Origin of the sequence: Dactylosporangium sp. NPDC000555, from assembly GCF_040300025.1 — a bacterium.
Taxonomy (GTDB): domain Bacteria; phylum Actinomycetota; class Actinomycetes; order Mycobacteriales; family Micromonosporaceae; genus Dactylosporangium.
In genome coordinates this window covers 1-56538 of sequence record NZ_JBEPDB010000051.1, presented here as the reverse complement: position 1 = coordinate 56538, position 56538 = coordinate 1, and the positions used below count along the sequence as shown (strand labels likewise).

Annotated in this window: 54 protein-coding genes, 1 tRNA gene, 3 pseudogenes and 1 riboswitch (1 of these 59 only partly in view); of the genes and pseudogenes, 28 read left to right on the top strand and 30 right to left on the bottom strand. The window is 69.4% G+C overall.

Annotated elements, in window-relative coordinates:
* Positions 1-451, top strand: partial view of a sensor histidine kinase gene (locus ABT297_RS27085; protein ID WP_350554566.1) — the 3' end only. The gene continues 1127 nt to the left of window position 1, outside the view; the window shows 451 of its 1578 coding nt (coding positions 1128-1578); its start codon lies beyond the left edge, outside the window; its stop codon occupies positions 449-451.
* Positions 448-900 carry a response regulator gene (locus ABT297_RS27080; RefSeq protein WP_350554564.1) on the top strand — a complete coding sequence of 151 codons (453 nt, stop codon included), beginning with the start codon at positions 448-450 and terminating at the stop codon, positions 898-900. Before ABT297_RS27085 ends, ABT297_RS27080 begins: the two co-directional genes overlap by 4 nt.
* Positions 901-1001: 101 nt before the next feature.
* On the opposite strand, the gene ABT297_RS27075 is transcribed toward ABT297_RS27080, so the two are convergent.
* From ABT297_RS27075 to ABT297_RS27060, 4 genes are all read right to left on the bottom strand, one after another.
* Positions 1002-2357 carry a dipeptidase gene (locus ABT297_RS27075; RefSeq protein ID WP_350554562.1) on the bottom strand — a complete coding sequence of 452 codons (1356 nt, stop codon included), beginning with the start codon at positions 2355-2357 and terminating at the stop codon, positions 1002-1004.
* A 677-nt stretch (positions 2358-3034) separates the two neighbouring features.
* On the bottom strand, positions 3035-4111 hold the full coding sequence (locus ABT297_RS27070) for a M48 family metallopeptidase (protein WP_350554560.1): 1077 nt from the start codon (positions 4109-4111) through the stop codon (positions 3035-3037).
* Positions 4108-4782, bottom strand: coding sequence for a uridine kinase family protein (locus tag ABT297_RS27065; RefSeq protein ID WP_350554558.1), 675 nt, complete (start codon positions 4780-4782; stop codon positions 4108-4110). The genes ABT297_RS27070 and ABT297_RS27065 overlap by 4 nt, the downstream gene beginning before the upstream one ends.
* A gap of 170 nt (positions 4783-4952) precedes the next feature.
* Positions 4953-6491: a cobyric acid synthase gene (locus tag ABT297_RS27060; protein WP_350554556.1), complete on the bottom strand. Its 1539-nt coding sequence runs from the start codon at positions 6489-6491 to the stop codon at positions 4953-4955.
* A 131-nt stretch (positions 6492-6622) separates the two neighbouring features.
* On the opposite strand from ABT297_RS27060, the gene ABT297_RS27055 reads away from it, so the two are divergent.
* Together ABT297_RS27055 and ABT297_RS27050 are read left to right on the top strand one after the other, a co-directional pair.
* Complete coding sequence (locus ABT297_RS27055; RefSeq protein ID WP_350554554.1) at positions 6623-7591, top strand: cobalamin biosynthesis protein; 969 nt, start codon at positions 6623-6625, stop codon at positions 7589-7591.
* A gap of 188 nt (positions 7592-7779) precedes the next feature.
* A complete protein-coding gene (locus tag ABT297_RS27050; RefSeq protein ID WP_350554552.1) occupies positions 7780-8328 on the top strand; it encodes a DUF1444 domain-containing protein in 549 nt (182 codons plus the stop codon).
* A 116-nt stretch (positions 8329-8444) separates the two neighbouring features.
* Here the strand turns inward: ABT297_RS27050 and ABT297_RS27045 are convergent, their stop codons facing one another.
* Positions 8445-8702: a hypothetical protein gene (locus ABT297_RS27045; RefSeq protein WP_350554550.1), complete on the bottom strand. Its 258-nt coding sequence runs from the start codon at positions 8700-8702 to the stop codon at positions 8445-8447.
* An 800-nt stretch (positions 8703-9502) separates the two neighbouring features.
* On the opposite strand from ABT297_RS27045, the gene ABT297_RS27040 reads away from it, so the two are divergent.
* Together ABT297_RS27040 and ABT297_RS27035 are read left to right on the top strand one after the other, a co-directional pair.
* Complete coding sequence (locus ABT297_RS27040; RefSeq protein WP_350554548.1) at positions 9503-10294, top strand: single-stranded DNA-binding protein; 792 nt, start codon at positions 9503-9505, stop codon at positions 10292-10294.
* Between the two features lie 161 nt (positions 10295-10455).
* Positions 10456-10531 (top strand) — tRNA-Arg (locus ABT297_RS27035).
* A 42-nt stretch (positions 10532-10573) separates the two neighbouring features.
* On the opposite strand, the gene ABT297_RS27030 is transcribed toward ABT297_RS27035, so the two are convergent.
* From ABT297_RS27030 to ABT297_RS43220, 4 genes are read right to left on the bottom strand one after another with little or no spacing between them, the layout of a single operon-like run.
* Positions 10574-11713, bottom strand: coding sequence for a tyrosine-type recombinase/integrase (locus tag ABT297_RS27030; protein WP_350554546.1), 1140 nt, complete (start codon positions 11711-11713; stop codon positions 10574-10576).
* Positions 11710-11892 carry a helix-turn-helix domain-containing protein gene (locus ABT297_RS27025; RefSeq protein ID WP_502885650.1) on the bottom strand — a complete coding sequence of 61 codons (183 nt, stop codon included), beginning with the start codon at positions 11890-11892 and terminating at the stop codon, positions 11710-11712. Before ABT297_RS27025 ends, ABT297_RS27030 begins: the two co-directional genes overlap by 4 nt.
* Positions 11889-13625, bottom strand: coding sequence for a replication initiator (locus ABT297_RS27020; RefSeq protein WP_350554544.1), 1737 nt, complete (start codon positions 13623-13625; stop codon positions 11889-11891). Before ABT297_RS27020 ends, ABT297_RS27025 begins: the two co-directional genes overlap by 4 nt.
* A complete protein-coding gene (locus ABT297_RS43220; RefSeq protein ID WP_502885649.1) occupies positions 13622-13888 on the bottom strand; it encodes a DUF2637 domain-containing protein in 267 nt (88 codons plus the stop codon). Before ABT297_RS43220 ends, ABT297_RS27020 begins: the two co-directional genes overlap by 4 nt.
* A 612-nt stretch (positions 13889-14500) precedes the next feature.
* Here ABT297_RS43220 and ltrA point away from each other — a divergent pair.
* Complete coding sequence (gene ltrA, locus ABT297_RS27010) at positions 14501-15961, top strand: group II intron reverse transcriptase/maturase (RefSeq protein WP_350554542.1); 1461 nt, start codon at positions 14501-14503, stop codon at positions 15959-15961.
* Positions 15962-16079: 118 nt separating this feature from the next.
* Here ltrA and ABT297_RS27005 read toward each other — a convergent pair.
* The 9 genes and pseudogenes from ABT297_RS27005 to ABT297_RS26965 all read right to left on the bottom strand — a co-directional run.
* A pseudogene (locus tag ABT297_RS27005) lies at positions 16080-16328 on the bottom strand (DUF2637 domain-containing protein); the annotation flags it as partial.
* Positions 16325-17749, bottom strand: a complete 1425-nt coding sequence (locus ABT297_RS27000) for an FtsK/SpoIIIE domain-containing protein (protein WP_350554540.1) — start codon at positions 17747-17749, stop codon at positions 16325-16327. The gene ABT297_RS27000 and the pseudogene ABT297_RS27005, both read right to left, overlap by 4 nt.
* Complete coding sequence (locus tag ABT297_RS26995; protein WP_350554538.1) at positions 17749-18150, bottom strand: hypothetical protein; 402 nt, start codon at positions 18148-18150, stop codon at positions 17749-17751. Before ABT297_RS26995 ends, ABT297_RS27000 begins: the two co-directional genes overlap by 1 nt.
* Complete coding sequence (locus ABT297_RS26990) at positions 18147-18311, bottom strand: hypothetical protein (protein ID WP_350554536.1); 165 nt, start codon at positions 18309-18311, stop codon at positions 18147-18149. Before ABT297_RS26990 ends, ABT297_RS26995 begins: the two co-directional genes overlap by 4 nt.
* Positions 18312-18393: 82 nt before the next feature.
* On the bottom strand, positions 18394-18831 hold the full coding sequence (locus ABT297_RS26985; RefSeq protein ID WP_350554534.1) for a hypothetical protein: 438 nt from the start codon (positions 18829-18831) through the stop codon (positions 18394-18396).
* Positions 18832-19026: 195 nt separating this feature from the next.
* Complete coding sequence (locus ABT297_RS26980) at positions 19027-19755, bottom strand: GntR family transcriptional regulator (protein ID WP_350554532.1); 729 nt, start codon at positions 19753-19755, stop codon at positions 19027-19029.
* A gap of 284 nt (positions 19756-20039) precedes the next feature.
* Positions 20040-20225, bottom strand: a complete 186-nt coding sequence (locus ABT297_RS26975; protein WP_350554530.1) for a hypothetical protein — start codon at positions 20223-20225, stop codon at positions 20040-20042.
* A 452-nt stretch (positions 20226-20677) separates the two neighbouring features.
* Positions 20678-21610 carry an NAD-dependent epimerase/dehydratase family protein gene (locus ABT297_RS26970; protein WP_350554528.1) on the bottom strand — a complete coding sequence of 311 codons (933 nt, stop codon included), beginning with the start codon at positions 21608-21610 and terminating at the stop codon, positions 20678-20680.
* Positions 21611-21615: 5 nt separating this feature from the next.
* A complete protein-coding gene (locus tag ABT297_RS26965) occupies positions 21616-23022 on the bottom strand; it encodes a helix-turn-helix domain-containing protein (RefSeq protein ID WP_350554526.1) in 1407 nt (468 codons plus the stop codon).
* A 350-nt stretch (positions 23023-23372) separates the two neighbouring features.
* Here ABT297_RS26965 and ABT297_RS26960 point away from each other — a divergent pair.
* Positions 23373-23707: pseudogene (locus ABT297_RS26960) on the top strand (transposase); the annotation flags it as partial.
* Positions 23708-24022: 315 nt separating this feature from the next.
* Here ABT297_RS26960 and ABT297_RS26955 read toward each other — a convergent pair.
* On the bottom strand, positions 24023-25759 hold the full coding sequence (locus ABT297_RS26955; protein WP_350554524.1) for a DNA methyltransferase: 1737 nt from the start codon (positions 25757-25759) through the stop codon (positions 24023-24025).
* Positions 25760-25822: 63 nt separating this feature from the next.
* Between ABT297_RS26955 and ABT297_RS26950 the strand changes: the two genes are divergently transcribed.
* From ABT297_RS26950 to ABT297_RS26940, 3 genes are read left to right on the top strand one after another with little or no spacing between them, the layout of a single operon-like run.
* Positions 25823-26065: a helix-turn-helix domain-containing protein gene (locus ABT297_RS26950; protein ID WP_350554521.1), complete on the top strand. Its 243-nt coding sequence runs from the start codon at positions 25823-25825 to the stop codon at positions 26063-26065.
* Entirely contained in the window at positions 26062-26745 is a 684-nt protein-coding gene (locus tag ABT297_RS26945; RefSeq protein ID WP_350554519.1) for a PDDEXK family nuclease, read from the top strand. Before ABT297_RS26950 ends, ABT297_RS26945 begins: the two co-directional genes overlap by 4 nt.
* A complete protein-coding gene (locus tag ABT297_RS26940) occupies positions 26745-28196 on the top strand; it encodes a HEAT repeat domain-containing protein (protein WP_350554517.1) in 1452 nt (483 codons plus the stop codon). The genes ABT297_RS26945 and ABT297_RS26940 overlap by 1 nt, the downstream gene beginning before the upstream one ends.
* A 581-nt stretch (positions 28197-28777) precedes the next feature.
* Here the strand turns inward: ABT297_RS26940 and ABT297_RS26935 are convergent.
* A complete protein-coding gene (locus ABT297_RS26935; RefSeq protein WP_350554514.1) occupies positions 28778-29122 on the bottom strand; it encodes a hypothetical protein in 345 nt (114 codons plus the stop codon).
* 593 nt (positions 29123-29715) lie between these two features.
* Positions 29716-29883 (bottom strand): hypothetical protein, encoded by a 168-nt coding sequence (locus ABT297_RS26930; RefSeq protein ID WP_350554512.1) that lies wholly within the window; start codon positions 29881-29883, stop codon positions 29716-29718.
* Positions 29884-30874: 991 nt separating this feature from the next.
* Here ABT297_RS26930 and ABT297_RS26925 point away from each other — a divergent pair.
* From ABT297_RS26925 to ABT297_RS26900, 6 genes are all read left to right on the top strand, one after another.
* Positions 30875-31180, top strand: coding sequence for a hypothetical protein (locus ABT297_RS26925; protein ID WP_350554510.1), 306 nt, complete (start codon positions 30875-30877; stop codon positions 31178-31180).
* Positions 31181-31305: 125 nt separating this feature from the next.
* The gene (locus ABT297_RS26920) at positions 31306-32004 is read left to right on the top strand and encodes a DsbA family oxidoreductase (protein WP_350554507.1); all 699 of its coding nucleotides are present in this window, start codon (positions 31306-31308) and stop codon (positions 32002-32004) included.
* 142 nt (positions 32005-32146) lie between these two features.
* On the top strand, positions 32147-32623 hold the full coding sequence (locus ABT297_RS26915) for a GNAT family N-acetyltransferase (protein WP_350554505.1): 477 nt from the start codon (positions 32147-32149) through the stop codon (positions 32621-32623).
* 362 nt (positions 32624-32985) lie between these two features.
* Positions 32986-34365 carry a ferredoxin reductase family protein gene (locus ABT297_RS26910; protein ID WP_350554503.1) on the top strand — a complete coding sequence of 460 codons (1380 nt, stop codon included), beginning with the start codon at positions 32986-32988 and terminating at the stop codon, positions 34363-34365.
* Between the two features lie 28 nt (positions 34366-34393).
* A complete protein-coding gene (locus tag ABT297_RS26905; RefSeq protein WP_350554501.1) occupies positions 34394-34984 on the top strand; it encodes an FMN-binding protein in 591 nt (196 codons plus the stop codon).
* 57 nt (positions 34985-35041) lie between these two features.
* Positions 35042-35806: an FAD:protein FMN transferase gene (locus ABT297_RS26900; RefSeq protein ID WP_350554499.1), complete on the top strand. Its 765-nt coding sequence runs from the start codon at positions 35042-35044 to the stop codon at positions 35804-35806.
* A gap of 37 nt (positions 35807-35843) precedes the next feature.
* Here the strand turns inward: ABT297_RS26900 and ABT297_RS26895 are convergent, their stop codons facing one another.
* Together ABT297_RS26895 and ABT297_RS26890 are read right to left on the bottom strand one after the other, a co-directional pair.
* Complete coding sequence (locus tag ABT297_RS26895) at positions 35844-36203, bottom strand: DUF1801 domain-containing protein (RefSeq protein WP_350554498.1); 360 nt, start codon at positions 36201-36203, stop codon at positions 35844-35846.
* Between the two features lie 58 nt (positions 36204-36261).
* Positions 36262-37851: a serine/threonine-protein kinase gene (locus ABT297_RS26890; protein ID WP_350554496.1), complete on the bottom strand. Its 1590-nt coding sequence runs from the start codon at positions 37849-37851 to the stop codon at positions 36262-36264.
* Positions 37852-38022: 171 nt separating this feature from the next.
* Between ABT297_RS26890 and ABT297_RS26885 the strand changes: the two genes are divergently transcribed.
* Positions 38023-38757 carry a M50 family metallopeptidase gene (locus ABT297_RS26885; protein WP_350554494.1) on the top strand — a complete coding sequence of 245 codons (735 nt, stop codon included), beginning with the start codon at positions 38023-38025 and terminating at the stop codon, positions 38755-38757.
* Here ABT297_RS26885 and ABT297_RS26880 read toward each other — a convergent pair.
* On the bottom strand, positions 38723-39781 hold the full coding sequence (locus ABT297_RS26880) for an LLM class flavin-dependent oxidoreductase (RefSeq protein WP_350554492.1): 1059 nt from the start codon (positions 39779-39781) through the stop codon (positions 38723-38725). The genes ABT297_RS26885 and ABT297_RS26880 overlap by 35 nt on opposite strands.
* A gap of 101 nt (positions 39782-39882) precedes the next feature.
* Between ABT297_RS26880 and ABT297_RS26875 the strand changes: the two genes are divergently transcribed.
* From ABT297_RS26875 to ABT297_RS26845, 7 genes are all read left to right on the top strand, one after another.
* Positions 39883-40524, top strand: a complete 642-nt coding sequence (locus ABT297_RS26875; protein WP_350554491.1) for a hypothetical protein — start codon at positions 39883-39885, stop codon at positions 40522-40524.
* Positions 40525-40964: 440 nt separating this feature from the next.
* Positions 40965-41687 (top strand): chromosomal replication initiator protein DnaA, encoded by a 723-nt coding sequence (locus ABT297_RS26870; RefSeq protein WP_350554489.1) that lies wholly within the window; start codon positions 40965-40967, stop codon positions 41685-41687.
* Between the two features lie 267 nt (positions 41688-41954).
* Positions 41955-42782: a DUF5753 domain-containing protein gene (locus tag ABT297_RS26865; RefSeq protein ID WP_350554487.1), complete on the top strand. Its 828-nt coding sequence runs from the start codon at positions 41955-41957 to the stop codon at positions 42780-42782.
* Entirely contained in the window at positions 42779-42919 is a 141-nt protein-coding gene (locus ABT297_RS26860) for a hypothetical protein (protein WP_350554485.1), read from the top strand. The genes ABT297_RS26865 and ABT297_RS26860 overlap by 4 nt, the downstream gene beginning before the upstream one ends.
* Before the next feature lie 227 nt (positions 42920-43146).
* A riboswitch (cyclic di-AMP (ydaO/yuaA leader) is annotated at positions 43147-43294 on the top strand.
* Positions 43295-43358: 64 nt separating this feature from the next.
* Positions 43359-44291, top strand: a complete 933-nt coding sequence (locus ABT297_RS26855) for a C40 family peptidase (protein ID WP_350554483.1) — start codon at positions 43359-43361, stop codon at positions 44289-44291.
* Positions 44292-44346: 55 nt separating this feature from the next.
* Positions 44347-45129, top strand: a complete 783-nt coding sequence (locus ABT297_RS26850; RefSeq protein ID WP_350554482.1) for a methyltransferase domain-containing protein — start codon at positions 44347-44349, stop codon at positions 45127-45129.
* 53 nt (positions 45130-45182) lie between these two features.
* The gene (locus ABT297_RS26845) at positions 45183-45596 is read left to right on the top strand and encodes an Rv0361 family membrane protein (protein WP_350554480.1); all 414 of its coding nucleotides are present in this window, start codon (positions 45183-45185) and stop codon (positions 45594-45596) included.
* A 66-nt stretch (positions 45597-45662) separates the two neighbouring features.
* Here the strand turns inward: ABT297_RS26845 and ABT297_RS26840 are convergent, their stop codons facing one another.
* Together ABT297_RS26840 and ABT297_RS26835 are read right to left on the bottom strand one after the other, a co-directional pair.
* The gene (locus ABT297_RS26840) at positions 45663-46586 is read right to left on the bottom strand and encodes a sigma-70 family RNA polymerase sigma factor (protein ID WP_350554580.1); all 924 of its coding nucleotides are present in this window, start codon (positions 46584-46586) and stop codon (positions 45663-45665) included.
* A gap of 377 nt (positions 46587-46963) precedes the next feature.
* A complete protein-coding gene (locus ABT297_RS26835; protein ID WP_350554478.1) occupies positions 46964-47956 on the bottom strand; it encodes an NAD-dependent epimerase/dehydratase family protein in 993 nt (330 codons plus the stop codon).
* 263 nt (positions 47957-48219) lie between these two features.
* Between ABT297_RS26835 and ABT297_RS26830 the strand changes: the two genes are divergently transcribed.
* The 3 genes from ABT297_RS26830 (at position 48220) to ABT297_RS26820 (ending at position 53099) form a co-directional block, all read left to right on the top strand.
* Entirely contained in the window at positions 48220-50067 is a 1848-nt protein-coding gene (locus ABT297_RS26830; protein WP_350554476.1) for a bifunctional metallophosphatase/5'-nucleotidase, read from the top strand.
* A gap of 98 nt (positions 50068-50165) precedes the next feature.
* A complete protein-coding gene (locus tag ABT297_RS26825; protein WP_350554474.1) occupies positions 50166-50975 on the top strand; it encodes an SAM-dependent methyltransferase in 810 nt (269 codons plus the stop codon).
* Between the two features lie 12 nt (positions 50976-50987).
* The gene (locus ABT297_RS26820) at positions 50988-53099 is read left to right on the top strand and encodes a putative bifunctional diguanylate cyclase/phosphodiesterase (protein WP_350554472.1); all 2112 of its coding nucleotides are present in this window, start codon (positions 50988-50990) and stop codon (positions 53097-53099) included.
* 4 nt (positions 53100-53103) lie between these two features.
* Here ABT297_RS26820 and ABT297_RS26815 read toward each other — a convergent pair whose 3' ends face one another.
* The 4 genes and pseudogenes from ABT297_RS26815 to ABT297_RS26800 form a co-directional block, all read right to left on the bottom strand.
* Positions 53104-53454, bottom strand: coding sequence for a hypothetical protein (locus ABT297_RS26815; RefSeq protein ID WP_350554470.1), 351 nt, complete (start codon positions 53452-53454; stop codon positions 53104-53106).
* Between the two features lie 107 nt (positions 53455-53561).
* Entirely contained in the window at positions 53562-54695 is a 1134-nt protein-coding gene (locus ABT297_RS26810) for a hypothetical protein (protein WP_350554468.1), read from the bottom strand.
* 44 nt (positions 54696-54739) lie between these two features.
* Positions 54740-54955: a hypothetical protein gene (locus tag ABT297_RS26805; protein ID WP_344613228.1), complete on the bottom strand. Its 216-nt coding sequence runs from the start codon at positions 54953-54955 to the stop codon at positions 54740-54742.
* A 13-nt stretch (positions 54956-54968) separates the two neighbouring features.
* A pseudogene (locus tag ABT297_RS26800) lies at positions 54969-56538 on the bottom strand (hypothetical protein); the annotation flags it as partial.

Sequence of the window (56538 nt, the reverse complement as noted above, 5' to 3'; positions counted from 1 at the left end):
CGCCCATTTCGACGCGCAGCGCGAGGCCACCGACACCGAGATCATCTTCACCGGCCTGCCCATCGTGCGCGGCGAGGAGCCCCTGCTCGGCGCGCTGTTCAGCAACCTCATCGGCAACGCCATCAAGTTCCGCCGCCCCGACGTCCCGCCGCGCATCGTCATCAGCAGTCGCCTGGCCGACGGCGAGTACGAGATCAGCGTCGAGGACAACGGCATCGGCATCGAGCCCGAGTTCGCCGACAAGGTCTTCGTGATCTTCCAGCGCCTCCACGCCAAGGAGGCGTACCCGGGCACGGGCATCGGCCTGGCGATCGCCAAGAAGATCGTGGAGTATCACGGCGGGCGCATCTGGATCGACCCCTCGCACCGCGAAGGTACGCTGTTCCGGTTCACGCTCCCGGTGCCCCCCGCCGACCCCGCCCCAGCCCTGCTCGAGGAGTCCGCTTCATGACCGTGCCCGTCGAAGCATCCCTGCCCATCGAGGTGTTGCTGGTCGAGGACGACCCGGGCGACGTGCTCATGACGCAGGAGGCGTTCGAGGAGCACAAGCTGCGCAACAAGCTCAACGTGGTGCCGGACGGCGAGGAGGCCCTGGCCTACCTGCGGCGCGAGGGCCGGTACGCCGGGGCGACCCGCCCAGACCTGATCCTGCTCGACCTCAACCTGCCGCGCGTCGACGGGCGGGAGGTCCTGCAGGTCATCAAGCAGGACCAGGACCTGCGCCGCATCCCGGTGGTCGTGCTGACGACCTCGCAGGCCGACGAGGACATCCTGCGCAGCTACTCCCTGCACGCCAACGCATACGTCACGAAGCCGGTCGACTTCGACAGCTTCATCGCCGTGGTACGCCAGATCGACGAGTTCTTCGTCAGCGTGGTGAAGCTTCCGCCGCGCGGCTGACGACTTCGCTTTTACGTCTCGTCGTCTCTTCCGGATAAATCCGGACACCGATGGTGCCCGGATTTATCCGACTTATCATCATGTTCCGGGATAGTGCGGGATTACACGGTCAGGCGGGACACCTTCGACAGCAGCAGCGCCTCGGCGATGCAGACGCGCTCGAACTCGGCCAGGTGCAGGCTCTCGTTCGGCCCGTGCGCGCCCGTCTCCGGGTCCTCGACGCCGGTGACGAGGATCGCGGCCTTCGGGAACATCTCCTGGAAGGTCGCGATGAAGGGGATCGACCCCCCAACTCCCATGTCGACCGGCTGCGCCCCGTCCCAGGCCTCCGTGAACGCCTCGCGCGCGGCGTCGTACGCCGGCCCGGTCGCGTCGATCACGCACGGCTCGCCGAGCTGCTCGAGCTCGACGGTTACCCGGGCGCCCCAGGGCGCGTGCTTGCGCAGGTGTTCCGCGACGCTGTCGTACACCCGCTGGGCCGAGTCCCCCGGTGCGATCCGCACGCTGAACTTGGCCTTGGCCACGGGCACGAGCGCATTGGGCGCGCTCGACGTGGGCGGCGCGTCGATGCCCAGGATCGAGATCGCCGGGCTGGTCCAGAGGCGTTCGACGAGGCGCCCGGTGCCGATGAATCGAACCCCCTCGAGCATGCCGGCCTCCTCGCGGAAGCGCTCCTCGGGGTAGTCCAGCGGCGCCGAGGGCGTGCGCAGCAGCCCCTCGACGGCGACATCACCGTTTTCGTCGTGCAGGCCGGCGATGAGCCGAGACAGTGCGACCAGCGCGTCGGGCACGGCCCCGCCGAACATGCCGCTGTGGACGGCCTTTTCCAGCGTCCGTACCTCGACGAAGCCGTTGACGATCCCGCGGAGCCCTGTGGTCAGCGCCGGCTGCCCGATGTCCCAGTTGCCGGAGTCGGCGATGACGATGACGTCGGCGGCGATGTCGTCGCGGTACTCACGGAGCAGGTCTTCGAGCGACTCCGAGCCGTACTCCTCCTCGCCCTCGATGAACACGACCACCCCGACGGGCAGGTCCTCCCCGAACGCGCGCAGCGCCGCGATGTGCGCCATGACGCCGGCCTTGTCGTCGGCGACGCCCCGGCCATACAGCCGCCCGTCCCGCTCGACGGCCTCGAACGGGTCGCTGGACCACTGCGCGAGATCCCCGACCGGCTGAACGTCGTGGTGCGCGTAGAGCAATACCGTTGGCGCACCGGGAGGCGCGGGCCGGCGCCCGATGACGGCGGGCTGCCCACCCTTGCGCACAATCCGCACATCGGGCACCCCGGCCCCGCGCAGCAGCTCCGCAACCGCCTCAGCCGACCGCTCCACGTGACCATGATCGAACCCGGCGAACGCGATGCCAGGAATCCGGACAAGGCGCTCCAGATCGGCGCGTACACCTGGCATCTCCCGCCGGATCGCGGCACGGAGTTCTTCCTCGGTTCGCACTGTCATACGCAGAACTTACTGCGCACGCCTCCCAACCGTGCCGCCTGCCCCATTTCCCACCAGAGTGGCATCTGGACCCCGGCGGCCCCGTCGCGCGGCCACTCCCAACACCCAGACAGTCAACCGGCCCGCAGTGCGTGGCCGCGCGACAACTCCTCGGCCAGCACGAAACGCCCACCGGTCGATGTCGCGGGGCACGTTGACGCCGTCATCGACTGGGCCAGGGCGCATGGTGCTGGGCGCGGCCTGGCGGGAGCCGCGCCCCGACTCTGGCGCCGCGCCCCGGCGGGAGCCGCGCCTCGACCCCGGCGCTGGCCGCCCCGTGCCCGCGGAGACGCCACCGTCCTGCTACACAGTCACGCCACGGCCCTGACCGCTGCCGTCCTGGCCACTGTCCGGCCACCCCCTGGCCGCCGGCCCCGCAGCCACGCCCGGCCATGCGGCGCTGCGCGGCACGCGCTGACGCTTCCGCAGCGGCGGTCGACCAGTGAGCTGCCGCCACGCCAGCACCCGCTTACTCCCGGCAGCACCCGCCTACACCGACGCCGCCCGCTTCCCCGGCTACGCCGCTTTCCGCCCAGCGCCCACCTCCGGCCGCCGCCACGGTTCCGCCGCGGCTGCCCGTTCCGCCCGTGGGCTCCGCTGCGCCTATCTGCTCGTCGACTCCGGCGTCTGGCTCCTGTCTAGCCCGCAGGCTGGCCGCTGTCCGTTCCGTTGCCGCGCATCCAGCCGCGCATTCGGCCCGCGCCGGCGCCGACCCAGCCGCCGACGTCCGCGGCGCCGTCACCGAGCTTGCGCAGCAGAGCCACGAGCGGATCCTGCGAGCGGCTGAACGCCTGACGGTACGACTCCGCGGCGGCCTTGATCTCCTCGCTCACCGAAGCGTTGCCGTCGTCGTCGCGGCGCGGGTAGTCACCGGACAGAATGCGCTGATACTCGCCGCTGTCGATCCAGGCGCGCACCTCGGCCGCCCGCGCGACGGGCATCGGGTGCGAGCGCGCCGTCACCATGCGAATCTTGATCAGGCTGTCGCGCAGGTCGCCGGCCCGGTCGAACTCGGCCGCCTGCTCCAGGAACGCCGTGGTGTCGACCTCGGACAGATCGCCGCCGCCGGCGAGCTTCATCGCCAGCCGCAGCGACGCCGCCGGATCCTGACACGCCAGCAGCCCGGCACGGTCCGCGGAGAGCTCCGCCTTGCGCCACCACTCCATGAGCGCCGCGACGATGGCCCTCAGCACCATCGACCCGACCGGCAGCCAGGCCAGCCGCACGGCCCAGTCGGTGAGGATCATGACCATCGTCCGATACACCGCATGCCCGCTGATCAGGTGCCCGAGCTCGTGCCCCAGCATGCAGCGCAGCTCCTCGTCGTCGAGCAGCTCGACGGCTCCCGAGTTCACCACGATGAACGGCTTCGACATGCCGATGCACATTCCGTTGATCGACCGGTCCTGCTGGACGAACAGTTCGGGCAGCTCGGCCACGTCGAGCGAGGCCGCAGCCTCGGCCAGCAGCCGGTGGACCCGCGGATACTGCCGGTGATCGACGCGAATCGCATTGCCCAGGAACTGCAGCCGCCACGCCCGCTCGTTCCACAGCGCGTGGAGCGACTTGAGCACGTCGTCGAACCCGCGCAGCTCCCGCAGCGCTACCAGGGCCCCTCGATCGGCGGGATGCTCCCAGGCTCGCGAGCTGATCCCGGTCAGCACTACCCTCCGCCGGGCCGGAGGATTCCCGCTCTGCGCCTCGTCGGTGCTCATCCGCTCTGCTCCTCCCCGTCCAGCCTGCTCTCTGGATCGTCCTCCAGTGTTGCGCCGGTCGTCCACCCGGTCGTTCCGATGATGTACTCAATTTCCGGATCATGTGCTGCTTCCGGAGCCCCATCCGCCAGCACGTCGACGGCCGCCGGCGTCGCGTCATCGGCGAAGTGCGCGTCCTCGCCCAGCATCCACCGCTCCCATTCCGGCCGCAGCGCCTCGCCGTCACGCTCGATGCCCCGCCGCAGCCGCAGCTCCCGCGGCGCGTCGACGAGCACGCTGAGCGTCAGGTCGGGCCGCATCGCCGCCGAGGCGCTCCCCACCCCCTCGACCACGAGCACGTCCGGTGGCTCGATGGGCGTCCATTCGTCGACAAGCCGCCCCAGCCCCCAGTCGTACCGCCGGTAGGCTCCCGCCTCGCCCCTGCGAAACGGCTCGACGACCCATTCACGCAGCCGGGGATACCAGATCAGCATCTTCGACCACCCGTCGAGGAAGTCGTCGGTGTGCAGCACCGTCACTCGCCTGCTCTTCCGCAGCTCCCCCGCGAGCCGCCCGGCGAACGTGGTCTTGCCGGAGCCCGCCCGCCCGTCGACCGCGACCAGCCGAACCGCCCCGACCCGGGCCGGCCGCGCGAGAACCACCTCGGCAAGCTCGCGATATGTCCCCTTCACCGATCCTCGCTCTCCCCCCGCACCCGCAGGGTGCCCAGCCTGATTTGTCCCACCTGTGCCGGTCCGCCGAGCGCATCGCGGAACCCTCCGCAGGCGACCGCCCAGCACCGACCTGCCCGCCTCGGTCCGGACGGCACCACGCCGCCACGCGCCGATCTGGCCGACTGCCCTCATCGCGTCCCCACCGTGATGGTCGGCAGGCCCTTCGGCGCGCCGCCCTCGATCAGCCGCCACAGCGCGTCGGTGTCGAGATGCTCCTCGACCAGGTCGCCCAGCACGTCTACTGTTCGCTCCCGCAGCGCCGCGAACGACACGTCCGGCGCGACCTCGAACCCGTGCCGAGCGGCCAGCCGCGCCACCTCGGTCAGAAACGCGCGGCGGAAGCGGTCGGACTCGAACGCGCCGTGCCAGTGCGTCCCGAACACGTTGCCCGCGACCGCTCCCTCCCCGGTGCCGTCCGGCAGCCTGATGAGCGGCCGTTCCGCGCCTCGGCTCACCTGGCCGTGATGGATCTCGTACCCCCGGACAGGTATCCCGTCGAATGCCGTCCCCGTCGGCAGGGCCAGGGTCTTGCGCTGCGCGAACGCGATGTCGACCGGGAGCAGGCCCAGCCCCGCGACGGTGCCACGCCCGCTCTCCACCTCGTCGTCGATGCGCTCGGCGAGCATCTGGAACCCGCCGCAGATGCCGAGCACCGGCCGCCCGGACTTGGCATGCCGGACGATCGCGTCCGCCAGGCCCCGCTCACGCAGCCAGGTGAGATCGTCCACAGTGGACTTGCTACCGGGCACCACCACGAGGTCGACGTCGGCCAGGTCCGCCGGCTCGACCGTCAACCGCACCTGTACGCCGGGCTCGCACGCCAGCGCCTCCGCGTCCGTCGCATTGGACAGGCGCGGTAACCGGATCACGGCGACGCGCAGCCACTGGGTTCCGCGAGCCGGTGCGGGCCGGCCGAGCACCCGCCCGTCGTAGGCGAGCGAGTCCTCCGCATCCAGCCACAGGTCGTGGGACCACGGCAGCACCCCGAGCGTCGGCCGCCCGGTGAGCCGCGTCAGCGACTCCACCCCGGGCCGCAGCAGCCCGGCGTCGCCCCGGAACTTGTTGATGACAAACCCCGCGATCAGGGCCTGATCCTCGGCGTCGAGCAGCGCGACCGTGCCGAACAGCGCCGCGAAGACCCCGCCTCGATCGATGTCGCCAACCACGATGGCGGGCAGGTCAGCGGCCCGGGCGAGCCCCATGTTGGCCAGGTCCATGGCCCGCAGGTTGATCTCCGCCGGGCTACCCGCGCCCTCGCAGATCACTACGTCGTGACGTTGCCGCAGGTCGTCGAGCGTCTCGAGCACCGTGGACCGCAGCCGGTCCTTGATCTCGGCGTAGTTCGCGGCGCCGATGTGCCCTACGGCCTGCCCCAGCACGATGACCTGGCTGCGCCGGTCGGAGCCGGGCTTGAGCAGCACCGGGTTGAACCGCACGCTGGGCGCCAGGCCACAGGCGACCGCTTGGAGCGCCTGCGCGCGCCCGATCTCGCCGCCGGTGCCGTCGGGCTCGATCGCCACGGCCGAGTTGTTGGACATGTTCTGCGCCTTGAACGGCGCGACGTTCACACCCTGCCGATGCAGCCACCGGCAGATCCCCGCCGTCAGCAGACTCTTGCCCGCGTCCGACGTGGTTCCCGCGACGAGCAGACCACCCTTGCCTTCCACGCCGCCCATTCTGACTCGGCGGTACGACAGGAATTTAACCCGACAACCCTTGGTGATTGAGTGAACACGAACCGCGATCTCCCGGCGACCGGTCGCCAAAACTGTCAGGGTGCACCGGTACGTTCGCAGCCATGAAACATTTGGCTGGCTCGCGAGCGGATGCCGTCGGAATCGTGCTGGGCGCGGTGCTCGACGCGGTCTTCGGTGACCCGCGCCGATGGCATCCGGTCGCCGGCTTCGGCCGGTTCGCCGGCGCGCTCGAGGAGCGGCTCTACGCCGACGACCGCTGGGCCGGGGCCCGATTCGCCGCCGTCGCCGTGGGCGTGCCGGTCGCGGCCGCGGCCGTCGGCGCACGACTCACCCGGCATCGGCCCCTAGCCCGTGCAGCATTGATGGCCGCGGCGACCTGGTCCGCGCTCGGCGGCAGCAGCCTGGCACGCGAAGGCCGGGTCATGGCCGACCGACTCACCGCGGACGACCTGCCGGCTGCCCGCGAACAGCTACCGAACCTGTGTGGCCGCGATCCCGCCGCGCTGGACGTCCCGGAGCTGGCTCGCGCGAGCGTGGAGTCGCTGGCCGAGAACACCTCCGACGCGGTGGTCGCACCACTGTTCTGGGGTGCGGTGGCCGGCGTGCCCGGCATCGTGGGATACCGCGCCATCAACACGCTAGACGCGATGGTGGGGCACAAATCGCAGCGGTACGCGCGATTCGGCACCGCCAGCGCCCGCCTCGACGACGTGGCGAACCTCGCCCCGTCCCGCCTCACGGCGGCGCTCACGGTCGCGACGGCCCCGCTGGTCGGTGGCAGCCCGTCCCGAGCCCTGCGCGTCTGGCTCCGCGACGGCTCCCACCACCCGAGCCCCAACTCGGGCCAGTGTGAGTCCGCCGCGGCCGGCGCACTGGGCGTGCGGCTCGGGGGCCGTAACGTCTACGGCTCGCGGGTCGAGGAGCGCCCGCACCTCGGCGACGGATCACCCCCGACCCCGGCCGACGTGCGCCGAGCCGCCACCCTCACCGTCGCGGTGGGCACGGCGGCAGTCGCCTTGGCCGTGGCCGCGCGCCTGGGCTTCGCACACCGCCGCCGGCGAAAACCCTGACTACGCCGCCCGGCCGCCACGGACCGGCCCGACGGCCGCGTTCCAGCCGAACCATCAGCCGGAGAGCCGAGGAGGTGAAGATAGGGGCAAGAGGCGCAGAAGAGCGCAGACGGAGGCCGTACATAGCAAGCGGATGGCGCAAAAACAAGTGCTTGTCTCGCATCCGTCACAGTCTTAGTTTTTCAGTCGTGCAGATCGCGCTCCTCCCCGTTCTCGCATCACTTCGTGACGTTCATCGCGACGATGTGCATTCGCCTGTGCTCGATGAGTTCATGGGCGGGCTGGGGGTCGGCTACAGCTACGGCCCGCCGTTCGGTCAGCGGCTTGTGACGTGGGCCGACCTGCAACGCATGGAGCTTCCCCGCCGCATGCTGCGTCGACAGGCCGCACATAACCTCGATGCGCGACTTGGTGCCGTTGGCGTACATGGCCAGCCGCCGGCACTCATGCTCAATTTCGAAGGTATTGCCTCCAGCCTATTGCTTGCGGAAGGTCTATGGGCGAGCCTCGAACGCTCCGTGCCGGGAGAGCTCGTCGTCGGGGTGCCCGCGCGGGACGTTGTCATCGTCACCGGGTCGCACTCGCCGCCGGGGCTGGACAAGGTTCGGCGGGCCGTGGATCGAGTGTTCTTCGCCGGGGATCGGCATCTGCTGTCGCGGAAACTGCTCGTTCGGCGGCGAGGGGTCTGGGAACCGTTCGTGACCAATCAGGCGCGGGCACCACAGGCCGCTCGCTGAGGTCGCCGGCGAGGGCGGGATCGGCGGAGCAGCGGTGGCGTCGGCAGGCACCGCTGGTGCCGGCGGGGGTGGCCGTGGAATGGCGTCCGTGTGCCGGCCGGCGGGGTCGCGTTCGACTAGGCGACGAGCTCGGCGGCGATGCGGCGCAGCACGTCGGCGGCCGGCTCGCCGGTGGCGCGTACGTGGTCGAGCAGGATGAGAGCGGCCAGGTTGGTCATGCCGGTGAACGCGCGCCCGACATCGGCGACAGTGTCCTCGTCGCCGATGATCTGCTGCAGATATCCGCTGCGCGTCTGCGCGTCCTGCGGCGCCTGAAACAGCAGCGTCAGCACGCCGATCGCGTTACGGGTGTCCTCGAGGCGCCGCTCGTCCATGAAGCCAACCCTACGTGGCCCACCTCGACGCGAGCGACGCCAAGACCGGTGACACCCCGCGCGAACCGGGCTGGGGAGACCGGCGGTGAAGGCGGCCTCGGCTCGGCGGCAAGGCGTCGCGCTCGAAGGTTGAGGCGGGCGCCGAGCATTGCGTCCACTGTGGACAGCCGCAACGGCTTCGGTGAGATCAGCAGCGGCGGACGCGTCAGGCCGCTCGGGTCCAGTGGGCGACGTTGGCGCAGGCGGTCAGCGTTTCTGGCTGCCGGGCTCGAGACCCACTCCAGCGCCCCCAGCAACCGTGCGAACGGGTCCGCGCCCGTGCGGTAGGCGAGGTTGGGGTCGGAGACCCGCTCGCGGCGAGCAGCTACGCGAACGGGTCTCGCACGCGCGTCCCGCGCCGCAGCCACCACCGCCAAACGGGCGACGCCACCGATCGGCACAATCCACCGCGGTTCCGATCACCCGCTCCGGTCAGCCGTCCAGCCTTCCGGTCGGCGGGCGCCCGGCCGTCAGGCGGAGCGCGACTACACGCGGGCGGTGAGGCCACGGGAGTTACGGTCCGGACGACGGCGGACATCGCGGTAGCTCGGAATTTTTCGGTACCGCGGCCCGGATCTCCCGTTCGAGCGGTCTCGCGTCGCCGCAGGTGGGGCAGGGGTTCATAACAGATCACCGGCCGCGGCGCGACCCCGTCCACAAGCGGTCGGTTATCCACAGGTTCGGCCCTCTCGCCCGGCGGGACGGCCCCGGTTTCGCGCAAGCTGCATCCGACAAAGCCCAACAGCGGAGGGAGAAAGACCGTGTTTGAGACCATGGTCACCATCGTTGGCAACGTTCTGAACGCGCCGGACTGCCGGCGGCTCGTGGACAGCCAGTCGCTCGTGACGCACTTCAAGGTGGCCTCCACCTCGCGTCGGTTCGACCGCGCCGACGGGCGGTGGATCGACGGCGACAGCCTGCGGGTGCGGGTGAACTGCTGGCGCCAGCTGGCCGAAAACGTCGCCCGCAGCGTGCAGGTCGGCGATCCGGTGATCGTCACCGGGCGGCTGTACAGCCGGGACTGGGAAACCGAGGACCATGTGCGGCGGGTCAGTTACGAGCTGGACGCGCACTCGGTCGGCCACGACCTGTCCCGGGGCCGGGCGAAGTTTGCCCGGATCAAGGCGCACACGCTGACCACCGCCATCGACGACCAGCTCGCCGAAGCCCGCATCGGCGGGGCCCCGACCGGCCCGGCGGACGAGATCAACGGCCTGCCGCGGCGCCGGGCGTACGACGAGGAGCTCGGCGGGTTCGTGACGATCGTCGAGGAGCACGACCCGTTCGCCGAGGAGGTCCTGGCCTCCCTGGACTCGGACGAGGCCGCGGCCCCCTTCGAGCGCTCGGACGAGGACCTCGCCGCCGAGCTGGAGGCACTGGCCGCCGGTGAGTCCGACGACTCGGACGAGTCAACCGAGGACGAGATCGAGGAGGTCGAGGAGGAGACCGGGGACTCCTCGGACACCGCGGAGGAGGCCGGCGTCGTGACCGGGACCGGCACCGCGCCGCGCAGCCGGAGGAGGCCGCGCAGCCGCATACCCGCGGGCGTCTGAGGACCGGCGGCGGGCCGGCCGCGCGGATTTTCCCCGTCCGCCGGCCGCCCGCCGCCAACCCGGTTGCCCACCGACCGCGCGACGTGCTGTCCTTGAGCCACGGCAATCCGGCTCCCCGCAACCAATCCGGCCCGGGATGGCGGTAGCCTGTGCGACGACATGCGCTCGTAGCTCAGTGGATAGAGCAGGGGACTTCTAATCCCAAGGTCGTAGGTTCGAGTCCTACCGGGCGCACCACTTTCAGCACTGCTCAGGCGGCCGTACAGCCAGCCGTACAGCCTAAGCACCGAATAGGCGCTGGGCGGCGTCATCCACGGCCGTCCGCTCGATCTCGGGCAGGACATGCGCGTACGTGTTCATGGTCAACCCGATCTGGCTGTGCCCGAGGACCTTCATCACCGTCCGAGGCGAGGCGCCGGACACCAGGAGGAACGTCGCGCAGGCGTGGCGCAGGTCGTGCAGCCGGAGCCAGTCGAGGCCGCCCGCCGCCCGCAGCTGGTGCCAGGACCGGTCGAGGTTGTCCGGCTCCATCGGCGTCCCGAGGCGGGCCGGGAAGACCAAATCGTGATCCTGCCACCCCTCCCCCGCCGCCTTCCGTGCCGCCTTCTGCGCCTTGCGGTGCTTCTTGAGCAGCTTCAGCGTGGGTGACGGCACCGGCACGGTACGTCGCGACCGGCCGGTCTTCGGTGCCGAGAACTCCAGCCGGCCGTTCGTCCGCAGCAGCGTTTGCCGAACGGTCAGCGTGCCGGCGTCGAAGTCGACATCCGCCCAGCGCAGCCCGAGCAGCTCCCCGCGGCGTAGGCCGACGGTCAGCGCGCAGACGTACAGCGCTTCGAGCCGATGGCCCTTCAGCACAGCCAGCAGGCGTTTCGCCTCTTCCACGGTCAGCGCCCGGCGCTCGACCTGGTGCATCGAGGGTGGCCGGACGATCTTCGCCACGTTCCGGTGCACCAACTCCTCCCGCTCGGCGTCGCCGAGGGCGTTGCGGATCAGTCCGTGCACGTGCCGCACCGAGGTTGCCGAAAGACCGGCCTCTGTCTTGTCGGCGAGCAGCCGGCGGATCAGCGTCGGAGTCAACTTGTCGAGCTTGACCTTGCCGAGGGCCGGCCGGACGTGATTCTCGATGATCTTCCGGTACCCGTGGAGTGTCGTCGGCCGGGTGCCGTCGTGCTCCTTGAGCTGCATCCACTCGTCCAGCCAGTCACCGAACGCCTTTGGCCCGGCCGCCAGGTTCTCCCCGCGCTCGTGCCGCCGCCGCAGGTCGTTGAGCTTGCCCGCGACCTGGCGCTCGGTCTTGCCGTACACCCACTTGCGCGTGCGCTTCCCCTGCACCCAGCCGAGGTCGAGGATCGCCGCATACCCGTCGCGATACTTGAAGATCGACCCTTCGCCCTGCGAGCGCCGTCGCTTCTCGGTCATGCGGCTTCCTCTCCACTTGCCGAAAGGAGTTCCTCGATCGCGGCGAGCGGGATCAGCCGGGCGCGATCGAGCTTCACCGACCGCAGCCGACCGCTGCGCATCAGGACGTACACCGTGTCGCGGGAGACGCCGAGCAGTCGTGCCGCTTCGGCGGGCCGCACACTCTTGCGGATGATCAAGCCGCTTCCTTCCCCGTTGACTCGTTGCTGGTGGTTCGTCGTTGCTCCTTCGCCGCGCTGAGTTGCGCGCGTTGCTGAATGCGCGCCGAGATGGCTCTCAGGAGCCGGTGTTGCAGCGGCGGTACGTCCGGGTCGTCGTTGCGGGCCATCTCCCACGCGAACGGCGCCGGCTGTCCCGGTCGGCTATCGACGGTCGGGACCTGGTCGTGCGGTTCGGTGATGCCGAGCAGCGCCTTGACCCAGGCGCGGTTGTCGTACTTGTGGTCAGCGAGGGTCTTGCCGGACCACTGGCGGGAGACGAGCACGCGCCGGCCGCCCATGCCGAGGGTGGTCCGCTGGTGGACCTTCGCCTTGCAGCGGCCGGCGGACTGGTTCGGCCGGGCGTTCTTCGGCTGGACGCCGTAGCGCAGCCAGTTGGCGCAGCGAGGTGAGCAGGGGGTGTACCGCAGTTCGGCCCAGAAGCGCTCGAGGTGGGCGGTCTGCCGGTCGGTGGTCAGCTTGTGGCAGGTGTCGACGGACTTGGTCAGGTACTTGGTGAGGTAGCCGATGAGCTTGTCCGCCTGTGGCGTGCCGCCGAGGACGCCCTCTGCATGGAGCTGCGGGCCGAACCGGGCGACGTGGAGCGGTTCGGTGTCGGGGTCGGCGTCGACCTGGTCCAGCGCCTCATCCCACGTCGACAGCGGCTCGCGCGTCTGCGGGTCGAGGTACTGCTTGGTCTCCGGCTCCCAGATCGGCGCATTGTGGTCCGGGTAGCGGATGGCGTCGACCGGTGGCCACCAGACCTGGTGGTAGGTGGCCGCCGCGACCTTGCGGAGGAGTTCGCGCGAGACCGTGCCGCGCATAGCGAAGTGGGCATGCGGCGCCAGACGGCGCTGCGGTTCGACCGCGCCGAAGTACTGAATGTTGCGTCCGCAGGCGCGGCGGAGGTTCTGCCAGAACCGGTCGAGCAGGGCCGGGAAGTGGACGGCATCCCAGGCGGCGCGGCGGTAGTCGTAGGTCGCCGGGTTGACCGGTGTGCCGTCCTCTCGCACCCGGCCGTAGCTGTCGAGGGTGAGCGTCAGGAAGGTCGAGGGCTGGAACACGCGCCCGTCGCGGCCGTCGAAGGTCCGGCCGACCGTGGTCGGGGCAACCTTGAGCCGGGGCAGGTCCGGAGCGTCCTGCCGGCGCCGGGTCGACCGTACGCGCCGCTTCGCCGGTTGCTCGTCGGCCTGGTCGCTGTCCGAGTCAGGGTTGCCGACCGGGGTGAGTTGGCCACGCATGCCCGATTCGGTGATGGCCTGGTCGACTTCGCCGATCGCGGCGTCGAGCTCGGCGACCTGGTCCCACTCCGCGAGTTGTTCGGCGCGGTTGCGGTCGAAGACGAAGTGCGCGCGGAGCCGGATCAGCGCCCATTGCTCGTCGGTGGGGTCGTGCGGGTCGGGCAGCGGCTCATCGGTGCGGTGCCAGCCCTCCCGGCACTGCTGCTGGCGCAGTCGACGCGCCCGCTTTGCGCAGGGCTTGCACTTGTCTTCGCGGGTGGCACCGCAGGGCAGGTCGATGACCTCGGTCTGTCCGGTGGCGAGGTCGGTGCGGCGCAGCAGGACCGGACGGGTGCATACGCCGTGGTCTTCAGCCATGGTCTTGAGCGCGTCGACGGCGCTCGGGGTGAGGAGCCGGGCGAGGCGGCTGCCCGGCCGCGGCTTGTCGGCCGGTGGGGCCGGTTCCAGGCCGGGCAGCGTTGGCGCGTTGGTCATCGGGCGGCCCCGTTGACGGTCGGCCGGACGAGCGTGGCTGGCGGCAGTGTCGGCACCCTCACCGGTTGCGGTGCCGGCTCAGCCGGCGGTGGTTCGACCGGAGTCGACGCGACGTTGCCGTCGGCGCGGATGCGTCCGCCGAGTTCGACCAGGCAGATCGAGGCGACCACGATCAGGCCATCGACGGAGAACGGCAGCAGGTAGGGGCTGGCGCCGGTCTCGCCGTAGCGGGCCGCGACGCCGGCCATGTGCCAGTACGACACCGTGCGCCACGAGGCGCCGCAGGATCGAGTGGAGGTGTGAGACCGCCACCGCCGTTCTGTCGCAGCAGGACGGTGAAGCTGAGGGCAGCCTGCCCCGGGAGGTGCCGGGTGTGGGTGGGAAGCAGCCCTGACAACGCCGGGACTGGCTGGCACTGCCAGACGGCCTGGGCCCGGCAAGCGAGACGGGAAGGTGTACGTGAGGAACCAGTGTGTAAAGCCTCTCAAGACTCGGCACCAGCTCAAATCTGGCGGATATGGGCTGGGTAGCGGCGCGTGTGCCCCGGTTGGTGAGGCTGGGGGCAACTCCCGGGTCGGCAAGGTTTCGGCCGGTCGGGAGGCCACGGTGAAGGTCTGCGGCGTAGCCGTGGCGAGGCCGCAGGGGCAGAACTGGGCACCTAACCCGACGATCGATCGTGTGGTGAACGTGGGAACCTGCCCGCAACCGCCCCAGTACCCGACCGGCCAGGTCGGAGCGGGGCAGGCACACCGTCTGCCAACGGTTTCGGGTGGGGGCGGAGTCGCCGTAGTAGTCGGAGGCCGGGAAAGCCGGTCACAGGGCGAAGGGCGACAGCGAGTACGCAGCCGAGAGACTGGAATGACAGGAGGCCGCCGGTGAATATCGGCGCGCCGTCGACCGTGTGGCCGGAAACATATGGCCAGGCGGAACGGCGGGTACTGGAGATCCAGGCGAAGCTGCACCGATGGGCGAGCGCTGATGGTGCCCGCCGGTTCGATGATCTGTTCAATCTCGTCACCGATCCCGCGTTCCTGATGGTCGCGTGGGAACGGGTGCGCACGAACAAAGGAGCACGGACCGCCGGGGTAGACGGGCTGACCGTCCACTACATCCAGGCGGTGCGCGGTCAGGAACCGTTTCTGGCCGAGATACGCGCCGCGGTGAAAGCCGGTGCGTTCACTCCCGTGCCCGTGCGGGAACGGATGATCCCGAAGACGAACGGCAAGCTGCGGCGTCTGGGCATCCCGACCGTCCGGGACAGGGTGGTCCAGGCCGCCCTGAAACTGGTCCTGGAGCCTATCTTCGAGGCCGGGTTCCGCCCGTGCTCGTATGGCTTCCGCCCGAACCGTCGGGCGCAGGACGCCGTCGCGGAGATTCAGTTCTTCGGCACCAAGGGCTACGGCTGGGTGCTGGAGGCCGACATCGAGGCGTGTTTCGACCGGATCGACCACACGGCCCTGATGGACCGGGTGCGTCGCCGTGTCGCAGACCGGCGGGTCCTGCATCTGGTGAAGGCGTTCCTCACCGCGGGGGTGCTGCGCGCCCACGTCGGGTTCGAGGAATCCAGGGCCGGCACGCCGCAAGGCGGCATCCTGTCGCCGCTGCTGGCCAACATCGCGTTGTCGGAACTCGACGATTTCTTCGCCGAGACCTGGCAACACGAGATGGGCAGCCACGCGCGACGCCAGACCCGCAGACGCAACGGCAAAGCGAACTGGCGGCTGGTGCGTTATGCCGACGATTTCGTCGTCATGGTCGCCGGTGAGCGCGTGCACGCCGAGGCATTGCGGGAACAGGTCGCGCAGGTACTGGCCCGGATCGGACTTGCCCTGTCCGGACCGAAAACGCAGGTTGTCCACCTCGACGAGGGGTTCGACTTCCTCGGCTGGCGCATCCAGCGCCGCAAGCAACGAGGAACGAACAAGCGGTACGTCTACACCTATCCGGCGAAGAAGGCGTTGGCCTCGATCGTGGACAAGGTACGGGCGACGACCGCGAGAACAGCACACACCCATCTGTCCGATCTCCTGCGCAAGCTCAACGCGATCTTGCGCGGCTGGTGCAACTACTTCCGCCATGGCGTGTCCAAAGCCACGTTCAGCTATCTGTCGCGCTTCGCGTGGCGACGGGTGCTGATCTGGCTGCGGAAACGCCACAAGCGGGTGGCGTGGAAGCATCTGATCCGTCGATACCTGCCTGGCTGGAAACCGACGCATGAGGGAATCGTCTTGTTCGACCCGCAACAGATAGCGATCGTGCGCTACCGCTACCGCGGGGCGAAGATCCCCACACCGTGGGACCGATGGCATCGAATGGCAGCACTGGCCGCCGCGTAACTCATCGGCGTGTGCTCGTGGAGAGCCGGATGCGCGGAGACGTGCACGTCCGGTTCGGGCGGGCGGGTCAGGGAAACGACCGTACCGAAAGGACGGCACCGCGCCTGACCCGACCCCACCAGGCCGCGATGCCCGAGATGGCGACTGTGGCCGCCACGCGCAGGACTGCGAGGCTTTGCCGGTGGACTGGTACCCGGGAGACCAGCTCGACGGTGAGCAGTAGCGCCAGGGGTGGCCAGGCGGCGATGGTCTGGGAGATGGGGTTGCCGTTGGCGTGCAGGATGTTCGCGGCGACCGAGGCGGCCACGCCGAGGAGGAGGGTGGCGCGGACGGCCCAGCGGATCCGCAGGAGTTGTGTCGTGGTCATGCCCACTCTCCGTCCACGACGCGGGCGCCGTTGAAGGAGTAGGTGTCGGCGAGGTCGGTGATGTCGTCGTCGGTGAGGTAGGAGAAGCGGACGCGGGCCGGGGTGGGGTCGCCGTCGAGGACGACGAAGCCGACGCCGGGTAGGGACATCGGGATGCGGTCGCAGAGGGCGCCGCGGTCGCGCATGCCGTCGCCGAGGACCAGGTCGACCTCCGGCTCTTCGGCGAGGCGCAGCCCGATCCGGGTCGGGAACAGGTTCCGGAACGGCAGGACCTCTTTGCGGGGGTCCTGGAGGCAGCCGATGATGTGGACGCCGACCGCGCGGCCCTGGGTGAGCAGTAGCCCGAGCGCGGCCTTGATCCGGTCCTTGGTCTGGCGGTCTGTGACGTACGCGGTCAGCGCGGCCAGTTCGTCGATGACGATCACGATGAGCGGGTCGGTGACGCTGGCGACGTGCTGGCGGGTGCGGCCCCGCAGCCGCGCGGCCCGGTCCTGCGCGGTCTTGAGGGCCAGTTCGAGGAGGTCGGCCATGGCCTTGAAGTCGGTGCAGGCGAACTTGGCGAACAGCCGCTCCCCGGCGCCGAGTTCCATGCCGCCCTTGGGATCGAACGCCCAGAGCTGGACGAGGCCGGCTGAGATGCCGCCGGCCAGGGCGCGGACGATGGACCAGACGACCGAGCCCTTGCCGGCGCCGGTGGCGCCGACGACGAGGATCTGTGTGCCGTACAGGCGCAGCTCGAAGACGCTGCCATCCTCCCGCAGACCGATCGGCAGGGCGCTGAAGTCGGGGACGTGGGTGACGGGCAGCGGCTCGACCAGTGTGGTCAGCGGGTCGCCGCGGCGCATGGTGAGCACCACCAGGTCGGGCCGGGTGCCTGGTGTGACGCGGCAGTTGAGCGCGGCGAAGGTGTGGGTGAGGCGTTCGGAGACCTTGGCGAAGTCGTCCGGGATCTGGCCGGTGACCATGCGCACGGTCAGGACGTCGGTGCCGCCGTTGACGCAGACCTTCTTGAGGACGGGCAGGATCGTGTGGCTGTCGAAGGTGACCGACAGGCCGGCGGTCGCCATGGCCGGCTGCCAGATCCGGCGGTACCGGAAGCGCCGCCACCGAGCGAGCGTCGGCCACCACGCCCACCGCTGGCAGGAGCGCCAGTCCAGGGCCGCCCAGAGCCCGACAGCCGCCGCCGGAACGCCCAGCGCGAGCCCCGGACCCCACCACCCGAACCGGAGGTAGAGCGCGGTCAGGGCGGTCAGCGGGAGCGTGACGTACCAGAAGCGGACGTAGACCACGGCCAACCGGCACAGCCCGCGGAAGGTCCACAGCGCCAGGACGAGCCAGAGCGGGACCTTGAGGTACGGGGTGCGGACGTTGAACGGCGCGGGTTCGATCCGCTCACCTCGGATCACGTTCACGAGTGGCATCAGTGCTCACCGCCGTCCGCGAAGAGGGCCAGCTGCGCGCCGGTCTTGCGGCGAGCGATCCGCCGGCGGATTGAACGCGCCGGGACGGCGGTTGAGACCAGGGCGTCGAGGTCGACCGGGCTGGCGGTCGGAGCGGGGACGTGGCGGACCATCGTCGGCAGCCACTGCCCGCGCCCGAGCACGGCGCGCAGGTCGGTGCGGTCGGAGACGTGCGGGGCGATGAGGTCCGGGTCGAGGTGGCGCAGCTTGACGACGGTCCGGGCGAGCGCGGCGGCAGCGGCCGAGATCTCGACCAGCGCGGCGACTCGGACGGTGTCGGAGGGAACGGTCTGGTACAGCTCCCGGGCGGCGTTGACGCCGGTGGCGGCGAGCGCGGCGACGGTACGGCGGTGGGTCCTCATCGCGCCTCACCGCCCGGGATGGTCGGGGCCGGGCCGAGGCGGCAGGCGTCGCAGCGCTGGACGGCGGGCGGGAGCGGGGTCAGGGTCTGGCAGGCGGAGCAGGTACGCCACACCGCGCCGTCGGGCGACGTGAGGCGGGCAGCGTCGACTAGTTTGGGCATTCCAGCCTTCTCCTTGAGGGGTTGGGAAGGCGGGGCGGGCAGGTCTCTTGCCCGGAGGAAGGCCCGCCCCGCGCAAGCGCGGTCAGGCCGCGGTGACGCCGAGTTCGCCGGGGGCGACCATGCCCGAGGCGCGGTAGGACCAGGCGAGCCGGGCGCGGCAGCGGTGCGGCTGCCGGTCGCCCTTGCACAGCGAGCTGTCGTTGTACGGGGTGACCATGAGGTTGGTGAACGCGACCGGCGTGATCGACATCCCGGCCACCTGAAGCGGCTCCGGCGGTACCGGCTGATGCGGCGCCGCGATCTTCACCTTCACCTGCGGCGACCGGCCGAACTTCGCCGCCTCAGGGTCCTGGTCCATCACCGTCACCACCCAGATGCGCACGCCGTGCTCATCGCGCGCCTGGTTGTCCTCACTGCGGAGCTTGTCAAAGTCGGCCTGCTTGTCCACGCCGAGGAACAACGCCCCGGCGGGGAAGGCGTAGTGGAACGGCACCGGGTACCGCACCGAGTTGGGAACCACGGGGTGACCTCCGTCGATCATCGAGATTGGACTACTCGTCTTGTCGAGTGAATCGAGTGTAGCCCATGGATAACTCGACTTATCGAGTTGATCGGATGTGGTTCAGATCACATGTCGATGCAAGTCGGGATAGGTCGCTTCCCGAGTGGCGATGGTGGCGAGAGGGCCGAGATCAGCCGCGCGTAGTCGGGCCGGCTAGAGCGAGAAGACGTCCTCGAGCTCGTGGCGGGTTCCGGGGAGCAGGATGTCCAGCGCGATCAGGGGCTGTCCCGCCCTGTCGCAGACCGCGAGCGCCGAGGTGAGCAGGCTGTCTCGCTCGCCGATCTGCAGCAGCTCCATCTCTTCGGCGGTGGGGAGCCGTGCAGAGATTCGCTCGACCACGTGATCGAACGTGACGTCCTTGCGTCGGGCGAGGTGGGTCAGCAGCCCTTCACGCAAGGGTGCCGGGTCGCCGACCACCGTGCCGGCGGCCAGCGCCTCGGGTACATAGGCCGTGCTCAGCTCCACCGGGCCGATGGCCTCCGCGACGACGAGGCGTCGACGGGCGATGACGACGTCCCCGATGTCGATGTGGAGTAGCGCGGCGGCTCGTGGCGGTGCCGGCACCGGCCCGGCGCTCAACACCCGCACGTCGGTCTGTTCGACGCCATCCAAGAGCGGGTACGGGCCATCCGATGCCCGTTGCTTCTCCTGCGGCCTGCGGGATCGCACAGTCCGGCCGCGTCCGTGGTGGGCGTCGATCCAGCCCTGTTGACGCAACATCTCCAACGAGCGGACCACGGTTGGCCTGGACACATGGAACTCTTTGATGAGCGCCGTTTCGCTGGGCAGCGTCGATCCCGGCGGGTAGGTCCCGTCCTCAATGCGCGCCTGGATCGTGTTCACGATCAGCGCGTACTTGGGCAGAACACTCTCGATCGGCACCGACGCCACCCCAGCTACAACACGACAACTTGTCTTACCCTCAGGCTATGACCTCAATGCTCAGCCTGTCGAGCCAGGCCCACCAACGGCTGATCCGTCCGCAACATCATTGAGGCTGGCCCGGTTCGACTCGATCGCTGACAGATGTGCCGCCAAGTGCTCACGCACTCGCGTCGACCACACATCCCGAGCCGCCGGTGTGCCGTCGCCATGTGGGTACATCCATCGGTGCGTGCCGTCCGGGTCCGGGTAGTGCAACTCGTCGTCGCCCGGCTGCAACACCGTCACGCCGCTACGTCCATTCGAGGACTTGCCTGAGCCACCATGTATCGCGGTCCCTCGACCTCTTCCGCCGGCTCAACCCGGATCACGGCATCCAGCGCGGCGCGGAGCTGCTCGACCTGGGCCACCGTCAGATCGTGCGCCTCATACCGTCCGAACCTGCTCACGAACGTCACGGCGATCAGCACGCGACCGCCGTTCTCGTTCCGTACCACGTTGACGCCGCATCCGCTCCGATCGTCGAATCGGACCGTGCAGTCCGGTGCCATGCCGTCCTGATCTCGGTTCATGTCGCGCCCCTCGCCGCCGTCTGGATGGGAACCGAGACGGGCGGCTCAGCTCGCGAGCCGCTGACCCGACAGCCGTCCCGGCGCCCCATTGCCTGACGACACCCGCGCCACATCACGCGTCGGTCGAGCGGCGTCGACCATCCACCCGCTGCGCACCGGCGCAGTCCAGGCAGGGGCGTCGCACGCCGCACCCCGTCTGATCAGCGGTCACCGGCACGCGAGCGTGTTTCACCAGCTTCCAGCCGCGTCCCTCGCACGAAATGCAGTCCGACAACGCCGCGAGTGTCGTCATACATCGATCAAACCGGCATTGAGGGCGACCCGGTAATTAACGTTGGTAATAGTGCAGCTCAGCGCTGCATCGCCGCCCATTGATCGGCAACGAGTTCGTCCAGCGTCGCCCGCTTCGGCGTCCAACCCAGCTCGGCACGAATTTTCGTCGTGTCCGCTCGCAGTTCCCTGGCCTCACCGGCGAACGCCGGCCGATGCTCAACCGCCACCGCCCGACCGGTGACCCGCTCTGTGGCCGCGATGATGTCGGCGACGCTCGCCGGCACCGCCCCAACGTTGAATGCCCGATGCTCGCCGGCTTCGGTGGCGTCCAGGGCGAGCGCAACCGCGTCGGCGATATCCGCGACGTGGACGAAGTCGCGAATGGCGCTGCCGTCGCCGTTGATCGAGACGTTCGGCTCAGTACCGGCCGCCACCGCCGTTGCCTTCGGGATGATCCGCGACAGGTCCTGGTCGCCACGGCCGGCGTACGCACCCGCCGCGCTGAACAGCCGCAGCGTGACCGCACCGAGCGCGCCGGTCGCCACCTGCCAACCGATGACCTGCTCCGCGGCAACCTTCGACGCGCCGTACGGATTCAGCGGCGACAACGGAGCCGACTCGCTGATCGGCTGCCGCTCCGGAGTTCCGTACACCGAACCTGTCGAGAGGAACACCAACCGGCCCGGAGCGCCGGACCGCTCCGCCGCCACGCCAAGCGCATCAAGCAGGTCGATCGTGCCGGCGACATTCGTCCGCCACGTCCGGGTCGGATACGCCACGGAATCCCGCACCGTACTACGAGCGGCGAGATGGACCACACCGTCCACTCCCTCAACCGCAGAGCGCAGCGATCCTTCCGACTGCAAGCTCCCCGTCCGGATCTCAACGTCCTCCGGGAATCGCGCCGCCGACTCGTGCACCAGGGCCACCACCTGGTGGCCACGCTCGCGCAACTCATGCACGACGGCCCAACCGACATACCCTGACGCGCCCGTCACCAGTACCCGCATAGGCCCTATCTCATCAGAAGCGACCGATGCCGCCACGCGAGGGACAGGCACGCAGCCGCTGGCCCCGCAAGCGGCTCATCATCAAGCAGCTTGCGCACGTGCTCTTCGGTGAACGGAATCCCCGTCGCAGGGTTGGCCGGATCAGCCGTGACCACGCTGCCCTCCTGATTGGTCAGCACCAGGCCGGCAAAAATCCGGTCGAAGACGTCAGCGTCGATGACCGCCACAGACAGGATCTCTCCGCACAGCGTGAGCGGGTCCAAGCCGACGCCAAAGCACCACATCGTGAACTGGCCAGCCTGCCGAGCCTCCTCCATCGCCCGGTACGGCTGAGTGTTCGCGTAGTCCAACGGAGAAGAGCCGCTGCCGTCCGCCTCCTCGACGTTCAGGAACTCCTCGGCGAACTCCCGCATGGACGACCGCCACGGGTTGAAGTCGTTGGCCTGATGCCAGGGCGCGATGCTCGACGGCTGGAAGACGCCGGCCGGCATGACGTGGTACTGACTCGACGCGGTCGCCACCGCCGCCGGGTCGCGATAGTGCAGCAGAAACGAGGCACCTTCTGGAGCATTCCGGATCGTCAGGGTGTTGATCGACGGCAGCAGCGCCCGCCAACCGAGGTCGAACGGGTTGCCAACCAGCGTCCGGAAGGGCAGCGCCTCCATGTCGACGGACCCGCCGGCCGCCAGGGAGGCAGCCGCGTACTCGTGCGCGAGCGCGGTCGACACGTCGATCACGGACTCGAAGTAGGACGTGTACCCGAACGCCATCTGCGAATCAGCGCGCGACCAGTCCACATCCAGCAGCCGATAACCGGGACGGTTCTCGAACAAGCCAGGGCGAGCCAGGTCACGCATGGCACGCGAATACCGCTCGTACTGCTCACCGCCCGCACCCAACGGCCTGGTCCCACTCGACTCCGGTTCCGTCCCAACGACGACCGGCGCAGGCACCTCCGGAACCCACGCCAGCGCGACGTCCTCAAACCGGCGAGGCTCTTCCAGCAGCCACCGAGGGACGGAGATCAGCGCACTACCGGCCACGCGAACCGCGTCGGTGTAGAGGTCTGCGGCAGCGTCGCTCAACGCTCGCCGGTGCTGATCCAGGTACTGACGTACCATCCGCCAACGCCGCTGACTCGATCCGACCTCAGGACCATCGTCAGCCGCAATCCGCCCCAACGCCGACCCTTGACCACGAACACCATCCGCCGACCGATCGGGAAGCAGCCCCAACTCCTCACGAGGAATCCCAAGCACGCGATGCACAAGCCAGAGCTGATCCATCGAACGTAGCTTCGCTCGACCACTCTCAATCTGGCTCACATAGGACTGCGTCCAGCTCAGCCGCTCAGCGAGGGCCGCCTGAGAAACTGACTCAGCCGCCCGCCACGCCTTCAGCAATGTCCCCACATTGGAACCATCCGGAGGTGCCGACCGCCGCTCGCTTACCCACAACCACGGCTGCTCAGAGTCGCGTGACCGCTCATCAGCCGACGCTCGGGCGCAGGCACTGCACCGAGGACCGGTGTTATAGCGGCTCAGCCGAGCACCACACCGATCGCAAACGGCAGAAATGGCAACCACGGGATCTCCTTGACGATGCGCCGCTCACCCGATCTGACCAATCCTGTCACGATGTTGGCGCTTCAACGAGGTCAATGTGTCTGCATGTGGTGAGAACCTTCCGTACGTCGTTCAAGACGCCGCTGACGCGGCGCACCGTGGCGCCACGGGGGCGATTCGCGCCCTGCCGCTTCGGCCACCGCGGCCACGCCCACGTCGAGGAGCACATCAGATGCGGCAAGGACACCGGCTTCGGCCGGTTCCCATCCCGCGTCTTCACCATCAACGCCGCCTGGCTCCAACTCGCCCTCACCGCCATCGACCTGCTCGCCGGACCCAGATGCTGCTCCTGGACGGTGACCTCGCCACCGCCGAACCCAAGAAGCTGCGCTACCGGCTCCTGCACGTCGCCGCCCGGATCACCCGCACCGCCCGACGAACCCGGCTGCGCATCGCCGAACACTGGCCCTGGGCCGCCCACCTCGCCACCGCGTTCGACCGGCTCACCGCGATACCCCAACCGGTCGGCTGAACCCGACACCCGCCCCGCCGAACACCCCTGGAGGAACCCGGCCACGGGCCGGTCCGCCACCATGCCCGGACATCAGTCACCCGCCCAACAAAGATCAACCGGACGCTCACGGATTTGATCAACACTTAACGAAAGACCGAGGCTAGCCGCTACATGACACGTACGTGTCAACCAAACCAACCGCGTTAACTCCTCGCCATCGGCAAATCTGCCGGACGTCGCGTCGGTCACGAGCGCCTTCGAAGCTGCCGGTCTGACCTTGTCGCTTCTAACGTGGTGAGGCAAGGGGGCACGGGCAGCGCGACGAAAAGAAATTCACCAAAGCCCGTTATCTTCGCCTGCGTCACCTTTGCTAAGCCGTCCAGTCTTTGAGTCGATGTCCCAGCCGTCCGCAATCAGGGCTGTGGTGACGTCGCGTAGGTCGAGCTTGTCGAGCTCCCAGCCTTCGCGAATGCCTGTCCGTAAGAGCTCTAGGTAGAGATGGCTTGGCGTGGCCGGGCTGACATTGGCCAGTTCCTGAATCGTCGCGGCCACAGTCACCCGGTCAACCGCCTTGAGTGTCGTCGGCACCTCGCCGTCGGCCTCGCGCATGGTGATGATCAAATCAAGAGTTGCGACGTCCTCGAAGCCTGACGCCAGCCCCTTGACCGAGCGTTGGCCCTTGTTGAGGACGACGAGCTTGTCCGGCTCGATCATGAGTCCAGCATTCGCGATCGAACGTTGGATCAGTGCCCACACGCTGCCCGACGAATTCCCGAACACCATGCTGACGTGACCACCTGGCCGCAGGATGCGGTTGCACTCGCGGAGCGCGCTGGTCAGCAACGTTTCGTATCGTTCCGCCGTCCGCTTGCCCTCTTTGCTGCGGTCGATGACGGCTTCCTGGTCGACATCAGTGAAGCCGTCGAGCCATGCCTCCTGAAACAGCGCCATGTCCGCATAGAAAAGATTGGAACCGAAGGGTGGGTCGGTGAAGACGTAGTCGACGCTGTCGTCGTCAAGGGCGATACGGTCCGCACTTCCAATGTTGTACGTGACGTCGGGATTACTGACCTGCGAGCGTTCAACATGACCCTTACGAGCTGTCCGAACGTAGATATCCGACTTCAGGACGGCCGTGATCTTGCGAAAGAAGAGCTCATAGACGTTCCACTCGTAGAAGACAGCCGCAACGTAGTAGTTGGCGTTGGCCGCATTGAGCGGTCGCTGCCGAGACCACTGGTAGCGTTTTGATGCGCGGGTAAGGCACGCAGTGAAGGCGAACAGAAGCTTATTGCGGATCGCGACATCATCGACGTTCTTGATGTACTTGTGCAGCGTGGCAAGGACGGCAAGGTTGCGATCTGAGTAAAAGGAGGCGATCGTCGTCATGCCGCTCTTGCCAAGAGCTGATGCTTTGTACATCTGGCGATCGGGCGTGATTTCGACCCTCGGGTAGTCGATCTTCTTCAGGTCAATACTGATCGAGCTAATGGCGGGCGCCTGATCGAGCTGAGTGGTCGAGCATTGCGAACTGATGGAGTCGAGCACCGGCTCCTCGCCGATGCGCCGGTTGCGACTACTAACGGGGGCATGGCAGTTGCCGCAAACCATGTCAGCTTTGCGCCATCCCGCTGCCTCCATCGAGCGGTAGTAGTTCACCGGCTCCTTGCATCCGGGGCACTCCACAACGACGGACCAGACAGTCTTCGCGAGGGTGCCGTCACGGCCGCAGAAGGCGCAATCGACGGCATAGACGTCACCGAGTTCTGCCCGGGTTGCGCGGACGACCTCTTCGGCATGCTTCGTGAACTGCTCCGGGTCCACCAGGTTCACGAAGTTCTGGCCGATGTGCTGACCAAGCACGCTGATGTCGAAGAGGCGAGCCTTGCGGCCCATCATGGCGGCGGCGACCCCGGTCATGCCTGATCCCGCGAACGGGTCAACGACGGTGCCGCCAGAGGGTGAGTAGGCAGCGATGAACGGCTCTATCGCGGGCACCGGCACCTTGGTCAGGTAGGCGTGGGCCATGTAGGCGGGATCGCCTCGGCCGACGCTGAGCTCCTCGGGCACTCGGTGAATGTTACTCATAGTCTGTAGCCCCATAGTCTGCGCCCTCCTAACGTCCTCGCCATCATGCCCGAACGGAACGACGACGAGCTGCGTGCCCAGCATCTCAGTTTCGGCCAACGTGTCCGGAGTCTCCGCCAGGCGCGCCAACTCTCGCAAGAAGAGTTGGCCGAGTTGGCGGGCGTCCACCGGACCTACGTGTCGAGCTTGGAGCGCGGGCAACGCAACGTGGGATTGGACAACATCTTGGCGATTGCTGCGGCGCTTGGCGTTCCGGCGTCTGAGCTGTTCACGGAGGAGACGCCGTGACGCTCTTCGACGACCACGGTGGGACGCTCTTCGACGAGGAGGCGCTCCGCCATCTCCGCGATGACGTCGGGTTGGGTCCAATTCCGGCGCCGGACTTCGGCCAGCGAGTCTCGCCCGACGGGGCGCATCTGCCTGTGCTTGAGCCGACCGGCAACATCGAGCACCTACTCGCCCAAGGCGCCGAGATTCAAGCCGCGGCGACTCTCCGAGGTATCCACAACGTCTTCGATGACGGTGGGTACAAGGAGCTCCTCATGCTCAGCCTGTTCAACCTGCGCAAGCTCGATCGGGAAGGTGACGACGCCGAGGACGCGGAAGGCCGGCGCTACGAGATGAAGACGGTTGCTCGTGTCAGCTCTGCGGGCATACGCAAGACAAGCCTTTCGATCACGACCGAGCACACCTTGACCCAGGCCAATATCGACCGCTATCGCGCCACGTTCCTCTGGATCGTCGCCGTGTTCGATCAGTCGCACCCAGAGGTAATCTACGAAATCCCACCCGCGAAGTTGGAGCGCTATTTCGCTGAATGGGAGAAGAAGCTTGCATTGCAAGGCCAGCCGGTCGGCGGTGCGCCCAATCACCTGAACAATCCGAAGATTCCGCTCAAGTGGATCGCGCTTCACGGCGTCCAGGTCTGGCCCAAAATCGGCCGCTCGAACCCAGTTGGCCACTTATAGTGGGGCTCAAAGAGGACAGCAAGTTCGCTCGGTTCATCACGATGGGAGCGCTCGGCGCTAAACGTGTCGCTGATGATCTCACTCGGCGTGGCCACCACATCATCGAGCTAGAGCGCTATGCCATGGCTAACAAGATCTGGACAACCAAGGTCAAGCGGCTCCGAATGGCCGATTTGCTTTGTGTTTCATGCGGACGTCGGTTCGAGGCGAAAGCCAAGTCCAAGCTTGAGGTCAAGCTCAGTGACAGTAAGCAGGCAGGTCGCGGCTGGAGCGACGGCATGCGGCCAGACGACGTCTTTGCGTTCCTGCCCGTAACGGTCGACAGCAATAACTTACCGCTGGCAATCGCTAGTCCGCTGTACTTTACGACAGCATCCATGAACCGAGTAACGCCAAAACAAGGCCAGCTGAAGAGCGCTGCAGACGGCTCCGAAAGGGATGTCTACTGGCCGATTACGGTCGCGAAGCGCGCTGGCGTCGTGACCCGCGTCCAGGCTGGCAAGGTGACGATCCAGTCCCCCGGCGCGAAAGCGAGCACCCTTGGGCGTCCGGGCGATCAGCCGCTGGTTCAGGTTGGCGATCAGGTTGAAGAAGGCACAGTGCTCGGTTCGACCGTGGCTCCGGCAACCAATCTGAACTGCTCTGGCTCCACGTGGAATCTCGGTGAAGTCATCGCCAGTAACGACGAGATCGAAGTTTTCGCAGCAGTCAAAGCGGCAGGCATCCTGAAGGCCGAGGATCTGGTCGACGCCGTTCGCGCTATCGCCGATGACGACGAGCGAGACACGCGGCTACGCGTCGAAGCGCTCGGCGCTCTTGCACGACTTGGCGATCCGCAAGCTGTTGGCCGGCTCGCAGACTTGGATGACGGCGACGGCGATAGTGCAATGCAGATGGAACGCGTGCTCCTGCTGTCTGAACTCGTTGGGTTGCAAGCCGCAACCAAATCCCTTCTTCAGATTGCTAAAGGCATTGATCGTTCGGACGAGATCCGGGCGGCATCCGTCTGGGGACTTGGCGCTGCATGGCACGATCACTTTGGCTACTGCTGGTTGTTCGCCTTCGACGAGAGTGAAAAGGTCCGTCGGCACGCCCAGGCAAGCCTCGGGGCGCCGACCCGGGCCGATCTTCCAGACCTCGTTGCGGCGTTGAGGGACGTGGACCGAGCCCCACTCGCGGCCGCGCTATTGGCGCGATCGAAATCTGTCGCGGAGTTGACCGCAGCTCTGTCTGACGACCGTAGTCACGAATGGGCGATCCAGTCGCTCGGCCAGATCGATCCTGCTTTCATCAGCCAAAGAGCCAGCCAACTCTCTGCCGAAGATCAGGCTGCGCTTGATGCGCTCTGGCGCCGAAACCTGCGTGATACCCACAACGAGCCGACCAACTTGACCGAGCTCCAGTTCCTTGCTGGTCAATCGCTGCGGTCGCCCGAGCCCGTACTACCGTGACGGCAGGAGGCGACCACACCCCACCACAGCAGCGCTACCGTCCCGACCACCAGGACGACCGCCAGCAGCAGTTGTGGGTTTGTGAGGACCAGGACCATGCCAACCAAAGTGGTCACTGCCCGACTCGTAACGCGTAGACGCATACCACGGCTGGCTGCTGTACAGCAGCGACGTACAGCAGCCAGCCGCACCGAACGAGCATCCATGAGACCGAGACAGACTGGCTCACCTCGCATCCGGCTGCTACCCACCTCACCACCGCTACTCGGAAGTTACAGGGCCGATTTGACGCTAACTGGCGCTGGCCCACTGCCGAATCTGGCTGTAGTGAATCAAGGCCGCCGCTGCGCGGCGGCGCCGGGCCCTGCGGCGGGACGATCGCCGACGGGGCGGCCACCGTCGGTGTCTGGGGCGATCGGCTGCCGCGCCGGCTGCGCCGGCTTGCCCTCGATCCGCGTGGTTGCCCCTCGCGTGTGGTGACCAGGCCTGTCGAGAGGCCCCCGCTTCGGGCAGCGACCAGGTATGGCCGCTCGCGCTCGGCCTGCTGGCGGCGCAAGCGCCGGCATCGGCCGGCGCGGCGGCTAGTCCGTTCTCGGTGACGTCGGCGCCAACTCAGCGATGCCCAGTTGCGAGAGGAAGTCGCGATCCACCGCAAGCCGGTGCGTGCCAAGCGAGCGACGCAGCAGCGACACTGCCTGCCGCCAACCTACCGTTCCATCTCGTGCGATCCGATCTGCGAGGACGTCCACCGCGTCCCAGTAGACATCACCCACACACGCGATGACCTGGTTGGTAGCTTCGACAAGGGACCCAACCCAGATCGCCGCCCGCGCCTGCTCGGACCTGTATGCCTGGGCGCTGAGCGCGCTTGCGTGAACCTCGTCAGATCGGCCAGCGATCATCTGGGTGGCAAGTTCAGTGGCCATATCCCTATCCGCCCTTGCCTGCGCCACGAGTCTGAACTCCGGACTGCCCGGCGGCTCCTCAATCCGCGCATACCAGAGTTCTTGTGTCCGCCGGCCTGCGTGCATTACAAGAACGGTCTGTGCGACACGGTGACGGGCACGGCTGGTCATCTGCTCTACGGGTGGCATCCAACCGCCTGCGAAAGCCACGGCACCTTCGAGCCCGAGCTCACGCATTCGGGGCGTCGGAACCGCGGTTGCGTACAAGAACGGCCTGGAGATCAATACGGCAAACGCCGCATGCCCCGCTTCGTGAACGACGATCTCTCGCTCCCTGCTCCACCTAACCGTCACACTCACGTAACGAATGCTAGGCAAAGGCTGTCACGGCGGCGGTGGACGTACAAGGCCAGGGCCAGGGCACGTCGAGCGTCCAACTCTGCGTGAACGGTGGCCTTGGCTGTACAGCCAGTCGTACAGCCAAGGCCACCGGTTGCCGCCTACGTCAGCCGACGTTCTCCGACACGCTGAGCTGCGGCGGAGGCGTCCGAGCTTGCATCGGTGAGCTTCTTCTAATCCCAAGGTCGTAGGTTCGAGTCCTACCGGGCGCACCATCACTTGTGCAAGGTTGACAGTCGGTAGCGCAGCGTAATGGGCACCGCCGCGTCTCCCCTGGCCAGCGCACCCGCTACCGTAAGCAGCCGTTCGCGCGGGAAGGCGAAGATCGAGTTCCCCGAGAGGGTCTCGCCGCCGAACCGGATGACCGGACCCAGCAGGTCCACCTGCCGGGGTGCCTACCCAACGCCAATCCCAGCAAACTCCCTGAAATAGCCCTACCCCGATGACCCGCCGGTAGCGACCATCGTTGAACACCAGCCACCCAGGGAGGCTCCGCCTCCGACCTCGCAGACGGGCGACTGGGCTGGCCCCCTACCCTCACGCCGGTCGAATCACATCTATCACCATCTGTGCGACAGGAGCGGTCATGGACGAGCGTGTGGCGATGGTCAACGACGAGCAGATCAGTGGCTGGTTTCGTGATGCCATGCGGTCCTTCGCCGAGGCCAACCGCATCCCGGTGGTGCGGTTCCCACCTACCCGAACTTCGTGTCGCGCTCCGCACCATCCACCACACAGTCGACCAACGTATCGTCCACGCCGGACTAGACCCCGCCGCGTGACCTGGCCCGCCTGACCCCACCACAGCATCGAACGCATCACGACCGCCCAACCCACCACTGACGTCGGAGTCCTCGAACCAAAGGTCTCTAGCCGCATGCGAGCTGGCGAGCAGTGCCACCTCTTTCCTCCGGGACGGGGGAATACTCGACGGTGACTCGGTCGCGCGCGCAGGCCCTGATCGAACGGGCCGCGGGTCGGGTGTCTCGTCCTGTGCCTGCACGACCTGCGGACGAACCGCTCCGAGATCTCAGTGCCCGCCTGATCCGGCGACGCTCGTCACGCCAGTGACCGCGGATTCCTCGCCTGGTACTCGACACCGAGGTCGCGCATACCCACATAGTCCGCGTCGGACAGCGGTAGTGGTGGCGGTCGGGGCCATTGACGCGCACCTCCCCAGTAGCCGCCGCCGGCCGTGTAAGAAAGGGCTGTGATAGCAGCCATTCTTTACACCGCCGGGACGCGTCCCACGCCGCGGCGCTTGAGTGGGGCGGCTGCAACGGCGACAAGGACGGCCCGCATGGTGGCCCGCGCCTTCGGCGGGCAGGCGTTCAGGAACACCGCGATCCCCAACGGCGCGCCCGCGGCGCCGAGGTGCTCGTCGCCGACGGCGGCACGTCCCCGGCGATCGGCATCGACGGCCAGACGAACACCGTTGTGGGCTGGTCGGTCGGCGGCGCGGACCCCGACGTGTGGGTGCGCGGGTTCAACGCCGACGGCACCGGCGCGGGACGGCTGCCCGCCCAGGTGCTGAGCCGGACGGCCACGGGTCGCCAGGAGCAGATCGGCGTGGCCGTGTCCAACTGGGGCGAGGTCTGCGTGGCGTACACCGACGACAGCGACGGCAACTCCTTCGACCAGGTGATCCTGGGCACCGGGGCGACCAACTCCGATTGGTGAGCGCCCGGGCACGGCCCGTCGTGCGGGGATGGATCGTCCCCGCACGACGCCGCCGGGTATTGTTGAACCGTCAACCGTCGGCTGGAAAGAACGCTGTCGCCGCAGATAAGTGATAAGGAGCGCGCATGATCGAGATCGAGGTCTGGTCCGACATCGTCTGCCCGTGGTGCTACATCGGCAAGCGGCGCCTCGAGCGGGCGCTCGCGGGCTTCGAGGGCGACGTCTCCATCCAGTGGCGCAGCTTCCAGCTCGACCCCTCCACCCCCGTCGGCGACCCGCGCCCGCTCATCGAGTCGATCGCCGTCCGCAAGGGACTGTCCCCGGCCCAGGTGCGCGGCATGTTCGCCCACGTGACGGGCGTCGCCGCGGAGGAGGGGCTCGCGTTCGACTTCGACCGGGCCCGCACCACCAACACGCTCGACGCGCACCGCCTGCTGCATCTCGCCAAGGCGCACGGCCGGCAGGCCGAGCTGAAGGAGCGGCTGATGCAGGCGTACTTCACGGAGGGCGCCGACGTCAGCGACCACGCGACGCTCGCCGCGCTGGCCGGGGCCACGGGTCTGGACGAGGTGGCGGCGAAGCAGGCGCTGGCCGACGGCTCCTACGCCGCGGACGTCGAGGCCGACATCGCGCAGGCCCGGGCGTACGGCATCAGCGGTGTGCCGTTCTTCGTCTTCAACCAGCGCATCGGCGTGTCGGGGGCGCAGCCGGTGGAGGTCTTCGAGCAGGCCCTGCGCCAGTCCTCGTTGACAGTGCTGCGCGCGCCGGCCGGGTCGGCGGACGCCTCCTCCGGCGAGTGCACCGACGACTCCTGCGCCATCTGACGCCCGGGACTCCGCACGTGCATCTGCGGCGTGGAATCTTATGCCGTGCGGACGCACAGTCAAGTGGCACCGGGTGCGGCGTGAACGTGAGTGACCATTTTCCGGCACGCACGGATCCGGCCTCCGGTTCTACGCTGCACTCATGACCGCTGATGTGCTGCACAGCTACCGGATGCAGGTCGCCCGTGGCGTGCGCCGGCTGGCTCAGGACGACACTGAGCAGGTGGCGAGACTGCTGGAGCGCGATGGTCATCCGCAGTCCGAGACCAACATCGCCGAGCGCCTGCAGCGCTGGTGCGAGCACCCTGACGGCGCCGCGTTCGTGTGGGACGAGCGGGGCAACCTGCTGGGCGTCATCGCCGCTCACGTCATCCCGTCGTTCCAGACCGACGGGGCTTGGCTACGCATCGTGGCCCTGGCCGTGGCCGAGTCGGCCCGCGGCCGGGGCATCGGCACGAGCCTGGTCGCGGCGGCGGAGACGTTCGGCCTGATGCGCGGCTGCTCCAGCGTCGAGGCGACGAGCCTGCGGACGCGGGAGGGCGCGCGCGCGTTCTACCGGGCGCTGGGCTACCAGGACCGGACCGACGCCGCCGGGCGGTTCCTGCGCCAACTGCCCTGAGCCACATCCCCTTTCCACACCCCTGAGCGGCCCCCGGACAACTCAGGGGTGGTTGCGTTGGCTTCGAAGCACCGCGCCCGATTTGTGAGTTCATGCAGCCGGAGCTAAAGAAGCTCGGCCGGATTCAGACGCTCGGCCCGGCGCCGAGGGCCGTCGCCGCCACCGCCGCGCCATGGCCGCCAAGATCGGGACAATTCGCCAGAACCACTGCATCGTTGCAGTTAAGGGGCCTGGCAAGGCGCCTTTCGACCGCGCGGAACTGTGCGTAACCTGAAGTCCCGATTAAGCCCGTGGCCCGCGGAGCGCTGGCACTGGTATCACCGATGGCGGTGGAACCACATTTACCGTATGCAGAGACGACCATGACCGTCCCGAGAGAGCGCGTGGCGAGCCGGCTGACGGCACCGTCGGCGCGGCCCGTCGAGCACAACAACGCCGGACGGTTCCTCATTCGCACCCTCTTCTGGGGCGGCCTCGCGCTCGCGGTGCTGCCCTGGTGGCTGGGGACGAAGACCGGTTCGATCGACACGACCGCGGAGCTGCTGCAGGCCGCGGGGCGGGTGACCGGGCTCATCGCCGGCTATCTGCTGCTGGTGCAGGTCATGCTGATGAGCCGGCTGGCCATCCTGGAGCGCTGGATCGGCGCCCGGCACCTGGGGCTGTGGCACCGCGAGCTCGGCGGCGCGGTGCTCGTCATGATCCTCTCGCACGCGGCGCTCATCACCGTCGGCTACTCGTACGCCGACAACGTCGGGCTCGTCAGCGAGCTACGCACGCTGCTGACCACGTACGAGGACATGGTCACCGCGTTCATCGCGGCCGGCATGCTGGTGTGCGTCGGCCTGCTGAGCGTCCGCGCGCTGCGCCAGGCGGTGCCGTATGAGCTGTGGTACTTCATGCATCTGAGCGCCTATCTGGCGCTGTTGCTCGGCTTCGCGCACCAGTTCTCCAACGGGCAGGAGCTGTTCAAACCCGGGCTCGGGCGCAACGTCTGGATCGGCTTCTACGTCGTGGCGATCGCCGTGGTCGTGGTGGGGCGGGTCGTCGGGCCGCTCGCGCTCAACCTGCGGCACCGGCTGCGGATCGCCGACGTGGTGACCGAGGGGCCGGGCATGGTCTCCATCTACATCACCGGCAACCGGCTGGACGACCTCGACGCGCGCGCCGGGCAGTTCTTCCGCTGGCGGTTCCTGGCCCGCGGCCTGTGGTGGCAGGCGCACCCGTTCTCGCTCTCCGCCGCGCCCAACGGCCGCTGGCTGCGGCTGACCGTCAAGGCCGTCGGCGACCACACGCACCGGATGCGCTCGATGCGCCCCGGCACCCGGATCTTCGTCGAGGGGCCGTGGGGCGACTTCACCGCCAGCCGCCGGGTCAAGCAGCGCGCGCTGCTGATCGCGGCGGGCAGCGGCATCGCGCCGATCCGCGCGCTGCTGGAGGAGCTGCCGCCCGAGGCGGTCGTGATCTACCGGGCCAACAAGGTGCACGACCTGCACCTGCGCCACGAGCTGGAGAAGCTGTCCGAGCTGCGGCACGCCCAGTTGTGGTTCGTCATCGGCGACCGGCGCGACCCCCAGCCGCGGCGGCTGTTCACCCCGGGCGGCATGCGCGAGCTGGTCCCCGACATCGCCGACCGGGACGTGTACCTCTGCGGCCCCGACGGCCTGGTCGAGCAGTCGCTGCACGTGCTGCGCCGGCTGCGCGTCCCGCGCCGGCAGATCCATCTGGACCCGTTCGAGCTCTAGAAGATCCGCCAAGAGGAGTTGGTACCGCGTGCGACGCGCTCTCATGGCCCTGATGGGCACGGCGGCCGGCACCGTCCTGCTGGTCGGCGCCAAGGCGGGCTTCAGCAGCCCGCAGAGCGACCGGGCGATGCAGCCGCAGTCGGCCAACAGCCCGACGCCCGAAGCCTCCCCCGCGCCGGTCGACGCGCTGCCGCCCGACGCCGGCCCGTCCGCGGCCCCGGCGGGCGCGAGCCAACCGGCCGCGGGCGCGACCAAGACCGCGGCCCAGCCGGCGGGCAACAAGACGACCGCGCCCGCGGCCCGGCCGACGACCGCCGCCGCGGGCCGCACGACGATGAAGGACGGGACGTTCAACGGCAAGCCGGTCTATGTCGAGTACGGCAACGTCGAACTCTCGATCGTCGTCTCCGGCGGCAAGATCACCGACATCAAGGTCCTCGACTCCCCGAACGACCACTCCCGCTCGGTCCAGATCAGCAAGGGCGCCCTGCCGAGGCTGCGCGCCGAGGCCCTGGCCGCCCAGAGCGCCGACATCGACACGGTGACGGGCGCGACGTACACCAGCAGCGGCTACAAGCTCTCCCTCCAGTCCGCCATCGACCGTGCCTCCCAGGCCTGACCTGGCCCATGCCGCACAGAGACAACGCACAGCGATACCGGAACGGGGGTGCGTGACGTGCACAGCCTTGTGCGGGTCGAGCACGTGATGGGCATGGCGGTCAGCCTCGACCTCGACGACGATCTGCCGATCGACCGGCTGGAGAGCCTCGCCGACGGGGTGTTCGACTGGTTGCGGCTGGTGGACGGGGTCTTCAGCACGTACAAACCGGAGAGCGAGATCAGCCGGCTCGCCCGCGGGCAACTGCGGCGCGAGGACTGTTCGCCGATCGTGGGCGAGGTGCTCGACCGGTGCGCGGAGCTGTGGGCGGAGACCGGCGGCTACTTCGACGTCAACGCGGGCGGCACCCTCGACCCGTCGGGCTACGTGAAGGGCTGGGCCGTCCAGCGCGCCTGCGACCGCCTGCGCGCCGAGGGCTCCGCCAACCACTGCCTCAACGCCGGCGGCGACATCTACGTCCGCGGCGCCCCGCGCGGCCGCCCCCGCTGGCGCGTCGGCATCCGCCACCCTTGGGAGGCGCTGTCGGTGGCGTGGGTCCTGGAGGTCTCGGACACGGCGGTGGCGACCTCCGGCACCTACGAGCGCGGCCTCCACGTCCTCAACCCCTTCACCGGCGCCCCCGCGAAGGACCTGCGCTCGGTGACCGTGGTCGGCCCGGACCTGGGCACCGCCGACGCATACGCCACCGCTGCCCTCGCCATGGGCCTCAAGGGCATCGACTGGCTGGCCACCCTGCCCGGCCACGAGTGCGCGGTCGTCACCGAGGACGGACGGGCCCTCCGCTCCGACGACCTCCCGGTGGCCCCGCCCCTCGGCTCATGACCATCGACCCGCCCACCGCGGAAGTCCAACGCGGCGGTCAGGCGATCGCCAGGTCCAGGTATTCGACCAGATGCTCGGGCGTCGGCGCGCTCTCGTCCGGCTTGAAGCGCAGATACCGCAGCCGTTTGCCCGTGCCCTCCAGCAGGCCGTGCGGGTCGGGCAGGTCGGCACCGTGCTCGAAACCCACCGAGACGCTGTCGGCGCGCGGGAACACCGCTGCGATGTAGCCGCGCTCCGGGTGGTGGAAGCCCAGGCCGTGCCAGCCGCGATACACACGCTCGGTCAGCTCGGGGCGGGCGGTCAGGATGGCGTCGCGCAGGTGGCGGGTCAGCGCGCTGATGCTTGCACAGTGATCTTCCAGCAACTCCTCGAAGCCCGATGGGGCGGCACCCGTCATGCCCACAGCTCACCACATGGGTACGACAGAAACGGACCCGAATTCCTGCCTGCTGGAACTACCGGTCGAACTCCTGGCCGCGGACCTGGCCGCCGGGAAGGAGGGCACGCCCGGTGTACGACCACTTCTGCACCACGACGTAACGATGGCCGTGCGGAAGGCGAGCCTCGAATGGCCCGCAGTCGCGCTTGGGGGCGGCATCGGTGAACATGAGGCCGTTGCACGTGTGCGGGCCGTCGGCGAGCCGCCCGGTCTCCGCATCGAGGACGGACAGGCTCACGTCGGCCTGCACGCCGGGGATGCTGCGCATGTGGCCGATCATCCGGATGTCGTCGGGCGCCAGGGCGTAGCAGGGCTGGGCCAGGACGAGCTGGCCGAGACCCCAGGTGTACTGGTCGCCGCAGATCCAGGGGCCGAACACCACGGAGCGCTCGACGTCGGCGGCGGGTTGGACGGACGGTGCTTCGCTCTTGTCGCTCACGCGCACCGAGCCGGGACCGCGGCTGGAGAAGCCCGTCTGGGCGCCGGCGCGGGCGTGCTGCGACGGTGGTGGCGCCGCGGGGGCGGGCGTCGCGCGCGTGTCCCCGGCCGGGTCGGCGCCGTGTTCGCGGTGCGCGTAGCGCCAGGCGGGGACGGCCAGCAGCGCCAGGACGAGCAGTACCGCCCCGAGGATCGTCCCCCGGGAGCGCGACGGCGACGTGCGAGGCCGCGGCACCGGGGGTCGCGGGCTGGCCGGCCCCTCGTCCACCGGCCGGGGTGGCAGCGCGGGCTCGTCGCGGGTGCGGCGGGCGGCCGCGCGCAGGGCCACGGCCAGCTCCCTCGCCGCGGGGCGGCGGCCCGGGCGCCGGTCCATGCACTCCTGCACGATCTGCCAGATCGCGTCCGGCATGCCATCGACCCGGCGCGGCGACTCGTCGACGTGGCGGCGCAGGATCGCCGAGGCGGGGCCGCCGGCGTACGCGGGCCGGCCGGTGGTGAGCTCGAAGAGCACGACGCCGAGCGCGTAGATGTCGGCGGCGGGCCCGGGGCGGCCGCCGTAGACCGTCTCGGGGGCGACGTAGTTCGCCGTGCCGACGAGGACGCCCGGCGTCGTCATGCTCGGGGTGTCGAGCACGCGCGCGATGCCGAAGTCGGTGAGGCGGCACTGCAGCTCGCCGTCGACGCGGTCGAGGAGGATGTTGTCGGGCTTGAGGTCGCGGTGCACGACGCCGCGGCGGTGCGCGGCCGAGAGCGCCTCGGCGACCTGGGCCAGCAGCGTGGCGGCCTCGGCGGGCGGTAGGGTGCCCTGCCTGTGCAGATGATCGCGCAGGCTGCCGCCCTCGACGAGATCCATGACCAGGCCGAGCGACGGGCCGACGGTCACGAGGTCGCGGACCCCCACGATGTGCGGGTGGCGCAGCATCAGCAGGATCGCGCGCTCCTGCACGAACCGGTCGACGGCCTTCGGCTCGGCCATCAGGTCCTCGCGTAGCAGCTTCACCGCGACGTGCTCGTCGCGGTCGAGGGCCCGGGCGCGCCACACGGTGCCGGTCCCACCGCCGCCGATGGGCTCGATCAGCTCATATGCTTCGTCGATGCGATATCCGGTCAGGTCACCGCTCGTCCGGTGACCGTCCGTGTCGTAGCGCGCTTCGGGCGGAGTACGCATCGGGGTATTGGTACAGAACGCAAGATGCGGTCACAAGCCGTACCAGGAACTACGCCCCCTGCGGGGGATCTTCGAGCGTCCGGGAGCCGCACAGGTAGCGGCGCGTGATATGGAAGTCCGCCAACTCGTGCCGGGCGGCCCGCTCTCCACGCTGTTCATTCAAGACACGAGATGGCAGGCTCTGCATTCGTGTTCGACGTGTTGCACGACGCTCTCGGCCGCCAGCCGTCCCCGGACCGCGTGGTGGTCATCGCGACCGCCGCCGCCGCACTGCTCGCCGTGCTGCTCCGGCCGCTGTGGAAGGTCATGCGCAACTTCGTGACGATCGCGCACGAGGGCGGGCACGCGCTCGCGGCGGTGCTGAGCGGGCGCCGGCTGTCGGGCATCCGCCTGCACTCGGACACGTCCGGGCTGACGCTGTCGAAGGGCCGCCCGAACGGGCTGGGCATGGTGATCACCGGGCTGGCCGGCTACGTCACGCCCTCGCTGCTGGGGCTGGCCGCCGCGGGGATCCTCGGCGCCGGCCGGATCACGATCCTGCTGTGGTTGCTGCTCCTGCTCCTGATCCTGATGCTCATCATGATCCGCAACGTCTACGGCGTGATCTCCGTCGTCGCGGCGGGTGCGATCATCTTCGCCGTCTCCTGGTTCACCGACCCGCGAATCCAGGGCGCGTTCGCGTATGCCTTCGCGTGGTTCATGCTGCTAGGCGGCGTGCGGGCGGTCTTCGAGCTGCAGCAGTCCCGCTTCCGGCGCCAGGCGCCCCACTCCGACGCCGACCAGATCGCGCGCCTGACCCGGGTGCCCGCGATCGTCTACGTCGGGTTCTTCGTGATCGTCGTGCTGGGATGCCTCGCGTTCGGGGTGCGACTCATGCTGGGACCGGTCGGCGAGCTGCTCGGATAGCGTCGCCGACGCGCTCGGCCTCCTCCAGGTGTGGCCATCCGGAGAGGATGAACTCGTCGACGCCCACGTCCTCGTACTCGGCCAGACGGGCGTTGATCTCGGCCGGGCTGCCGACGAGCGCGGTGCCGGCGCCCTCGCGGACCAGTCCGACGCCGGCCCAGAGGTTGGGCCCGACGACCAGGTCGGCGCCCTGATTGAGCGCGGTCATGCGCGCCTGGCCGACCGAGTCCATCCGCGCGAACCGCTCCTGCGCCGCGCGGATGCGCTCGGGGTCCATGCCCCGCAGCAGCCGGTCCGCCTCCGCCCAGGCCGCGTCGGCGTCGTCCCGGACGATCACGTGGATCCGCAGCCCGATCCGCAGATCTGGGTTTAGTGCTTTTATCGCTTTTATCCGATTCTGTACCGCGGGAAGCGGCTCGCCCCACAGCAGATACACGTCGGCGTGCCGCGCCGCGACCCGCACCGCGGCCGGGGACGCGCCCCCGAAGTAGATCTCCGGCACCCGCTCGAGCGGGCGGGCCAGGCCGCCGCCCTCGACGCGGTAATGCTCGCCCTGGAAGTCGAACGGCTCGCCGCGCCAGGTGCGGCGCATGACCTCGATGTACTCAGCGGTGCGGGCATAGCGGGCGTCCTTGGTCACGAAGTCGCCGTATGACGCCTGCTCGGCCTGGTCGCCGCCGGTCACGACGTTGAGCGCGAGCCGCCCGTCCGAGATCCACTGGAACGCCTCGGCCTGCTGCGCCAGCACCGTCGGCAGCGTGAACCCGGCGCGGAACGCGACCAGCAGCTTGAGCGTGCTCGTGTGCTGCGCGAGCGCCGTGCACATGACGAGCGGGTCGAGGCAGCCGGCACCGACGGGCGTCAGCGCCGACTCGAACCCGGCCCGCTCCGCGGCGCGGGCGACCTCCGCCAGATACCCGACGGTCGGAGCCCGATCGTGCCGCGCGGCCCCGGCCGTGACGGTCGCGGCCCCAACCTGGTCGCCGTCGCCAGTGGTGGGCAGAAACCAGTGGAACTTGGTCATGGAAACCCACTTTACCTACTAGCTGACTGGGTGGGAATCCTGGCTCGAATCTATTAGAATGTGTGTACGAAAGACGCTCTTGACCTGGGAGGAGAGCGCCAGTGACCACACCCCTCAGCTCCACCGGATCCGTCCCCTACGCGACCCTGCTCAGCTTCACCCGGTATGTCGGCCGCACCGGCCCGCGCAAGGCGAGCTTCGTCGGCGGCCTGCGCCGCCAGCGTGAGTCCGGGCACGGCTTCAACCCGCACGGCCAGCTGGTGAAGGCCCTGAAGGCGGACATCCGGTTCCGCACCGGCGGCACCTATCTCAACACCGTCGTCGACCAGGTCAACGCCCGGTGGAAGCCCCTTTACGAGTCGGTGGTGCCGGGTGCGCTGCGCTACCTGGAGTCGCTGCCCACGCCGGTCGAGGTCACGCCGACCCGCGACGCGCTGTGCATGATCGGCTCGCTGCCGTTGAAGATCAATCCGCACTTCGGGCTGCGATACGCGGACGGGCGCGGGGAGGCCGTGCGGCTGCACTTCGACGAGGACCCGCCGCTGGATGAGGCCGCTGTGGCGACGCTGCATCTGATGGGGCGGCACATGGACGCGGTGCTGCCCAACGCCACGCCGGTGCTGGTCGACCTGCGGCGCGGTGACGTGCTGCGGCCAGACCCGACGGTGAAGGCGGACGAGGTGGAGCGGTGGCTGGCCGGAGAGGCGGCGGCGTTCGCGGCCATGTGGGGATCGGTGGCTTGATCCGCGGGGAGCAAGCTCTCGTTCCGACCGCTGGCTCCCTAGTTCGTGGCCTTCCGGGCAGAGCCTCGCCCCGGAGGTGAGCTTTACTCCTCCCCCCAACGCGGAAGCGGGCGCGGCCTGCCAGCCCCCGGTCGGCGCGCCCGCTTCCGCGCGAACCCGGCCGTGCCGCTCGAAGCCGGCGGGACCGGCGAGACCGGCGAGAAGATGCCTCCCGACGCCGGACGTGCACGAGATTGGGCCGCGGCGACGCCCCACGCGAGGGCGTTGGACCCGATCGGCCCGGGCGATTTGCCGTAGTCGTCAGATACTGCACAGTGCCGTCATGATCAGTACGTAGCCAAGCGGTCACACATCGACGCGCTCCGGTGCTAGGTTGACCGCATCGCGCTTCCTCTCCCTCGCGCGACGCAGCGGGCTCGCAGCAGAGAGACAGGGATGCCATGACGGAGGGCCGGCATCATCGGCGCCGCAACGACGACCACACGGTCGACGGAATCTACGTCCCACCACCGCGCGAGGTGCCTCGCCCCCACACCGAGCCGACCGACTGGCCGCCGCCCGCCGCCCCGTCCTCAGTCACCCCGCTCTCCGCCGACCCAGGCTCCGCCGACCCATCCACGTGGGCACCCGTGACGCCTGGCGGTGACCCTCCGGCGCAGCCGCCGGAGGCGCCGCGCCCGAGGGACCGCGCGCGATCACCGGAGTGGACCGAGCGCCCCGCGGAGGACGACGAGGAGGACGCGTCCGCGCCGGTCGCGAAAGGCGGCGGAGGCGACCGCGGCGGCGACCATTGGCTGCCACCGCTCTACCCGCGGGAGTGGCCGCCGCTGCCGCAGCCGGAGGACCGGCGCGTCGAAATCCCGTCGACGCGGTGGGCGGGGCCGCTCGAGGCTTCCGCGGCGCCGGCGACGCATGATGCCGGCGAGCGCTCAGCGGCGAACGCATGGTGGATCGCGGTCGGCGTCATCGTCGTCGGGCTGGCCGTCGCCGCGGGCGTGCTGGTCGGCCTGCGGCTGGCCGCGCGTGCCGGGCAGCATCCCAGCGGCGCGGCCGGGGCCGGCAGCGGCGGGCGCGCGGCGCTGCTCACCACGGTCGAGCGGGCGGCTGCCGGCATCGAAACCGGCCCGTCCGGCGGCTGCGGGCCGGTCACGGTCACCTCGTAGAAGACGCACCGGGGCGGCGAGGCCTGAAGTCCCGGTCAACCGGCGACGGGAGGTTGTACGGCGGGTAGCCGGGAACCATGAGGCGTGCCTCCACCGACCTGGGCGATCCAGCCGCCGTGATGGCGAGAATCTTCCTGGATACGCACGCCCCGCAGTAGCCAGTTACGAGAAATCGGAACGCGCTAGGTGCATCTGCCGCAATCCGGGTAGAAACGCGGAGCCCTCGACCTGGGCGATGCCATTTGTACGCGATTGGGGTGATGGTCCATGAGCGGGCCTATCGTGGGCAAGCGCCGCCTCCGTGCCGAGCTGCGACGGCTGCGGCGCGAGCGGGAACTGACCCAGGACCTCGTGGCCGCCGAGATGGAGTGGTCGCTGTCCAAGCTCATCCGTATCGAGAACGGCACCGTCGCCATCTCGGTGAGCGACCTGCGCAGCCTGCTGGCCTACTACCGGGTTCACGACCCGCGAACGGTCGACGAGCTGCTCGAGCTGGCCCGCGCGGCGAAACGGCGGATGTGGTGGGACGAGTACCGCCCGATGCTGCTCGGTCAGTTGATCACCTACGTCGGGTTCGAGGCGGAGGCGACCCGCATCGGCGAGTTCTCGCCGATCATGTTCCCGACACTGCTGCAGACGCGGCGGTACGCCCACGCCACCAGCGACGCGGAGTCCCCGCTCGCCGAGCGCCGCGTCGAGTTCCACATGCGCCGCCAGGAGGAGTTGTTCAACCGCGAGGAGCCGCCCCACATCCAGGTGATCCTGGACGAGTCGGTGCTGCGCCGAAGCCCCGCCCCCGGCGACGAGGCGCTGCTGATCGACCAGCTCGAGCACACGATCGAGTTCGCCCAGCGCCCGTACACCGACGTGCGCGTCGTCCCCCTCAACGCCGGGTTCCACGCCGGCTGGGAGGGCGACTTCACGGTGCTGGAGTTCGGCGCGGACGACGGGGTGCTCTACCGCCAGCAGTTGCTCTGGGAGGAGCCGGAGCTCATCACGACGTACCGCGGCATCCTCGAACGACTCGGCCAGCGCGCCCTGTCGCAGGAAGCCACGCTGGACCTTCTGCGACAGGTCGCCCACGACCTGAAGTGAGCCGGCCGGCCGGCTACTACGCGGCCCCGGGCAGCGAACGCGGCACCGGCCTGCTCGGGCCGCCGGCCGGCCGCGGCGGCCCGCCGAACGGCGTCGGCCACGAGCGCGGGCCGACGTCGGCCGCGCGGCATCGCTGAACGCGATCGATATCGCGCCTCGCCCGGCACACCCGAATCAAGCCCCCGGCAAATGTCACTGTCCGATGTGGAAGACCAACCGGCAGTAATCCGGACTTTTAGGTTTATTAGATATCGAGGGGGACGCACGCCTTTCGCATGGCGGATGATCACGTTAAGTTAGGCCCTGGCCTGTTCGGCAGTCCGCCGTCCACCCCGGACGGCGCCGGGCAAGCGCCGCCGAATCGAACTCGGCGCCACCCGATCACCTTTGGGTGCGCGCATCGAACCGGGGACCCACAAACATTCGTGTGGGGTGAATCCGCAACGTCGCGGTAGGGCGTCCTTCTAGCCCGAACCCGTCAGCTAACCCGGTAGGCGGTCGGTGAAGAAGGGTCTTTCCTTGTCCACTGGACACCGTGCCGGTCGGTCACTGCTGCGAACCTTGTTCATCGGGCTCGTGTCACTCACCGTGCTGGCGCCAGCGGCGGTCGCACACGCCGAACCCACGCTCGCTGAGATCGAGGCCCAGCTCGACAAGTCGAACAAGGATCTCGAGGCGACCATCGAGGCGTGGAACAAGATCAATATCGATCTCGCGGCCTCCCAGACCAAGGCGACCGAGCTGCAGACGAAGCTCAAGCCGCTCGAGGACAACATGGCTGCCGCCAACGCCAGCGTCGAGGGCGTGGCGATCGCCGCGTTCAAGACGTCGGGCAACCTTCGCAGCCTCTCCATCATGCTCAACGCGACGTCGTCGGACTCGCTGATGGACAAGCTGTCGCTGCTGCAGCAGTTCACGCGGCAGCAGCAGAAGGAGATCGACGACTACAAGGCCGCCAAGTCGAAGGTCGACGACGAGAAGAAGCAGCTCGACCAGACCATCGCGGCGCAGAACACGCAGAAGGCCGACCTCGAGAACCAGCGCAAGAAGATCGAGGGCGACGTCAAGAAGCTCGAGGCCCTGCAGAAGAAGGCGGTCGCCGCCGGCAGCACGAAGGTCAATCCGCCGAAGATGGACCCGGGCAACCTGCCCGCGGTCTCCGGCAGCGCCGGCGCCGTCGTGAGCTTCGCGCAGGCCCAGCTCGGCAAGCCCTACAAGTGGGGCGCGGCGGGCCCGAGCAGCTGGGACTGCTCCGGCCTGACGATGGGGGCGTGGAAGGCCGCGGGCGTGACCTTGCCGCACAACGCGGCCAGCCAGTGGAACACCGTGGCGCACATCCCGCGGTCCTCGCTGGCCCCGGGCGACCTGGTGTTCTACAACGGACTCGGGCACGTCGGGATCTTCGTCGGCAACAACACGATCATCCATGCACCACACACGGGCGACGTCGTCAGATACGCGAAGGTCGACATCGACAGCATCTACGGATTCGGCCGCGTCAAGACCTGACCCGGCGACGAGGGGCCGCGGATCGCATCGATCCGCGGCCCTTCATCATTGGGACATGGCCTCGTGGGACCCGCAGCAGTACAACCGCTTCGCCGAGGAGCGGGCCCGGCCGTTCCGGGAACTCGTGGCCCGGATCCCGACCACCGGCGCGGTCGCGGTCGTGCACCTCGGCTGCGGGCCCGGGACGATGACCGCCACGCTCGCCGAGCGCTGGCCGGACGCCGCGATCCTCGGCATCGACTCCTCGCCGCAGATGATCGCCGCAGCCACCGAGCTGCAGACTCCGCAGCTGCGCTTCCGGCTCGGCGACGCCGGGCAGTGGCGCCCGCAGCGCGGCTCCGTCGACGTGATCGTGGCCAACGCCTCGTTGCAGTGGGTCGACGACCACGAGGCGCTGCTGCCGGCCTGGGCCGCCGGGCTGGACGACGGCGGGACGCTCGCCTTCCAGGTGCCGATCACCACGCACGACCCCGGGTTCGGACGGGTCGCGAGCCGGCCGCGCTGGGCACCGCTGCTCGCCGGCGCGCTGGAGGCCACCGGGCCGCGCTCGGCCACGCCCGTGCTCGAGGCAGCGGAGTACGTACGGCTACTCAGCGTGACGGGCCTCACGGTCGACGCCTGGGAGACGACCTACTACCACGTGCTACCGGGCGACGACCCGGTGTTCGAGTGGTTCAGGGGCACCGGCCTGCGGCCCTACCTCGACGCGCTGTCACCGGAGGACGCCGAGGCGTTCGCCGCGGAGGTCCGGGAGGAGCTGCGGGTGCGGTACCCCCGGGAGCCGTTCGGCACGATCCTGCCCTTCCCACGGCTGTTCGTCGTCGGACATCGTGCCTGACCGCGTCGGGTGGTTTACATCGCGCGTTGACCGGTGTCCCTACGCTGGCGCGCGTGAGTAAAACTGCGAAGATCATAATTTTCAGCCTGATCGGCGTCGTCGTCCTGTGTTGCGGCGGCGGCGGGGCCGGGCTCTTCTTCATCATCAACTCGGCCACCAAGGAACCGAAGGCCGCGGCCGGGAACTTCCTGACCGCGCTGGAGGCCGGCAACGACGAGGGGGCGTACGCGCTGCTGTGCCGCACCGCACAGACGAACTACGGCCCCGAGGAGTTCGCCTCGATCGTCAAGAAGAACGTGCCGGCCTCGCACGACTTCAGCTGGGGCGGCTCGTACAGCAACGAGAGCGGCGTCGAGACCGCCTCGATCACGGCAAACATCACGTACAAGAGCGGCGGCAAGGGCGACCACAAGTTCGCGATGCGCAAGGAGAACGGCGCCTGGAAGGTATGTGGCGATCCGTACTGACGACCGGCACCGGCACAACGAAAAGCCCCGGGTCGCCTCGACCCGGGGCTTCTGGCAGTTCAGGGGTTACGCCGCCTGCAGGCCCTCGGCGCGGGCCAGCTCACGCAGCCGGCCGAGCGCCTGGATCTCCAGCTGGCGGATCCGCTCGCGGGAGAGCGAGAACCGCGTCGCGACCTCGGTCAGCGAGTGCTCCCGCCCGTCCTCGAGGCCGTAACGGGCCCGCATGATGCCGGCCGAACGGTCGTCGAGGTGGTTGAGCAGGCCCTCGATCCGCTGCCGCTCAAGGGCGGCCAGCACCACGTCCTCCGGCGACGGGGCGTCGGAGTCGGCGACGAGGTCACCCAGGTTGGTGTCGCCGTCGTCACCCACGGGAGTGTCGAGCGAGACGGTGTCCTGCGACCAGCGCATAAGCTCGTGCACCCGCTCGACGGGCACCCCGAGCGCGGTGGCCAGCTGCTCCGGCTCCGGCTCGTTGCCCAGCTCGCGGGTCAGCTGACGCGCGACGTTGCGCATCCGGTTGACGTCCTCGACGAGGTGCACCGGGAGCCGGACCGTGCGCTCCTGCTGCGCGATCGCCCGGCTGATCGCCTGGCGGATCCACCACGTCGCATAGGTCGAGAACTTGTAGCCACGGACATAGTCGAACTTCTCGACGGCCCGCACCAGGCCGGTGTTGCCCTCCTGGATCAGGTCGAGCATCGGCATGCCGGACCGCACGTAGCGGCGGGCGATCGACACCACGAGCCGCAGGTTGGCCCGGATGAACCGGTCCTTCGCCCGCTCGCCCTCGGCCACCAAGCGGTGCAGCTCCGCGGCGGTCACGCCGTCGGGGACCTCGTCGCTGTCCAGCAGGTGCTCCGCGTATAGCCCAGCCTCGACCGCCTTGGACAGCTCGACCTCAGAAGCGGCGTCGAGCAGCGGCGTGCGGGAGATCTCATGCAGGTACACGCCGACCAGGTCGCGCTCCTCGGCACCTGAGTCGGGTCGCATCTCCACTTTCACGTTCTCCACTTCGGGCCCCTCCCCGCTCCATCCTTCGCCTTCCCCGTTTCACCCTGCTAAAACGGGTGCCCCCCGGGGTATGCCCCCCACACAACAGTCAAAGCGCGTTCCGAATTCCGCCCTCAGGGGCGATTCGGTGACGGCCCCTGAGAGTTGCACCACTTACCTAGACGCTCGGGAGGCTGCTCCGGTTCGCTTCGGTTGCAACAAGTGATACGTGGTGTTCCTGCCCGTCAGACGCCTGAATTCGCTGTGAGTTCCCTGGGAACGCCGGTGCTTGGGGCGCCCGACGCAGCTCGGGCACGGTTCTCCATCGGCAGCTGTCGGCCCTGCGACAGCCTTTTGCGCAAGCTCACCACCACCTACTACCCGGCGAGCCATTCCTGCAACAACTCGGCCTCTTCGTGGATACCCAGCCCGTTGGGCGTATCGATGTGTGATCTGTCACGAATTGCGCCGAGGGTGTCCCGGACGGTCTCCGCCAGGGGCCGGATGCGCAGGCCGGCGGCGATCGAGGCGGTCACGTCGCGGTCCATGAACCCGGCGTACTGCGGAAGGGGGAGCCAGAAGGGCAGCGACCGCTGCCCGCTCCACGGCGCCACCCCGCGCTCGAGCAGGAACTCCTGGGTGACCCAGGTGGGCGCCTGCGGGACCCCGGCGCCCTCGGCGAGCGCCTGGTGGAACTCCCGCCTGGTCATGGGCGCGCCGATGCCGTCGAACGCGCCGGTCAGCCCGGCGCCGGCGGCGGCCAGAATCCAGTCGGCCAGGTCGCGCACGTCGACGAGCTGGACCGCATCGTCCGGCCCGCCCGGCGCGAGCACCTCGCCGCCCCTGGCCGCCCGGCGCACCCAGTACTCGAACCGGCCGGTCGGGTCCTCCGGCCCGACGATCATCCCGGCGCGCAGGACGAACGTCCGACCGGCGCCGAAGCCGCCGGCGGCGAGCCGCTCGCAGGCGACCTTGCACCGCCCGTACGACTCGGCGTCGGCGCGCGGGTCGGCGTCGTAGCCGGGCGGCAGCAGCGGCGCGGACGTGGCGACCTGGTGCGGCGTGGCGGTGTCGGCGTACGCCGATCCGCTGGACACGAACGTGTAGTGCCCGGCTCGGCCGGCGAGCGCGGCGACCGCGTGCCGGACGTGGTGCGGGTGCCGGGCGACGTCGACGACCGCGTCGAACTCGCCGGCCACGGCGGCCAGGCCGCCGGGATCGTCCCGGTCCACCCGGACGAAACGAGCGCCTTCAACCGGTTCACCCGACTCGCCCCGGGCGACGCAGACGACGTCATGGCCGCAGGCGAGTGCTTGGCGCACCACCGCGCGCCCGAGGAACACGGTTCCACCGAGTACCAGCATCTTCATCGACCGATGATTCACGCTCGCCGGGAGCCGGCACAGCCCGTTTCGCGCGCAGCGGATCCGCCCAGGACGAAACGCGCACGGGCTCGGGCGCCCCGGCCGCCGCGTCCATAGTGGACGACTGCGCGGCCCGGCCCATAGGCCGTTGCGATGAACCCTCTCCTTAACCCGCAGGACACCAATCCGACCCCAAGTCGTGCTCGCGCGCGATCGATGCCTTCGGAAGGATGACGACCGACGCATGTGTCCCCCCAAAAGGAGAGATCATGGCTCAGCCCCGCGCCCGCGGCTGGCGTGTCGCGCAGCACCTCGCGGTGCCCGCGCTCGCCGTCGCCGTTGTCGCACTGCTGCCCTTGGCCAAGAGTGGCTCCGCCCCCGGAACCGACCGGTGGACGCCGCTCACCCCGGCCAAGGTGGCATTCACCCAGAAGACCGGGCCGACCACCACCGCACAACTGCTCGGCTTCAACGACTTCCACGGCAACATCGACCCGCCGACCGGCAGCGGCGGTCTCATCAACGGCGTGCCCGCGGGCGGCTCCGAGTACCTCAGCACGTACCTCACCCAGCTGCGCGGCGCCGCGAAGAAGGCCGGCGTGCACGACAGCGACACGGTCGTCGCCGGCGACAACATCGGCGCCTCGCCGCTGGTGAGCGCCGCGTTCCACGACGAGCCGGCGATCGAGGTCCTCAACGCGATGGGCGTCGGCATCGCGGCCGTCGGCAACCACGAGTTCGACGAGGGCGTGACCGAGCTCTACCGCATGCAGTTCGGCGGTTGCCACCCGACCGACGGCTGCCAGGACGGCGACGGGTTCTCCGGGGCGAAGTTCTCCTACCTCGCCGCCAACGTGACGAACAGGTCGACCGGCCTGCCGATCCTGCTGCCGTTCACGATCCGCTTCTACGAGAACGTGCCGGTCGCCTACGTCGGCATGACGCTCGAGGCCACCCCGGGCATCGTCAACCCGGCCGGCATCAAGAACGTCGAGTTCCACGACGAGGTCGAGACGGCCAACAAGTACGCGACGGTCCTCAGCTGGCTCGGCATCAAGTCCATGGTGCTGGTGATCCACGAGGGCGGCCTGCAGAGCAGCCCGCCCGCGCCGCTGGACCCGTCGGGCTGCGCCAACTTCGCCGGGCCGATCACCGACATCGTCAAGGGCCTCGACCCGGCGTACGGCGTCGTGGTCTCCGGTCACACGCACCGCTTCTACACCTGCGAGCTGCCCAACTCCTCGGGCGCCAACTCGCTCGTGACCAGCGCCGGCACGGCCGGCACCCTGGTGACCGACATCCGCGTCACGCTGGACAAGAAGACGCGCAAGTTCGTCGACGCGTCGGCCAGCAACGTGATCGTCGCCAACGGCGTGAAGAACCCCGACGGGACCTACCAGAGGGACGCGGCCGGCAATCCGGTGCGCAACCCCGCCCTGGTCGACCCGAAGGTCAAGAAGATCGCCGACAAGTACCGCGCCGCGGTCGCCCCGCTGGCCAACAAGGTCATCGGCAGCATCACGGCCGACATCACCACCACCACGTCGGCCGCCGGTGAGTCCCCGTTGGGCGACGTGATCGCCGACGCGCAGCTCGCGTACACCAAGTCGGCCGGCGCGCAGATCGCGTTCATGAACCCGGGCGGCATCCGGGCGTCGCTGGTGTACGCCAACTCCCCCGGCGGCGAGGCCCCGGGCCAGGTCACGTACGGCGAGGCGTTCACCGTCCAGCCGTTCAACAACCTGGTCGTCACGCAGTCGTTCACCGGCGCGCAGCTCAAGGACGTCCTCGAACAGCAGTTCGTGGGCTTCCAGGGCCAGACCGTGCAGCGCATGCTGCAGGTCTCGGCCGGCTTCACGTACACCTACAGCGCCTCCGCGCCGGTCGGGTCCAAGGTCAGCGACATCAAGCTCAACGGCGTCGCCCTCGACCCGGCGGCCACCTACCTGGTGACCACGAACGACTTTCTCGCCAACGGCGGTGACGGCTTCCTGACCCTCGCGAAGGGGACGGGCCGGGTCACCGCGCCGGGCTTCGACGTCGACGCCCTGATCGCCCACCTCGCGACCGGCCCCATCGCGCCGGGCACCGCGGACCGCTACACGAAGGTCGCCTGATCCAACGCGGCGTGGGCGGGCGGCCTGGGTTTTCTCGCCGCCCGCCCACACGTATGCTCGCATCGCTGGTAGCCGACTAGGTCGAGGAGTGTTGATCTGTGGACCGTCCAAGCTGGGCCCCGGCAGAAGTCGACCTCGACCGGCCGAGCGTGGCCCGCGTCTATGACTACTACCTCGGCGGCTCACACAACTTCGCCGCCGACCGCGCGTTCGGCGAGCAGGTGCTCAGCGCGATGCCGGCCGTCGCCACGCTCGCCCGCAGCAACCGCGCGTTCCTGCGCCGCTCGGTCCGTGAGCTGGCCCGCCAGGGCATCCGGCAGTTCCTCGACCTCGGCTCCGGCATCCCGACCGTCGGCAACGTGCACGAGGTGATCACCGACGCCGGCATCGGCGACGCCAGCGTCGTCTACGTCGACCACGACCCGGTCGCCGTCGCGCACAGCCGGGCCATCCTCGCCGACACGCCCGGCACCGCCGTCGTCTCCGGCGACCTGCGCGACCCGGCCGGCGTGCTGGCCCAGCAGAAGGTGCAGGACCTGATCGACTTCTCCCGGCCGGTCGCCTTCCTGCTCGTCGCCGTGCTGCACTTCGTGCCCGACGAGCTGCGCCCCGCCGACATCGTCGCCGGATACGCCGCCGCCGGGGCGCCGGGCAGCCACATCGTGCTGTCGCACGCCGGCCTCGACCGACCACTCACCCCGGCCGAGGAAGACGCCTACCAGATGTATCGCAAGTCCCCCACCCCGCTGATCCTGCGCTCGAAGGAGCAGGTCACGGCGCTGCTGGGCGATCTGACCCTGCTCGAGCCCGGCGTCGTGGCCACGCACGCCTGGCGGCCGGACGGCGACGAGGAGCCACCGGCCGACGGCAACTCGATCGGAAGCGCGGCCGTGGCGCGCAAGGATTAGCGCCCACCGACCATGACCGCCATCAGCCCCACGCCAACGTCGTGGGACCGCCCGCACCGCGCCGCTGAACGTCTGGCGCGCGCCTGGTCACTGGCCATCGCCGGGACCAGTTACGTGTCGATGAACGGCGTCGAGGTCCAGGACTTCCTGACCAGCCTCGCCACCCGGCTCATCCACGCGCTGACCGCCGAGGTCTTCGACCCCGCCGACGTGCGCGAGATCGGCTCGACGCTGGTCGCCGCCCACTTCACCGAGCCCACCACGCTGGAGCGCACCCTCACGGTGCTCGCCGAGCAGTTCGGCAACGCCCCCGTCAAGCGGGTCGCGCGGGTCCAGGGGGCGCTGGCCTCGGGCTACGCGCTCGCGCTGCGCGACCGGGTGCTCGAAGAGCAGGAGGAGATCCGCACCGCGGCGCTGTGGGCCCGCGCCCGCGCCGAGGAGGGGCGCCGGGTCAGCGAGGCGCGGTTTCAGGCGATCTTCGCCGGTGCGGCGATCGGGATGAGCGTGAGCACCGTCGACGGCCAGGTCGTCGAGGTCAACCAGGCGCTGTGCGACATGCTCGGGTACACCGCCGACGAGCTGCGCTCCATGGCCTTCGAGGACTTCATCCTGCCGGAGGACCCGCCCATCGCGGTCGGGATGTTCGCGGAGCTGATGGAGGGCGGGCGCGACCAGTTCCGCATCGAGAAGCCCTACGTCCGCAAGGACGGCCACCACGTCTGGACCGACCTGGTCGCCTCGGTCATCCACGACGAGGACGGCCGCCCGCGCTGGTTGGTCGCCATGGTCGAGGACATCACCGAGCGGCACCTGCTGCAGGAGCGCCTGCGCCACCAGGCGCTACACGACCCGCTGACCCAGCTGCCCAACCGCACGCTGTTCTTCGAGCGGCTCAACGAGCTGATCGACACCGCCACCGAAGGTGACGCCTCCCGGGTCGGCGTGTGCTACCTCGACGTCGACGGATTCAAGGTCATCAACGACACGCTCGGCCATGACGTCGGCGACCAGCTCCTGCAGACCGTGGCCCGCCGCCTGGACCGTTCGATCGGCGTCGACCGCCAGCTGGTCGCGCGCATGGGCGGCGACGAGTTCGTGGTGCTCGTCGAGGAGTGCGGCGGCATCGAGGACGTGGTCGCGGTCGCCGAGAAGGCACTCGACACCGTCCGGGCGCCGGTCCACGTCGGCGGGCACGAGATCAGCATCTCGGCCAGCATCGGGGTGGTCGAGCAGCCGTTGCGCGGCACCAGCACCGGCGAGCTCATGAAGGCCGCGGACACCACGCTCTACTGGGCCAAGGCCGACGGCCGCAACCGCCTGGCCCTCTTCGACGCCGAACGGCACGCGCGCGAGGTGACCCGCTACGAGCTGTCGGCGAGCATGCCGGCCGCGCTCGAGCGGCGGGAGTTCTTCGTGGAGTACCAGCCGCTGGTCCGCCTCAGCGACGGCGTCACCACCGGCGTCGAGGCCCTGGTCCGGTGGCGGCACCCGCGCTTCGGCGTGCTCGGCCCGGACTCGTTCATCGGCATGGCGGAGGAGACCGGGCTCATCGTGCCCCTGGGTCGCTGGGTGCTGCAAGAGGCGTGCCGGCAGGCGGCCGAGTGGCGGCGCGCGGTCCAGGACCGGGCGCCCGTCATGAGCGTGAATCTGGCGGTACGGCAGATGCGGGACCGCACCATCGTCCGCGATGTGCACACGATCCTCGAGCAGACCGGCCTGCCGCCGTCGGGCCTGCAGCTGGAGCTCACGGAGAGCGCCATCATGGGCACGGGCGGCGACCCGATCGAGGCGCTGAACGCCCTGGCCGCGCTGGGCCCGCGCATCGCCATCGACGACTTCGGCACCGGCTACTCGAACTTCGCGTACCTGCGCAATCTGCCCGTCCACAGCCTGAAGCTGGCCGGCTCGTTCGTGGCGGGTCTGCGCCCACCGGAGCGCCCGGACCCGGTCGACCAGGAGATCGTGGCGGCGGTGATCGGCCTGGCGCACACGCTGAAGCTGAGCGTGACGGCGGAGGGCGTGGAGACCGCCGAACAGGCGACGCGACTGCAGGAGCTGGGCTGCGACACGGCTCAGGGCTGGTACTACGCGAGTCCCGGCCCGGCATCCGCCATCAAGCTCTGACCAGCTACTGCGCCGCGTATGGGTTGATTTCCTCGTGCATGTCCGACATGAACTGCGACCACATGTCGTTCTCGTCCGGGTCGGCGCCGACCAGGTCGTAGTGGCCGTCCAGGAACTCCGTGTCAAGCTGCCACTCCGGGACGTCCAGCTCCTGCCCGTCGAGCCGCAGGGGCTCCTCGTGCTGGTCGGCCTCCGCCACATCGCCAAGGTCGTGCGCGCCCGTGGCGTCGTGGCTGCCGTCCGAGAAGTCGTGCTGGTCGTAGTGGTGGTTGTCGGCGAGGAGATGGTCGACTCCGCCGTCGTGGTCGACGTGGAGATCGTGCTCCATGCCCCAGCCCAGGTCAAAGTCGCCCATAAACCCGCTCCCGGTTCCCTCAGGTCCCTCTCATGAGGTACCTCTAGAACGGTAGGTGCCGATCCGAGCGCCCTGATCCCCGATACGTGCCACTCACCTCGAAACGGCTATCGCGTCCGCCTGTCGAGCCAGCCGTCGCCGTTGACGTCCTCGTAGCGGGCGTCCATGACCCCGTCATGGTTGGTGTCGACCTCGGCGGAGTCGATCAGGCCGTCCCGGTTGGTGTCGTGACCGACGAACTCGGGACGTCCGTCGCCGTCCGTGTCCACCACGATGTCGACGCCGCCGTCGGCGCGGTTGACATACGTGTGCTGGTCCCAGCGCCCGTCGCCGTCCCAGTCCACGCGCGTGTGGTAGCCGTCGGTCGGCGCCGCGCCGGGCACCTGCGCGTGCTCGGCGTGCTGTGCGAACCCCGCGAGGCCCGCGCCGATCCCGGCGCCGTGACCCGCCGCGCCGGCCTGCTCACCGGCCTGCCCCAACCCGGCCTGCCCGCCGGCGTGCTGCCCGATGTCACCCAGCCCGGCGCCGATGCCGCCGTGGCCGCCCGGCGCCGCGTGCTCCCCGAGCCCCGCCAGGTCCCCGGCCAGGCCCCCCGCCACGCCACCGGCCGCGCCGCCCGAGCCGCCCTCGGCCCCCAGTCCGGCGAGCCCCGCGGCCACGCCCTGGCCGCCCGGCGGCTGTTGCGGGGTGCCGCCGGCGTACGTGCTCGACTGGTATACCGTGCCAGACGAGCGGACCTCGCTGTGATACTCGGTGTGCGACTCGACGTGACTCTCCGTGTGCACCTCTTCGAGGCCCGCGGAGGCGTGCCGACCGCCCCGCCCGATGTCCTCCAGCTGCCGGCCGATCGACCCGGAGCCGTGGTCGGCCGGCTCGACCGCCGCGTGCCGCCCGCCGTGCTGCTGCTCGACGAGATCATGCATGTGATGCCCCACCGCGGCGCCACCACCGCTCGGCGCGTGGCCGGCGAGCCCGTGCGCGCTCACGCCGCCGCCGTGACCCTGCAGCACGTCGCCCAGGCCCGAGCCGATCGAGGAGAACACCCCGAACATGCTGGCCTTGCTGGTGCGCTGCTCGACGTGGGTCTGCCCGCCGGCATCGCCGACCTGGGACCGCAGGACGTCCAGCTCGTCGGGGGTCAGCCGGTATTCGGCCAGGGCCCCCGCAGGGTCCGCCGCCAGCCGCGCCTTGAAGGCCGGGTCACTGAGCAGGCGCTCCAGCACCTCGTCGAAGTCTGACATCCCACTTCCCCCCATTCTGAGCGGATTTTCGGTATCTCGACCGGTCAGTCGAGCTCAGGCATCGGGATCGGCTGCGGCCGCGGCCGGCAGGTCCCGCACTGCACCGCGTCCTCGACGACGAGCCCCTCGGCCCTGCCGCGGCTCTGCGAACGGTGCACCTCCAGCAGGTAGGGGCCGAACTTCGCGTGGTCCTCGCACAGCCCACGGCCGCAGAACCGGCACGACCCCCGCGCCGCCTTTGCGCAGAACCAACAAAGCACGTTCTTCTCCTAGTCAGCGAAGGATGGTGCATTGGTTGATGGCCACAGAGGCGCTGGCAGCCTTCGACACGTTGCCCGCGGCATCGGCGATCACCACGGTAATCGTGATGGTGTCCTGCGGACCCTCCCCCGGGAACGATCCGAGCGTGGCCGACCACTTTCCGTTGCCGCCGGAATACTGCAGCGCCTGCGTGGATCTCCCGAGCGTGTACGTCAGCGACCGGATGGTGAGGCCCGCAGTGCCGGCGTCATCCGAGCCGGCGATCGTCACACTCGACGTGGTCGGCGTCGATGGCGGCTGCGCACCAATCCAGCAGGGCCTTCCGCCATACGTCCGGTAGATGCTGCTCGGTGCGGCACGGACCGCGACGGTGGGTGCGGTCGTATCGGGCGGCGGCGCGGTGGTCGTGGTCGGGGGCGCGCCGGTGGTCGTCGTGGGGCCCGCGGTGGTCGTCGTGGGGCCGGCGGTCGTCCTCGTCGGGGTCGGGGCCTTTGTCGTCTTCGTCGGGGTAGCCCCGGGCGTCTCGGAGGCCGAGGGCGACGGTGAAGGCGAGGGCGACTCGGACGGGGAATCGCTCGGGCTCGGGGACTCCGACGGGGTGTCGGCCGGGGACGCGGTCACCGCCGGGGTGCCGACGGGCTTCGGCAGGGCCACGCCGTCGCCGCAGCTCAGGTCGGTCCGGTTGGACGGCTCGACGACCGTGCCGTCCAGCTTGACCACGCCTCGGCCGACCTCCGGGTCGTCGCCGGCCGACAGGGCGAAGCGCGCCGCGCCCTCGTTCGTGACGGTGCCGATGGCGAGGCGCAGCGGCTTGAACGCGGTCGTCGTGCTCGTCGTGTCGACCAGCAGGCGGCCCCCGTCGAGGGTCAGGGCGGCGACCGGCTCGATCGGCGTCTGCCGGCCGCTGAACAGGTCGCCGACCCGCACATCGGCGCCGGCGCAGAGGACCGTCGCGCTGCCGCCGCGGAAGGTCAGGGTCACGGTCGACCGGGCGTCGACGCGGACGGAGTCGCCGTGTTGGACGTACACCTTGGAATCGCGCGTCATGGGGCGCTCGACGCCGTTGATCCGCACGGTCGCGCCGCCGCGCATGACGGTGGCCAGGGCGCTGTCGGTCGGCATCTCGGCCCACACCGGGCCGGTGAACAGGTTGGCGCCGGTCAGCAACAGCGCGAACAACAGCAGCAGGACCAGCAGCCACCACAGCTTGCGCTCGAAGCCGCGGTCCACGCTGTCGTCGGCGGGGGGTGGCGGACCGGGCGGCGCGGCGAGCGGCGGGTAGGTCGACGCCGGATGCGCGCCCGACATCGGGCGGCGGCCGCCGCCAGGGATCGTGGCGGCCTGGCGGCCGAGCAGGAGCGGCAGGCCGGCGACCGCGGGCAGCAGCCAGGCGCGGGCCGGCGTGCGGGCGGTGGCGACCTGGCCGGGCGAGCCGTCGCCGAAGGGGCCGATCATCGCCCCGCGGTGCAGCTCGACGCCGTCGGGCAGCCGCAGGCTGCCCGACAAGACGACCACCGCGTCGGCGCCCGTGCGCCGCACGACCGGCGGGCCCGGGCCGAGGTGCATGGGTCGGGCGCGGGTG

Coding starts and splice junctions, on each gene's coding strand:
- ABT297_RS26910 (WP_350554503.1), top strand. CDS start 32,986: ATGACCGTCCCGAGAGAGCGCGTGGCGAGCCGGCTGACGGCACCGTCG.
- ABT297_RS27070 (WP_350554560.1), bottom strand. CDS start 4,111: ATGAGCACCGACGAGGCGCAGAGCGGGAATCCTCCGGCCCGGCGGAGG.
- ABT297_RS26865 (WP_350554487.1), top strand. CDS start 41,955: ATGAGCGGGCCTATCGTGGGCAAGCGCCGCCTCCGTGCCGAGCTGCGA.
- ABT297_RS27075 (WP_350554562.1), bottom strand. CDS start 2,357: ATGACAGTGCGAACCGAGGAAGAACTCCGTGCCGCGATCCGGCGGGAG.
- ABT297_RS26850 (WP_350554482.1), top strand. CDS start 44,347: ATGGCCTCGTGGGACCCGCAGCAGTACAACCGCTTCGCCGAGGAGCGG.
- ABT297_RS26915 (WP_350554505.1), top strand. CDS start 32,147: ATGACCGCTGATGTGCTGCACAGCTACCGGATGCAGGTCGCCCGTGGC.
- ABT297_RS27000 (WP_350554540.1), bottom strand. CDS start 17,749: ATGCCACTCGTGAACGTGATCCGAGGTGAGCGGATCGAACCCGCGCCG.
- ABT297_RS26990 (WP_350554536.1), bottom strand. CDS start 18,311: ATGCCCAAACTAGTCGACGCTGCCCGCCTCACGTCGCCCGACGGCGCG.
- ABT297_RS27045 (WP_350554550.1), bottom strand. CDS start 8,702: ATGGACGAGCGGCGCCTCGAGGACACCCGTAACGCGATCGGCGTGCTG.
- ABT297_RS27055 (WP_350554554.1), top strand. CDS start 6,623: ATGAAACATTTGGCTGGCTCGCGAGCGGATGCCGTCGGAATCGTGCTG.
- ABT297_RS26840 (WP_350554580.1), bottom strand. CDS start 46,586: ATGCGACCCGACTCAGGTGCCGAGGAGCGCGACCTGGTCGGCGTGTAC.
- ABT297_RS26895 (WP_350554498.1), bottom strand. CDS start 36,203: ATGACGGGTGCCGCCCCATCGGGCTTCGAGGAGTTGCTGGAAGATCAC.
- ABT297_RS26810 (WP_350554468.1), bottom strand. CDS start 54,695: ATGTCAGACTTCGACGAGGTGCTGGAGCGCCTGCTCAGTGACCCGGCC.
- ABT297_RS27020 (WP_350554544.1), bottom strand. CDS start 13,625: ATGACCAACGCGCCAACGCTGCCCGGCCTGGAACCGGCCCCACCGGCC.
- ABT297_RS27030 (WP_350554546.1), bottom strand. CDS start 11,713: ATGACCGAGAAGCGACGGCGCTCGCAGGGCGAAGGGTCGATCTTCAAG.
- ABT297_RS26835 (WP_350554478.1), bottom strand. CDS start 47,956: ATGAAGATGCTGGTACTCGGTGGAACCGTGTTCCTCGGGCGCGCGGTG.
- ABT297_RS26880 (WP_350554492.1), bottom strand. CDS start 39,781: ATGACCAAGTTCCACTGGTTTCTGCCCACCACTGGCGACGGCGACCAG.
- ABT297_RS26815 (WP_350554470.1), bottom strand. CDS start 53,454: ATGGGCGACTTTGACCTGGGCTGGGGCATGGAGCACGATCTCCACGTC.
- ABT297_RS26820 (WP_350554472.1), top strand. CDS start 50,988: ATGACCGCCATCAGCCCCACGCCAACGTCGTGGGACCGCCCGCACCGC.
- ABT297_RS26920 (WP_350554507.1), top strand. CDS start 31,306: ATGATCGAGATCGAGGTCTGGTCCGACATCGTCTGCCCGTGGTGCTAC.
- ABT297_RS26950 (WP_350554521.1), top strand. CDS start 25,823: ATGCCCGAACGGAACGACGACGAGCTGCGTGCCCAGCATCTCAGTTTC.
- ABT297_RS26995 (WP_350554538.1), bottom strand. CDS start 18,150: ATGAGGACCCACCGCCGTACCGTCGCCGCGCTCGCCGCCACCGGCGTC.
- ABT297_RS27080 (WP_350554564.1), top strand. CDS start 448: ATGACCGTGCCCGTCGAAGCATCCCTGCCCATCGAGGTGTTGCTGGTC.
- ABT297_RS26885 (WP_350554494.1), top strand. CDS start 38,023: ATGGCAGGCTCTGCATTCGTGTTCGACGTGTTGCACGACGCTCTCGGC.
- ABT297_RS26970 (WP_350554528.1), bottom strand. CDS start 21,610: ATGCGGGTACTGGTGACGGGCGCGTCAGGGTATGTCGGTTGGGCCGTC.
- ABT297_RS26890 (WP_350554496.1), bottom strand. CDS start 37,851: ATGCGTACTCCGCCCGAAGCGCGCTACGACACGGACGGTCACCGGACG.
- ABT297_RS26870 (WP_350554489.1), top strand. CDS start 40,965: ATGACGGAGGGCCGGCATCATCGGCGCCGCAACGACGACCACACGGTC.
- ABT297_RS26935 (WP_350554514.1), bottom strand. CDS start 29,122: ATGGCCACTGAACTTGCCACCCAGATGATCGCTGGCCGATCTGACGAG.
- ABT297_RS26830 (WP_350554476.1), top strand. CDS start 48,220: ATGGCTCAGCCCCGCGCCCGCGGCTGGCGTGTCGCGCAGCACCTCGCG.